Here is a 57,671-nt window from a genome sequence, read left to right as displayed (position 1 = left end):
ATTTTCACCAGAAACAATTGGTGATCCTAATATGGGAGTGGCAGCTGAATATGTTGCAGAGCGTTATAATATAACGCGAGAAATGCAAGACGAATATGCTTGTCTTAGTTATAAACGGACATTGCAAGCATTAGAAAATGGATATTTACAAGATGAAATACTTTCTTTTAATGGATCTTTTGACGAAGCTATAAAACGAGAAATGAAGTATAAAAGACTGATTAAAAGAACAAAGCCTGCATTTTTACAAAATGGTACAGTAACGGCAGGTAATTCGTGCGGTGTAAATGATGGGGCATGTGCCGTTCTTGTAATGGAAGAGGGACAAGCCCGAAAATTAGGATATAAGCCTGTACTTCGTTTCGTTCGTAGTGCTGTAGTTGGAGTGGATCCAAACCTTCCGGGGACTGGTCCGATATTTGCGGTGAACAAATTATTAAACGAAATGAATATGGAAGTAGAGGACCTCGATTATTTTGAAATAAATGAAGCATTTGCTTCAAAAGTTGTTGCTTGTGCAAAAGAGTTACAAATTCCTTTCGAAAAATTAAATGTAAATGGTGGGGCAATTGCGCTCGGTCACCCGTACGGTGCATCTGGTGCTATGCTTGTAACACGTTTGTTTTATCAGGCGAAACGAGAGCGTATGAAATATGGGATTGCGACGTTAGGAATTGGTGGTGGAATAGGGTTAGCGCTATTATTTGAAAAAGTAGAAGACTAGAAAAGAACTAGTTTTCTACTTTTTGAGGAACATAGGCGTTGCTACCAGGTTTTGCTTTTATTTCATTCCAAGCAGCGATAGCATCAGCTTTTGATTTTCCTTTATTATTTGGATCTTCGAAAAAGTCGCGAGTAAAGCGATTGTATTCAAACTGCGCGCTAATAGTTGTTTTATAAGTAGGATCTTTTTTTCGTTCGTTCTCTTCATACCAAAACGTTATCGCGTCTTCATATGTTTTTCCAACATTCTCTTTAAAAAAAATTTGAAGAGCTACTGTAAAGCGGAAGTTTACTCCGATTTTTTCTTTGAAAAAAGCACGAACATCTTCGCTACAGCGGTGATTGTTAGTAATAACAGTTTGAAGTGAAAGATCTTTATAGGATAGGGAGGCTTTATTCACTTTTTGCTCAGAAATGTTTTTTAATATTTTACCAGTAGTTAAATAATGTGTGATACGCTCGGCTATTTCAATCTTAGAGCCACTGGCTGGTAACCCATGCTCACGACAAAATGTTTGCAGTTCTGCTTTTAACCAATAATAGTTTTGGAAATCTTCAAGTGATATAGACTTTGTTAAAGGTGGACGCATAAATGTAACAACTTCTTTCTTCCATAATTTTCTTTAATTATAAAACGTATGTTCTTTTTGTGGAAGGATTAATTTGTAAATATAGTTGAAGGATAGCTATTAGCTATCCTTCGCAAAAATCTTTTACACCGCTGACTGTAAAGAAGAAACAAGTTGATTTAAAAACTCTTCTCCGGTCATAACCGCTTTCCCACCGCCGCGCGCACTTTTTTTATTTCCGCCACCTTTTCCATCAATTGTAGGAAGTGCCTCTTTTAAAAGAGCATTCATATCGAGAGTGACTGATTTTCCGCAAGCGAGGATGCATTGTAGTTTGTCCTCATTTTGAATAACGAAATATGTAATGGCATGCTCTTGTTGTTCTGTAATAATAGCAGAAAGTTTTGCGATTTCTTGCATAGAACGATTTGTAAATAATTGAGAAATAAGTATACCAGCATGTATTTCGGCAGGCTGTTGCAGTAGTTCGTTTGCTTCTTCATATAATAATTTTTCATTCATTGTTTGTATTGCTTTTTCGTTTTCTTTTTGAGAAGTAAGAAGTTGTGCTACTTTTGCTGGAATATCAATCTCGCTACTGTTTAATTGTTTAGAAACATCCTTTATAATTTGTTGCTGTTGCCCCATTACTTTAAGTGTGCGCCAGCCAGCGATAAATGTTAATCGTATGCCACCTTTATTACGTTCCCATCCTAATACTTGAATAGGACCTACTTCACCTGTATGTTTCGGGTGTGTTCCGCCACAGCCGTTATAATCAAAGTTTTCGATCATAACAACGCGTATATTTTCTGTCATAGTCTGTTCTTTACGAAGCGGCAATGTTTTCGCTTCTTCTAAGTTCATCCACTGGATGCGGATTGGATGGTTTTCAAAAACAATTTTGTTTGCAATTTTTACTGCTTTTTCAACTGTTTCTGCATGCAGATTTTCTGTTTCTAAATCAATTGTTACCGTCTCTTTACCAAGATGGAATCCAATCGTAGGTACGTTAAAATGATCCCAAAAAGCAGCAGATAAAATGTGTTGAGCTGCATGTTGTTGCATATGATCAAAACGGCGCTCCCAATTGATTTTACCTTCAACTTCTTCTGTATGTAATTGTTCTGTAATGAAGTGGCGGATTTCTTCATCGACTTCTTCAACATCGATTACTGCAATGCCATTTAAAGTTCCAGTATCATGGGGCTGCCCGCCACCTGTCGGATAAAATGCTGTTTCGTTTAAAACAACGTATAAGTTACCGTCTTTATCATAATCTTGCTTTATAATTTTAGTAGTAAAGTCTTGCTTATAAGCGTCAGTGTAATATAATTTTTGCTCCAATTTTCTTTCCCCTTTCGTGTTCACTAGTTTTATTGTAAAGCAATCGAAATTAGTTTCCTAATATTTCAGAAGAAAGAAGTTTTTTTTAGAATTTTCTTGCTATAATAAGAAAAAGAAAATGCGGGGGTGGAATGAATATGTTATATGAAAACGGCGTAGATAAACTGCTTAGTTTAAGTAAAAATATTTCTGAATTGTATCGAGAATTAAATGAAATGACCCGGATTTTAACGGACTGTAATCGAGAAAGTGTGAAGTTTGATCGGTTATATGTAAAAGAGGTACTGTGGAAGAAAGAAGATGTAATAGAGAAATATGACCAGTTGCTTGTACAACTTTGTATAAATGAATGCTTTGATCTAAAAAGTGTCATTACAGGGGAATATAAGTATACATATGAAGAAGTAGAAAACATTGTTTTACAATTTAATGAGAAGTATAATGTCACAATTTTAATTAAAGATGTTTGTAAAGAATTACAGTTTACATATGGCATAGATATGGATATAACGAGAACAGCGCGGGTATCAACAGCGCAAGTATAAAAAGGGAAAAGAAAGCAGATCCTTTGCTTTCTTTTTTCATGTAAGAACAGGGAGAGTAGGTTTTTTAGATGAAGGGGAAGTTACAAAATATTCATCCGTTAGGAATGACAATTATAATAGGGACTTTATTTGCGAGGTTTGCCACGTCAATGAGTATTCCTTTTTTAGCAATTTATTTAACGACTGTGAAAGGCGTATCAGCTGGAATGACGGGTGCTGTTATCGGAACGAGTGCACTTGTTGGAGTGTTTGCTAGTTTTATCGGAGGGAATTTATCGGATCGATTCGGGCGAAATATGATTATAATATGGTCCATGATCGTTTGGGTCTTTGTATTCATAGGTTTTTCACTTGCAGACCATGTTTTAAGTTTCTTTTTATTAAATGCTTTGAATGGATTATGTAGGTCTTTTTTTGAGCCGACGTCAAGAGCATTATTGTCAGATTTAACGAAACCAGAGTATCGTTTACTCGTATATAATTTGCGTTACGGTGCAATCAATGTTGGAGTGGCGATTGGTCCACTTGTCGGGTTACAGATTGGAAGCGCGAAATCTACAATTCCTTTTTTAGTAGCAGCTGGAGTATACATTCTATATACAGCTATACTAGCGTTCCAATTTAAGAAGTATCCGATTGAAAAAAAGAAAGTAACTACAGAAAAGCCTGTCACGATGTTAAATGCAATTCGCATTTTGCGAAAGGATGTCGTTTTTTTAGTTGCGTTGGTTGGTATTATTTTGAGTAATTGTGGTTTTTCTCATTTAACGACGACAGTATCTCAATATTTTGCAAATGCACATATATTTCAGGATGGAGTGAAATTATTTTCATATATGCTAGCTTTAAATGCGATTGTTGTAGTCGTAATTCAATACCCTGTTATTCAAATTTGTAAAAAGTATACACCGTTAGTATCCATAATGTTGGGAACTTTATTTGTGAGCGGAGGATTGTTTGGATTTGGAATAGTAGAATCTATGCTAGGTGCTGCTATGTGCACAATTATTTTTACAATTGGAGAAGTTCTCATGTTTTCAATGACGGACGTATTTATAGATGATATAGCTGTTTCGCATTTAAAAGGCACATATTTTGGAGCAATGGGATTTTCAGGAATTGGAGCAGTAATTGGTCCATGGTCCGGGGGAGTACTTCTCGATTACTACGGGTACCAAAATGGATTTATTGTCTTTTTAGCGCTAGCTATATTTTCAACTGTAGCATTTCCTGTACTTTTAGTTACAAAAGGTTTATTGAAAAAAAGGGATGATAGAAATTGTAATTTAGAACTACATGCGAAATAAAATAAGCCCCAGCAGACGGCTGGGGCTTATTTTTGTATTTATTTTACTTCTCAATTTGAAAAAGAACTTTTTCTTCATGTTTATTAGCAACTTCATTTTTGGAAATATGAATGGCTAAATATCCATTCTCTAAGCAGGCTAGCATCTTCTTATAAATAATAGTAGCGGGTAAAGGAATGATCCGCTGTAAAGAACTATTATTATGAAGTATGCAAATATTTAGGCCTGTCTTCATCTTTTCAATGACTACATTTTGTTCGGATACATTTGGTACATCTGTTTCCAAAATGTATTCTTGTTCAGTTTCGCAAAGGTCAATATGAATTTGATTTGGGAAACTAAAGTTACTACAAGAATCAGAACAAAATTGATCCATCCATTCTTCGAAACCATCAACATGAAAAAGACAATCCTTCTTTTTCTTGCCCATGTAAGACACCCTCCGTAAAATCTCAATTCATACTATGTTATGCATGAATGAAGTAGGGGTGAAGAATAAATGGAAAAATATAAACATTGTATGTGGTAAAGGCAGCTAGTGTGAACCTTTTGTTTTACATATCATGATGTGCATGATGTTTTTGGCGTGAATGGTTACGGTTTTTTACTTTATGAGATCCGCTTAATGGTTCAGGTTGTCCCTTTTTTTCTTTTGCTTCACGATTGTTTTTGCTCATTGTATGTGACACCTCCTCTTTCTTTTTAGAATGAGAGAAGTTTGCAAATTTATACGAGAATGTTTTTAGAAAAAAAGGTAAAGATAATTGGGACTAACTATTATGGAAAGGGGATTATATAATGCCATATCATAAAGATAAGCAGCAAGCTTTTCAAGCAGCGCAGCAAGGAGTTACACAAGCAGAACATGCATATAACAACATTGTGAAAAATGATCCAAACTACGGTCATGATTTAAAAGAGTTACGCCAAGAGGTTCAGGAGGCGTATGAACAGATTCAAAATGCGTTAGAAGTAGCTTCGGAAACACAACGCCCACAACTTGAGCAATACGAAAATAATCTCCAAAATATTATGCAACATGTAGATCAATTAGAAAAGTAAATGAGGTTGTTGTGTATTCGACAATCTCTTACTTTAATAAACATTATGCGAAAACAGAAAATTTTTCTATTCGTTTTTTCTTTATTATGCGCAGTACATATATTTCAAGTTGAAAAAGTGGAAGCGAAAATGTTGCTCAGAAAAGAGCTAGAACCAACTGGCTATGTAACGTGGGAAGTACCTAATAATGAAAAGATTATTGCCATTACATTTGATGATGGCCCAGATCCAACTTATACACCGCAAGTTTTACATTTATTACGTCAATATAAAGCAGAAGCAACATTTTTTATGATTGGATTTCGAGTACAGCGTAATCCATATTTAGTAAAACAAGTGTTAAAAGAGGGACATGAAATTGGAAATCATACGATGAATCATTTATATGCGAATAGTTCATCAGATGAAAAATTAGAAAATGATATTTTAGATGGAAAGAAATTTTTCGAAAAATGGGTGAAAGAACCTTTACTATTCCGTCCTCCTGGCGGATATATTAACGATACTGTATTTAAAACAGCGAAAGAAGCAGGTTATCAAACTGTTCTATGGTCGTGGCATCAAGACCCACGTGATTGGGCAAATCCAGGGGTAGAATCTATCGTAAATCATGTAGTGAAACATGCTAAAAGTGGCGATATCGTATTGTTACATGATGGAGGAAATGATCGTAGTCAAACAGTAGCAGCGCTAGCAAAAATTTTACCTGAATTGAAAAAGCAGGGCTATCGATTTGTAACGGTTTCGGAATTGTTACGTTATAAACATTAGAAAAAATCCCAAAAGGTGAATGTTCCTTTTGGGATTTTTCGTTACTGGTTCTTTTTGCGTTTCTTATTATTTTGTCGTTCTGCAGCAGTTAAGTTTTCATTTGCAAACTCTTCGTTATAACCAGCACCTTGTCCTTGGGCAGATGCCACATTCATTCCTGAAATAGTATGATTTGCTTTTCTTTTACCCATTTTATTTCACCTCTATAACTTTTTTTGTAAGTTGCATGATGAGCAGTTCATAGTATGTATGAACTGTAAAGAAAGCGCTAATAGAGCACTTTACTTTATGGTAATAGTATTCATAAGGAACATGAACACTATTCAAATTTAGAAACATAAAGAAAACTTATGATAATCTATAAGTTTCTTATTATTTACTTATTTAGAAAGTTGTAATAAGATATTATCGTAAGGTATTGAAAAGTTTGTCTACATTTTATATTCAGACAACTTAGTCACGTTTAACAGGGGGGAAACATAATGGTCAAACATAATCCATTTCAATCACGCGCAACTTTTGAAGTAGATGGAAAAACGTATCATTATTATGATTTGAAAGCGCTTGAAAACGCAGGGGTTGGCAACGTATCTCAATTACCATATTCCGTGAAAGTTTTACTTGAATCAGTACTTCGTCAAGTAGACGGACGTGTAATCACAGAAGAGCATGTTACAAATTTAGCGAAATGGGGAACGAAAGATGTGCAAGATATCGATGTTCCATTTAAACCATCTCGTGTAATTTTACAAGATTTCACTGGTGTTCCAGCTGTTGTTGATTTGGCTTCGCTTCGTAAAGCAATGGCAGACATGGGTGGGGATCCTGATAAAATTAATCCAGAAATTACTGTAGACCTAGTAATTGATCACTCTGTACAGGTTGATAGAGCGGGTACGGCAGACGCGCTTGCATTCAACATGGACTTAGAGTTTAAACGTAATGAAGAACGTTATAAATTTTTAAGCTGGGCACAAAAATCATTCGATAACTATCGTGCGGTTCCACCAGCTACAGGTATTGTACACCAAGTAAACCTTGAATATTTAGCACCAGTTGTTCATGCTGTGAAAAATGCTGAAGGTGACTTAGTTGCATACCCAGATTCATTAGTTGGAACAGACTCACATACAACAATGATTAATGGTATCGGTGTTCTTGGATGGGGCGTTGGCGGTATTGAAGCGGAAGCAGGAATGCTTGGACAGCCTTCATACTTCCCAGTACCTGAAGTAATCGGTGTGAAGTTAACTGGTACACTTCCAAGTGGTACTACAGCAACTGACGTTGCATTAAAAGTAACGCAAGTATTACGTCAAAAGGGTGTAGTTGGTAAATTCGTTGAGTTCTTCGGTAATGGACTAAAGAGCATGCCTTTAGCTGACCGTGCAACAATTTCAAACATGGCACCAGAATACGGCGCAACTTGTGGATTCTTCCCAATCGATGATATTTCATTAGAATACTTACGTTTAACAGGTAGAGATGAAGAGCAAATTCGCGTTGTTGAAGAATACTGCAAAGCAAACGGTCTATTCTATACAGCAGACAGCAAAGATCCAATTTACACTGATCTTGTTGAAGTTGATTTAAATACAATTGAATCTAACCTTTCTGGACCGAAACGCCCACAAGATTTAATTCCACTTTCAGATATGAAAGATGCGTTCCACAAAGCTGTTGTAGCACCAGTTGGAACACAAGGACTTGGATTTAATGAGCAAGAGTTCGATAAAGAAGTGAAGGTTACATTAGAAGATAAAGAAGTAACGATGAAAACAGGTGCAATTGCAATCGCTGCAATTACAAGCTGTACAAATACATCAAACCCATACGTATTAATTGGGGCAGGTTTAGTTGCGAAGAAAGCAATTGAAAAAGGGCTTGTAGTACCTGAATACGTAAAAACATCATTAGCACCAGGATCTAAAGTTGTTACTGAGTACTTAGATAAATCAGGTTTAACAACATATTTAGATCAATTAGGTTTCCAAACAGTTGGTTACGGCTGTACGACTTGTATCGGTAACTCTGGCCCATTAGCGCCAGAATTAGAAGAAGCAATCGCAGCAAACGACTTACTAGTAACATCTGTTTTATCTGGTAACCGTAACTTTGAAGGTCGTATTCACCCGCTTGTAAAGGCAAACTACTTAGCATCACCACCTCTTGTTGTGGCATATGCACTTGCAGGTACTGTTGACATTGACCTGAAAAATGATGAAATCGGTAAAGATGCAAATGGCAATGCTGTTTACTTCAATGATATTTGGCCATCAGCTAAAGAAATTGAAGATGTAGTTCAAAGTGTTGTTACATCTGAACTGTTCAAAAAAGAATATGCACAAGTATTTAATAGCAATGAGCGCTGGAATGAAATCCAAACTTCAAATGAAGCTTTATATACTTGGGATAATGATTCAACATACATTCAAAACCCACCATTCTTTGAAGGATTATCTAAAGAACCAGGTGAAGTTGAAACGTTATCAGGCTTACGCGTAGTTGGTAAATTTGGTGACTCTGTAACGACAGACCACATTTCACCAGCAGGTTCAATCGGTAAGCACACACCAGCTGGACGCTACTTATTAGAAAACGGCGTACAACCAGTTGACTTCAACTCTTACGGTTCTCGTCGTGGTAACCATGAAGTTATGATGCGTGGTACATTCGCGAACATCCGTATTAAAAACCAAATCGCACCAGGAACAGAAGGCGGATATACAACATATTGGCCAACTGGTGAAGTAACGTCTATCTATGATGCTGCTATGAAATATAAAGAAGATGGCACAGGCCTTCTAGTTGTTGCTGGTAAAGATTACGGTATGGGAAGTTCTCGTGACTGGGCTGCGAAAGGTACAAACTTATTAGGTATTAAAGCAGTAATCGCAGAAAGCTTCGAGCGTATTCACCGTAGTAATTTAGTGTTAATGGGTGTGTTACCACTTCAATTTAAAGATGGCGAAAGCGCTGAAACGCTAGGTCTTGTTGGTAACGAGTCATTTGAAATTCAAATTGACAAAACAGTTAGACCACGCGATCTTGTAAAAGTAGTTGCAACTGATGCAGATGGCAACGAAAAACAATTTGAAGTAGTAGCTCGTTTCGATAGTGAAGTTGAAATTGATTACTACCGTCACGGTGGTATCTTACAAATGGTTCTTCGTGAGAAAATTGAAGAATCTAAAGTGTCAAACTAAATAATTGAAATGAACGAGAAGGAAGCTAACAATTGTTAGCTTCCTTATTTTATGGAAAGGGATGAAACCAATTGGTTTCATCCCTTTCTTTTTACTATAAAAATGGAGGGAACATCATGAAAGAATATAAAAGAATATTGTTACCGCTACGACAAGAGAAAATATTGGTGATAGCAGCTGTATGCAGTGGACTCTTTGCAGCTATTATAAATTTATCCCGTCCACTATTCATGGGGCTAATTATAGATAATCTTATTCAACGGGAGTTAAAGGGAGCGTACCTTTACATTACTTTGTTTGCAGGTAGTCGCTTGTTGATGTGGATAAACAATCTTTCATTTGATTATGTAAGCTCCAAAGCAAGTGAGCGAATATTGCGAGAGAAGCGTATAGATGTATTACGCCATTTTTTCTTATTACCATTTGGAGAGAGTGAGAAGATTAAACAAGGAGAGTTAGAGACGTTAGTTATGTCGGATATTCCGAATTGGATCAGGTTATATGGTTCTATATTCATAGAATATATACACGCTATTGCGCAATTTGTAGGTGCGTTCATAGCATTATAACATATAGATATACAGTTCATATGGTGGGTAACTCCGTTTTTATTTTTAAGTGCAGTTGTTCCAATGATTATGGGAAAAAGGGTAAGAAATATTGCAAGCATTGCTCAAAAGAATCAGTCAAATGTTATAGAGATGGTGTCACAGTTTGTAAATGGAGCGCAAGATTTACGTAGTTTGCAAAAAGAAAAGTGGGCCATTCGCTTATTTAAAGGAGTAACAGCACAATCTTATAAAACAGAAGTAAAGAAGACGATGGTGCAACACTGCATTGGAGTAGTTGGAACAGTGATTGAAACAGGAGCATATATCGTTGTTCTCATTATAGGTGCGCAAAAAATAATGAAGGGGGAAATGGCAGTTGGTTCAATTGTTGCCGTGTTAGCCACAATTGAAATGCTCTTTTTTCCAGTTCGTTACGTTGGCGATTTATTAACGATGACACAAGTTGCAGTCGCTTCGGCAAATAGAGTTTTTTCTTTTTTAGATAAACGAGGGGCAGATAGTAAGGTAGAAAGAGCGATGGGGATGACGATAACAAATGTTTCATTTCAGGAAAGTGATGGAGAGAAATGCAGAATTCATAATGTTGATTTGCAAATTCACCCTGGTGAACTCGTTATGATTGTGGGGGAAAGTGGTGCAGGGAAATCAACGCTTTTAAAATTAATGACAGGTTTATATAAACCATCTAATGGTAGCATTGTTTATTATGGTAATGAGGCTCGTATGACGACAGTGTGGCAAGAACCTCGTTTCTTTCGGACGACAGTAAAAGAGAATATGTATTTCGGAGAAGTGTATGTAGAAACCCAGTTAGAAAAAAATATGGAACTTGTTAATGTGAAGCCGATTATTAGAGATTTATCAGAGGGAATTCAAACTGTACTACATAAAAGCGGTGAAGAGTTTTCGGGTGGGGAAAGAAAACGTCTTGCATTATTGCGAGCAATAGGTTCAAATCCGAATCTTATTATGTTAGATGAACCGACTGCGGGATTAGATCCGAACAATCAAGAAACTATTTGGAATATGATAGAAGGGTTAGGAAGCGAGGTCACGAGAATTGTGACAACACATGATGTCGAGAGAGCGATGATAGCGGATCGAGTTGTTGTCATGAATAATGGAATTGTTGTTGAATGTGGGGACCCTAGAGAATTATTAACATATAAGTCATTTTTCAAAAAGATGTTAATAAAAAGATAAGAGCGACATAGTGCTCTTATCTTTATTCATTTGTATTAAGTTGATGCGTATAAGACTCAGTATCGTTAGCATCAAACTCTTTCACTAGAGTAAGTTGGTTTGTATCGGGATTATATTTAAAAATTTTGACCGTATGATCGCTACTTAGAGATGGGTTATATTCTTGAATGGCGAATGTGTTTTCAGCAATCCGTGTCATATTACCAGTCGAAACATTTTCTGTAGAATCATGATTTGTAGAAATTTCAACGACTTTTTTACCATTGAAAAATAAAAGAACAATTACTAAAATAACTAAACATATCCGTATATAACGAAGTTCTTTACTTATAGGATGTTCTCCAAAAATAATCATCCTTTCTATAACTACTGTATAGTAGTGGTAGTAGTCGTAGTCGTCGTGAAGAAACTAAGAACACCAAGGCCGGCTAATAGTATAAATGAGATTAAAGCGATATAGAGGCAAATACGTCCCACTTGCCTTTTTTCAGGATCTTTACTGAAGAGCGAGATGATCCAAGTGATAATGCCGATTGGGGAAAATATAAAACTAAGAATATATAATAGTATTTTTTCAAATAAATTCATAAAAACATCCTCCTTTTTAACATTTCTATATGTGCCGTTTTCTTCTTATTAATGCTGCCATTATGTAGGAAAGTACAGAATAAACAGCACTAAAAATGATCCAAGCATCAAAGCTTTGCAAAGCTAGGTGTATGTCAAATTCAGAGACGATAATGAAAAATATAAAAGGGACAGTAAAAGAAATAATAATAGCAGCCCATTTAAATTTGTATAGCAAACTGCTCAAACAAATACATAGTAATGGTAAAGTGAAAAAAACGAAAGTGAAAGGGTGGATTAGCAATTGTAAAATATATATCACCTCGCAGGTTTCGTATATATTACTAATTATATGATGAAAAGGAAAATATTTCATATTAATTACGAATATTTCGATTATTTAGACTGTGAATATTTCCAAGCTTGTCCGTATAAGCTAAAATAAGGTATAGAGTATTTGAGTGATTAAGTTATAAGAAGATAAATACGTTAGGGTGATATAAAATGTGGCGGAAGCTTACGATTATTGTAGTGTTACTTTGTTTAGCGGGATATGCAGCTTATGAACAGTTTGGTAAAAACAATCAGGCGGTACAAGGGGAGCAAGAAAAAAGTGAAGCTGCTATGAAAGAGATGATTGCAAGTAATGGTATTGAAATAGGGAAGAGTGCGCCAGACTTTACATTAACGAAGTTAGATGGAACGAATGTAAAGTTATCAGATTTAAAAGGAAAGAAAGTGATTGTAAACTTTTGGGCAACGTGGTGTGGACCTTGTCAGCAAGAAATGCCGGATATGGAAGCTTTCTATAAAGAACATAAAGAGAACGTAGAAATTTTAGCAATAAATTATACGCCTTCAGAAAAAGGTGGGGGAGTAGAAAAGGTAAGCAATTTTGCGAAGGAGAAAGGAATTACTTTTCCTATTTTATTGGACAAGAACATTGATGTGACAACAGCGTATAAAGTCATTACGATCCCAACTTCGTATTTTATAGATACGAAAGGTGTCATTCAAGATAAGTTTATTGGACCGATGACGCAAAAAGAAATGGAGAAACGGATTGCTAAATTAAAATAACGGTAAAAAGGTAGAGGTGGAAAGTTACCATTTCTACCTTTTCTTTTTCACGTATTGATAGCAGCATGGTATGATAAAAGAAATATAAACGTTTAGAGGTAAAGGAGTGTTTGGAGTGGGGGATGTATCCTTACCGTTAGATTATGTTGTAATTGATTTTGAAACAACAGGATTTAACCCTTATAATGATAAAATTATTCAAGTCGCAGCAGTGAAATATCGTAATCATGAACTAGTAGATCAATTTGTTTCCTATGTGAATCCAGAGCGTTCAATTCCGGACCGAATAACGAGTTTAACAGGTATTACAAATTATCGTGTTTCAGATGCACCGACGATTGAAGAAGTATTACCTTTATTTTTAGCATTTTTACATACAAATGTTATTGTCGCTCATAATGCATCTTTTGATATGCGTTTTTTGAAAAGTAATGTGAATATGCTTGGTTTACCGGAACCGCAAAATAAAGTGATTGATACTGTGTTTCTAGCAAAGAAATATATGAAGCACGCGCCGAATCATAAACTTGAAACGTTAAAGCGAATGCTCGGAATTCGTTTAAGTTCTCATAATGCATTTGATGATTGTATTACTTGTGCAGCTGTTTATCAAAAATGTGCCTCTATTGAAGAAGAGGCGAAAAGAAAATCGAATAGGGAAGTACTTGATGAAACAGCAGTATATGAAGCTGTAAAAGGGATACTTGTACGAAATAAACGTGATATCGAATGGGTTCGTTGTATGAATGTAGGAAGCTATTTAGATATAAAAGCTTTTTATCCAGTTATGAGGCTAAAAGTAAAAGGGCGAAAGAAATACATATTAACAGAGATATTAGAAGATGATGTGAAAGAAATATGTACGAGTTTAAAATGTGAACCGGCGTTAAAAAGTGAAGTTGGTAATACGAGAATTATGCTTACTAGCTTAGAGGACGTCCTGAAATTAGAAAGTTATATTTTAGAACAGTATGATTTTGTACTGCAAGCGCTGCATAATTATAAACAAAGTGAAATGAATGCAGATGAAAAGTTAAAAGAGTATTTGGATATTATGGTATAAAAAACTCCGTGTACGTTTTATTGTACACGGAGTTTTTTTATGAGTACTAAAACATGAAATTTTCTTGCAAATCTGATTAAAGAGTTTTTTATTTGCTCATACTATGTATAGTAAGAATGCGAAGGAGAGAGAGGGTGAACAGCATGAGAAGAAGTCGCCGTAAATCGTTTGATGAGCTTGTGAAAGAAAATAAACAACAATTATTAAGCGATCGCGATGCAATCGATCGTATTGAAGAGCGTATTGAAAAACGTTATGAAATGAAACTTTTTAAGCAAGCTGAATAATTCTTAACACTAGTACGATACTACTGTTAAGGAGGCGATAGTAATGGGTAATCCGAAAAAGAATTCAAAAGACTTTGCACCGAATCATATTGGAACACAATCAAAAAAAGCTGGTGGCAATAAAGGAAAGCAAATGCAAGACCAAACGGGCAAACAACCGATTGTTGATAACGGTTAAAGAAAAGGAGAATATTGTATTCTCCTTTTTTATGTATAAATTTGAGGGAAGATAGGTAATTTAAGATGGTGTGTATATACAATATTAGGAGGAAAGTACATGCCAAATCCAGATAATCGAAGTGATAACGCTGAAAAGTTACAAGAAATGGTGCAAAATACAATTGATAACTTTAATGAAGCAAAAGAAACAGCGGAGCTTTCTAATGAAAAAGACCGTTCTGCTATTGAAGCAAAAAATCAAAGACGTTTAGAAAGTATTGACTCATTAAAAAGTGAAATCAAAGATGAATCTTAACAGAATGTACAAAAAGGGCTGACTTTTGTCAGCCTTTTTTCGTAATTGTAAAGTTTTCAACGAGTAAACGCCAATTTTGTGGAAATGGCAAGCCAATCTTCCAATAACTAATACCGCCAATGCCTTGTTCTTTCATTAAATTGAATTTACTTTGAATAGATCTCGCATCTTCAAACCAAACTTCGTGTTGTACATCGTTTTCGTCAAAGTAATTGAAATGTGGAGCTTGAGCTGTGAAATCATAGCGAATAGGAACATTGTATTTACGAGCAAGTGCAACAGCTGCAACAGAGCTAACTGCTTTTGCTGGTGGGTTTCCTTGTTTGAACGGAAGTTTCCAATCAAATCCGTATAAATTTTGCCCCATCATAATTTTTTGTGGAGGCATTTGAGATTTTGCGTATTGAAGTACTTCTTTTACAGGACCGATAGGAGAGATTGCCATCGGTGGTCCGCCCTGCCATCCCCAGTCATATGTCATAATGACGACGAAATCAACAATTTGTCCTTGTGCTTTATAATCGTGAGCTTCGAAAAATTTTCCTTTTTGATTGGAACTTGTTTTCGGTACAAGCGTTGTACTTAATGTGTATCCATTAGGTAAGCGTGTTTTCACATTTCGTAAAAAACGATTATACGCTTCGCGATCTTCGGGTGCAACACTCTCGAAATCAAAATGAATATCTCGCATACCGTACTTCTCAGCAGTTTGCAAAATGTTTGTAATAAATTTGTTTTGAATTGTTGCGTCCCGCAAAATAACTGATGTCAGATCGGCACTGAAATTTCCATTTTCAATATTTGTAATAACGAGCATAGGGATGGTGTTACCTTGCGTTGCAATATTAGCGATTTTAGCTGTTTCAGTTGGTTCTTTTAATGTACCATCTCTTTTTGCCTCGAAACTGAAATAAGCTAAATATGTTAAAAATGGATTAATGGCACGTGTAGCATTAACTAAACTTTCTTTAATGGGTATAGTGGAAGGTTGTAAATAAGCGATGGATTCTACTGCTCGTTTCGTCCCTTTCGGTATATATAATTGCTGTCCAACGTGGAGAATGGATTTTAAAGATAAGTTATTCACTTTAGCTAAGCTAGCAAGAGGAACGTTATATGTTTGAGAGATTCGATATAAGCTATCGCCAGGCTGAACATAATAATTATTCCCTTTCGTATTCACAATCAGTGCCTGACCAACGACGAGTGTTTCAGCTGGATTTAGTCCATTGTCCTTTACTATTTCGTCAGGTGTTGATCCGTATTTTGATGCCAAGCTATATACGCTATCACCGCTACGAACCGTTACAATTTGAATCATATGCTTGCTCCTTTCGGTAAAAGATTCACTGTTTTTATTTTATTTTTGATTCTGCTGTATTATGATTAAATGTATGCAAGGCAGCAGAAGTGAAAGAAGGCGAATACATATGTTTGTAGCAGAACATGAAGTTGAAATCCGTTATGCGGAAACAGATCAAATGGGTGTTGTTTACCATTCAAACTATTTAGTGTGGCTTGAATTAGGCCGTACAAAACTTATACAAGATTTAGGGTTTTCCTATGTTGAAATGGAGAAAGAGGGGATTATTTCTCCTGTATTAGACTTGCAAATTTCATACCGTAAAGCGATGCGTTACGGTGAAAAAGCAATTGTGAAAACGTGGGTGGACACTGTGAGCCCGCTTCGCGTTGTATATGGATATGAAATTTATAATGGTGAAGGTGATCTTTGTATTACTGCAAGTACGACAAATATTTGCGCGAAAAAAGAAGGATTCAGACCCGTATCGTTTAAAAAGTTCTATCCTGAGTGGTATGCGAAATATGAGGAAATTAAGAAAAAATAAAAAAGCGTGGCAGATGCCACGCTTTTTTATTTTTCATAATTGAATTGCGGGAAATCATCACCGTCGTTAAATGTAACAGATAAATTATGTCCATCGAAGAACCACTCATCATCGCCTTCAATAAAGAAGTTAATACCTTCTTCTTGAGTTTGAACAGCAGGATGTGCAGGGTCATCTTTACGAATACCTAAAGAAAGTCCTTTTTGTACAGTACTGCAACCGCCGTATTGTACGAAAAGGCGCAGTGTTTCACCTGATTGTAAGTTTAATTCGTTTTTATACCATTGTGCTGCTTCTTTTGTTACGGAAAGATTCATATATAGTTCCTCCAAATTATGTTGCTTTTTCTTTAGTATAAAAAATAACGCAAAAAGACGCTATTAATATGCTTCACGTTTTCTTTTTGCGTTATGTGGGTTACGATCTTATTTTTGCTTTTTTGAAAAGTTTGCTTTCGGCTCAGTTTTATTTATAATTCGTCCAATATTTGCACGGTGTTTATAAATAACCATACCTGCTAATAAACACATCGCAATAATGAAGATTTTATCCCCGGTAACAATTGATGCGATAACGGCAACGACAGCTGTTACCATAGAAGAAAGTGATACGTATCTTGTTGTAAATAAAAGGCTGAAAAAGACAACAGCTAAAATTGCAAAAACAACTGGTGAGTAGCATAATAGCACGCCAGCAGAAGTTGCAACTGCTTTACCACCACGGAATTTCGCGAAAATCGGATATACATGTCCAAGAACAGCTGCTAATCCGAACCATAGTGGATGAACATCTAACCCGAAAATAATCGGTAGACTCGTTGCTAATGTACCTTTTAAAATGTCAGCAATTGTAACGATAAAACCTGCTTTTTTCCCTAGTGTGCGGAATGTATTTGTTCCACCTAGATTACCGCTTCCGTGCTCACGAATGTCAATTCCATAACCAATCTTTCCAACGACTAGTGCAAATGGAATCGAGCCAAGTAAGTAGGCAACGATAAATAAAAGATATGTAGTAACCATAAGTTCAGTCTCCTTTATTCAAATGTGTTGATAAAGGGTAAAAAGAGTTTTTCCCGTATATTGTACCATACATTTGTAAAGAGCACATTTCTTTTTTGTAAATGAAAAATTCATTATTTCGTGCAAAAAATTTCACAGGAATGTTACATTTCTCACAGAAACCCTTTGACTATATGTAGTAACATTTTAATCAAAAGACAACAACATATTGGTGGAGGGTTATAAATGTTACAAAAAAATACACGTGGAGAAGAATTAATGAGAGTATTTGAGACAATAGTCCACGGCAATGAACAAGATTTAATGCAAGAAAATGCAAATGTAGACGGCCGCTCTCCGATGGGAGTAATGGGAACGTTCGCATCTGAGAGTGCAAAATATTATGCTGTTGAAAATTTATTGTCAGATCAAGTGAAAAAAGCGATAAATGAAAATATATTATATCCACATGACTTAGACTTTTATGCGACGGGAACGACAACTTGTTCGCAAATTCCGTTAGCGCAAATGCTTGCTAACGGTTTTCATACCGGACATGGACATATGAGACAACCGCAAGACATTAAAAGTGCACTAGCTCTTTCATCTATTATTTTTCAAGCGAATCAAAATATGCAGCACGGTGGTCAATCGTTTGCACTCTTTGATGTTGATTTAGCTCCGTACGTGAGAAAAACAGTAGAGAGACATAAGAAACGATTGCAGTCATATCCGCTTACGAAAGAACAAATAGAAGAATTTGCATGGAAAGAAACAGAAAATGATACGTACCAGGCGTGTGAAGCTTTCATTCATAATTCAAATAGCATGCACAGTAGGGGCGGGGGACAAGTCCCGTTTATTTCTATTAATTATGGAACAGACATATCAAAAGAGGGACGGTTATTAGTTAGACAGCTTTTAAAAGCAACACAAGCTGGTCTTGGTAAAGGGGAAACACCAATTTTTCCTATTCAAATTTTTAAAATGAAAAAAGGTGTGAACTTCGAAGAATGCGATCCGAACTATGATTTATTTGAATTAGCGCTAGAGACAACGGCTGAACGATTATTCCCTAACTTTTCATTTTTAGATGCGCCATTTAATGCAGTACATTATGATGGACGACCGGAAAGTGAAGTATGTTACATGGGATGTCGTACCCGTGTGATGTCTAACATACATGGAGAAGAAACAGCGATTGGAAGAGGGAATTTATCATTTACGTCTATTAACTTAGTGAAATTAGCTTTAATTAGCGGTTCAAAAGAAGCGTTTTTTGAAGCGTTAAATTATTACTTAGATGTAGGAATCCAGCAATTATTAGAGAGATTTGAGTATCAATGTACGAAGCGAGCAAGAGATTTTCGATTTTTATATTCACAAGGTGTGTGGCGTGGTGGAGAAAAGTTACAGCCAGAAGATTCTGTAGCATCTATTTTAAAGCAAGGGACATTAAGTCTTGGTTTTATCGGTCTTGCGGAGTGCTTAGTAGCTTTAACAGGAAAGCATCACGGAGAAGATGAAGAATCATGGGAACTCGGGTATGAAATCATTTCCTTTATGAGAGATAGAATGGATAAAGCGACAGAAGAACATGAACTGAATTTCTCAGTCATTGCAACTCCTGCAGAAGGATTATCAGGAAAGTTTGTGAAAAAAGATAGGGAAGAATTTGGCGTGATTATCGGTATAACGAACCATAATTATTATACGAATTCATTCCATATCCCAGTTTACTATAACATGCAAGCGATAAATAAAATTCGTTTAGAAGGACCTTTCCATGCCTTATGTAACGGGGGACATATTACGTATATTGAACTAGACGGAGCAGCTATGCATAACAAACTGGCGTTAAAACAAATTGTACAAGCGATGGCAGATCATGGCGTTGGGTACGGTTCAATTAATCATCCTGTTGACCGTTGTAAGTGTTGCAGTTATCACGGAGTCATTGAAAATGAATGTCCAAGTTGCGGAAATGGAGACGAGGCTAATATAGAAAGAATTCGCCGTATAACAGGATATCTTGTAGGAGATATGTCAAAGTGGAATAGTGCAAAACGTAGTGAAGAGATGGATCGGGTGAAGCATAAATGAAAGTGATGAACATCATTCATGATAGTGTAGTAGATGGAGAAGGGTTGCGGACAGTCGTGTTTTTTGCGGGCTGTCCGCATCGTTGTTTCGGTTGCCATAATCCGAAATCGTGGAATATTTGTAATGGAACTGAAATGGCAGTAGAAGAAATTGTGAAAGAGATTGCAAGTAATCCATTAACTGATGTAACATTTTCAGGTGGAGATCCATTTTTCCAAGCTGCTGAAGTGAAAAAAGTAGCAAAAGCAGTGAAAGATTTGAAAAAAAATCTATGGATGTATACAGGTTATACGTTAGAAGAGATACAGAGTTCTCAAAATAATGATATGATAGAGTTGTTACATTACGGGGATGTTTTAGTCGATGGAAGATTTGAAATCGAGAAAAAAGATTTAACACTTCCATTTCGCGGAAGCTCCAATCAACGTATTATTCGATTGAAAGAGTAAAAAGGCGGGATAGATGATATGAATAAAACAGTATTACTTGTTGAAGATGAAAGAAGATTACGTGAAATCGTTAGTGATTATTTTCGTAATGAAGGCTTTGAAGTAATCGAAGCAGAAGACGGAAAAAAAGCGTTAGAATTATTTGCAGAGCATGAAATTGATTTAATTATGTTAGATATTATGTTACCAGAAATAGATGGCTGGTCTGTTTGTAGACGAATTAGAAAAGAATCAGCGGTACCTATCATTATGTTAACAGCGCGTTCAGATGAGGATGATACATTACTAGGGTTTGAGTTAGGTGCAGATGAGTACGTAACGAAACCTTTCAGCCCGAAAGTGTTAGTAGCTCGCGCGAAGACGTTATTAAAACGTGCGGATGGCGTCGTAGGAGTAGCAGAAGAAAATGCTATGTCTCTAGCTGGAATAGAAGTGAATCGTCTATCTAGAACTGTTTTAGTAGATGGAGAAGAGATTATATTGACACATAAAGAATTTGAACTTCTTGTTTATTTAATGGAGAACAAAGGAATTGTGTTGTCACGTCAGCATTTATTAGATCAGTTATGGGGATATGATTATTACGGTGATGACCGAACGGTTGATACTCATATTAAAAAACTACGAAATAAGCTAGGGGATAAAGCGAAGCATATCGGTACTGTTATTCGAGTTGGTTATAAGTTTGAAGAATAATTGTAACGGATTGTGTATTTTAGCATAGGGAAATGTCGGCTTTATATCCTCTTTGGCAGGTAGAATGTACAAAAAATACATTTTTTGTCTACAATGTTAGATAAGAGTATTTTTTTAATTGGATTTCACGATGAGTTCACAAGAAGGACACAAAACGTGACTATACTGAAAATACGAATTCACCAGAGAGGGGAAGTAAACATGGGATATTACGACGGACCAAATTTAAATGAAGAGCATAGTGAAACGAGAGAAGTGAGAAAATCAGGTAGTAAAAAAGGTTATTTTTTCACAGGTTTAGTCGGAGCTGTAGTTGGGGCTGTCACAATTAGTTTTGCAGCACCATATATGCCATGGGCTCAAAATAATGGAGCGGCTGTATCATCATTCAGTTCGGATTCAAAAGTTGAAGGTACTGTAGTTCCTGTAGTCAATAAAGCAAAAAATGAAACTGATTTACCTGGTATGATTGAAGGCGCGAAAGATGTTGTTGTAGGTGTTATTAATATGCAACAAAGTATTGATCCATTTGCAATGCAACCGACAGGCCAAGAACAGCAAGCTGGTTCAGGATCAGGTGTTATTTATAAAAAAGCAGGAAATAAAGCGTATATTGTAACAAACAACCATGTAGTAGATGGGGCGAATAAACTTGCTGTAAAATTAAGTGATGGCAAAAAAGTAGATGCAAAACTTGTAGGAAAAGATCCTTGGTTAGATTTAGCTGTTGTAGAAATTGATGGATCTAACGTAAATAAAGTTGCCACTTTAGGTGATTCAAGTAAAATCCGTGCGGGTGAAAAAGCAATTGCAATCGGTAACCCACTAGGGTTTGATGGAAGTGTAACAGAAGGTATTATTAGTAGTAAAGAACGTGAAATTCCAGTAGATATTGATGGCGATAAACGCGCGGATTGGAATGCTCAAGTTATTCAAACCGATGCAGCAATTAACCCAGGTAATAGTGGTGGTGCATTATTTAATCAAAACGGTGAAATAATTGGAATTAATTCAAGTAAAATTGCACAACAAGAAGTTGAAGGGATTGGCTTTGCTATTCCAATTAATATCGCAAAGCCAGTTATTGAATCACTTGAAAAAGACGGAGTGGTGAAACGTCCAGCTCTTGGAGTAGGTGTTGTTTCATTAGAAGATGTGCAAGCTTATGCAGTAAATCAATTAAAAGTGCCAAAAGAAGTAACAAATGGCGTTGTATTAGGTAAAATTTACCCAATATCACCTGCAGAAAAAGCTGGTTTAGAGCAATATGATATTGTAGTAGCATTAGATAATCAAAAAGTAGAAAACTCACTTCAATTCCGTAAATATTTATATGAAAAGAAAAAAGTAGGCGAGAAAGTAGAAGTTACATTCTATCGTAACGGTCAAAAAATGACGAAAACAGCTACTTTAGCAGATAACTCAGCTACAAAGAATCAATAATCGGAATAAAAGAAAGTCTCTTTCATGTTGAAAGAGACTTTCTTTATCGGCTATACTAAAGGAATAGGAGGGATTAATTATGATGATTGAAAACCCAACTCGTACGGAAATTGGTGAAGTATTAAAGAAAAGCAAAACGATTGCAGTTGTTGGATTATCGGATAAGCCAGAACGTACATCGTATATGGTGTCAAAAGCAATGCAAGATGCTGGGTATCGTATTATTCCAGTAAACCCAACAGTAGATGAAGTGCTTGGAGAAAAAGCAGTTGCTTCACTAAAGGATATTAAAGAACATGTTGACATTGTAAATGTATTTCGCCGCTCAGAGTTTTTAATGGATGTTGCAAAAGAGTTTGTTGAGATTGATGCGGATGTTTTTTGGGCACAATTAGGAGTACAAGATGAAGATACATATAAACTTTTAAAAGAAAAAGACTATACTGTTATTATGGATCGTTGTATAAAAGTAGAACATGCGATGACAAAATAGTATGGATTGTAAAGGTAGAAAGATTGCTTCAGCCCTCGTTATAGATAAGTAGGGCCGATGAACGAGGTGTTCATCATGAGATTTTTTAAAGGCTGTTTTTGGGGATTGTTACTTGTAATCCCGTTTTGGATCTTGATCATTTGGATCATAATAAAGGTTTGGAATGTGTAATCTTGGAATACATATCCATTTCTCGTTGACAAACGATTATTTTTCTGAAATAGTAGCCTAGAGGAATCCTTGTGAAAAAACAAGGATTTTTCTATTGAAAATGGTATATAAAAGAGATAAGATAACTTGCCAAAACTATAGTCGAGGCGTTATTCTATAATAGAAACATATGTTCTGATTTTGGATTAGGAAAGGGGCAAGGAGTTTGGCAAAGCATCAGTTCCAATATAATGAAGATGCGATTCAAGTGTTAGAAGGACTTGAAGCCGTTCGAAAACGCCCGGGTATGTATATCGGGAGCACGGACAGCCGTGGATTGCATCATTTAGTATACGAAATAGTAGATAACTCCGTTGACGAAGCGTTAGCGGGATTTGGCGACGAAATTGCTGTCGTAATACATAAAGATAATAGTATTAGCGTTATAGATAAAGGGCGAGGAATGCCTACGGGAATGCATAAACTTGGAAAACCTACACCTGAAGTTATTTTAACTGTACTTCATGCTGGTGGTAAGTTTGGACAAGGTGGTTACAAAACGAGTGGTGGTTTACACGGTGTTGGGGCATCGGTTGTAAACGCCTTATCAGAATGGTTAGTCGTAACGATTAAGCGTGACGGAAATATTTATGAACAACGCTTTGAAAATGGCGGTGTTCCTGTAACGACGCTTGAGAAAATCGGAAAGACGAAAGAATCTGGTACGACAATGCATTTCAAACCAGATACAACGATTTTCAGCACAACAAATTATAACTATGAAACATTATGTGAAAGATTACGTGAATCTGCATTTTTATTAAAAGGGATGAAAATCTCAATAAAAGATGAGCGAAATGATTTAGAAGATGTCTTTCATTATGAAACAGGAATTGAGGCTTTCGTTTCATACTTAAACGAAGAAAAAGATTCAATCCATCCGGTTGTATATTTCAGTGGTGAACAAAATGGAATTGAGGCAGAGCTAGCATTTCAATTTAACGATGGCTACTCAGAAAATATTTTGTCGTTCGTAAATAATGTACGTACAAAAGATGGTGGAACACATGAAGCTGGATTTAAAACAGCAATGACTCGTGTGTTTAATGAGTATGCTCGTAAAGTTTCACTATTAAAAGAAAAAGATAAAAACTTAGAAGGTACAGATATTCGTGAAGGTGTAGCAGCTATCGTTTCTGTACGTGTACCAGAAGAAGTACTTCAGTTTGAAGGACAAACGAAGGGGAAATTAGGTACAAGTGAAGCGCGCTCTTCAATTGATGCCATTGTATCAGAGCACTTAGCTTACTTTTTAGAAGAAAATCCGGACGTAGCTACACTTCTTGTGAAAAAAGCAATTAAAGCAGCGCAAGCGCGTGAAGCTGCTCGTAAAGCGAGAGAGGAAGCACGTACTGGTAAAAAGAAAAAGAAATCAGAAGGGACATTAAGTGGTAAGTTAACACCTGCACAATCACGTAACCCACAAAAAAATGAACTATACCTAGTAGAGGGTGACTCTGCCGGTGGTTCTGCGAAACAAGGTCGAGACCGACGTTTCCAAGCGGTATTACCGTTACGTGGTAAAGTAATTAATACAGAAAAAGCAAAGCTTGCTGATATATTTAAAAATGAAGAGATTAATACAATCATTTATGCTATCGGTGGTGGCGTAGGAAATGAATTTGATGTGGAAGATATTAATTACGATAAAATTGTAATTATGACCGATGCCGATACAGATGGAGCGCATATTCAAGTGTTGTTATTAACGTTCTTCTATAGATATATGAAACCACTTATTGAAGCTGGTAAAGTGTTTATCGCACTTCCTCCTTTATACAAAGTAAGTAAAGGAAAAGGTAAGAGCGAAGTAATTGAATACGCTTGGTCTGATGAAGAATTAGACGATGTAACGAAAAAAGTCGGAAAAGGCTATATGTTACAGCGTTATAAAGGACTTGGCGAAATGAATGCAGATCAATTATGGGAAACAACGATGAATCCTGAAACGCGTACATTAATTCGCGTGAAAATTGATGATGCAGCAAGAGCAGAGCGCCGCGTAACAACGTTAATGGGTGATAAAGTAGAACCGCGCCGTAAATGGATTGAGCGTAATGTGCAGTTCGGTATGCAAGAAGAAGGAAATATTTTAGAAAATGAAATGATTATGGAGACGGAGGTGGAATAACATGCAAGCAGAGAAGTTTCATGACCTCCCGCTTGAAGACGTGTTAGGTGACCGCTTTGCACGTTATAGTAAATATATTATTCAAGATCGCGCGCTTCCAGATGCGCGTGACGGCTTAAAACCAGTACAAAGACGTATTTTATATTCTATGTATGTAGAAGGAAACGTACATGATAAAGCGTTCCGTAAGTCAGCTAAAACAGTCGGTAACGTTATTGGTAACTATCATCCGCACGGTGATTCCTCTGTATATGAAGCAATGGTACGTTTAAGTCAAACTTGGAAAGTGCGTAATGTTTTAGTTGAGATGCATGGTAATAACGGTAGCGTTGATGGTGATCCAGCTGCGGCAATGCGTTACACAGAAGCCCGTTTATCACCAATTGCATCTGAGTTATTACGTGATCTTGATAAAGAAACAGTGGAATTTGTATCAAATTTCGATGATACGAGTGAAGAGCCTGTTGTATTACCCGCAATGTTCCCGAACTTATTAGTGAACGGATCTACAGGGATTTCAGCTGGTTATGCGACGGAAATTCCGCCTCATCATTTAGGTGAAGTAATCGATGCAACGATGATGCGTATTGATAAACCAAATAGTACGGTAGATGATTTATTAACAGTTATTAAAGGACCTGATTTCCCAACTGGTGGTATTATTCAAGGGATTGATGGTATTAGAAAGGCATATGAAACAGGTAAAGGTAAAATTATTATTCGCGGAAAAGCAGAAGTTGAAACGATTCGTGGTGGAAAACAACAAATCGTAATTACTGAAATTCCTTACGAAGTGAATAAAGCGAACCTTGTTAAGAAAATGGATGAACTACGTCTAGATAAAAAATTAGACGGTATTGCTGAAGTACGTGATGAGACTGACCGTACAGGCCTTCGCATCGTCGTAGAATTAAAAAAAGAAGCAAATTCTGAAGGTATTTTAAATTATTTATATAAAAATACAGATTTGCAAATTCCATATAACTTCAATATGGTTGCGATAAATAATCGTCGTCCTACACTTATGACATTACCGAAAATTTTGGATGCATATATTGGGCACCAAAAAGAAGTTGTAACAAAGCGTTCTCAGTATGAGTTGAGAAAAGCAGAAAATCGTCAACATATCGTTGAGGGTTTAATGAAAGCATTATCAATTTTAGATCAAGTAATCGAAACAATTAGAGCTTCTAAAGATAAGCGTAATGCGAAAGATAATTTGAGTGCAAAATTTGGCTTTACAGAAGCACAATCAGAAGCGATCGTTTCGTTGCAATTATATCGTTTAACAAATACCGATATTACGGCATTAGAAAAAGAAGCAGATGAATTGAATAAAAAAATTGCGGAGTTACAGGCAATTTTACAGAGTGAAAAAAGATTACTTCAAGTAATTAAAACGGATTTAAAGAGAGTTAAGAAAACATATAGTGATGATCGACGTGCGATTATTGAAGACCAAATCGAAGAAATTAAAATAGATGTGGAAGTAATGATCCCGCAAGAAGATGTCATCGTTACTGTAACGAAAGAAGGATATGTGAAACGTACTGGATGGCGCTCGCATAATGCCTCAAATGGCAAAGACTTCGGTATGAAAGAGGGTGACATCTTACTTGAACGATTTGATACGAATACAACAGAGACAGTCCTCTTATTTACGAATAAAGGAAACTATATATATCTGCCAGTATACGAAATGCCAGATATTCGTTGGAAAGATTTAGGTCAGCACGTTGCTAATATCGTTTCACTCGACCGGGATGAAACAATTATTTGGGCAACTGTCGTACCGAATTTTGAGGAAGAAAAGCGATTTATCGTATTTGTAACAAAGAATGGTATGATTAAGAAGACGGAATTAAATCTATATAAAGTACAGCGCTATTCGAGGGCGTTTGTTGCTGTAAACTTGAAAAAAGATGATGAAGTAGTAGATATATTTGCGACAGATGGAACGAGTGATATCGTTCTTGCAACGCATGGTGCATATGCACTTATTTTCCATGAAGATGAAGTAAGTCCAGTTGGCGTAAGAGCTGCTGGTGTAAAAGCAATTAATTTAAAAGAAGATGACTATGTCGCCTCTGGTAAACCGTTAAATGGTGAAAAAGATCAACTTATTCTCGTAACGCAGCGCGGTGCTGTGAAACGTCTAAAAGCATCAGAAATTGAGAAATCAACGAGGGCGAAGCGAGGACTTGTTATTTTCAAAGAGTTAAAACGTAATCCATACCGTATTGTCGGTATTGAAATCGTTCGAGATGATGAACTAGTTTACATGAAGACAGAGAAACACATTGTAGAAGAAATTGATCCGAAAGCGTATCGAAATAAAGACCGGTATAGTAATGGTAGTTTAGTACTAGATGTTAATGATACAGGTGAAGTTATTGAAACGTGGACGAAAAAACGACCGGAGTAAAGTGAAACTATAATCAGTGAGGATTTTGTTCATCCCCACTAATTATTAGCCCACACCAATCGGGCTTTTACGGGTAGTTGGTCTCCCGTCTGACTCCCTTGCATTCACTGAATTTTAAGGAGGAAGTCTTACTGCCCGTTAAAGCGGGGTAAAGAAAAGCATCTTGCTATGAATAATGGCAAGATGCTTTTTTCTAGGCAAATTATTATGTAAATAAAAATAATCTTGTTATAATAACTGAATGAAATCGTTCTCATGAAGTGAAACTTTAATCAGTGGGGATTTTCTTTATTCCCGCTAATTATTAGTTGAACCAATCGGACTTTAACGAGTAGTTGATTCCTTACTTAATTTCTTTGCTTACGCTGCATTTTGAGGTAGGAATCTTACTGCCTGTTAAAGTGGGACAGATGGAGGGGCAACATGAAAAAAATAGGTGTAGGCATTGTAGGATTTGGATTTTCCAGTACAACATTTCATATCCCATTATTACAAACGATAGAGGAATACGATATTCGTGCCGTATTATCTTCAAAAGAAGAGGTAGTAAAAGAAGCATTACCAAATGCTAACGTCGTTAGTACAATTGATGAATTGGTGAAGCGAGCTGATATTGACTTAGTGGTCATTACTTCACCGAATACAACTCATTTTCCATATGTAAAAGAAGCGATATTAAACGGTAAGCATGTTGTTGTGGAAAAACCATTTGTTGTTTCAATTGAAGAAGGAAAAGAGCTTATTTCATTAGCAGAGCAATATAATGTAGTATTAAGTGTATATCATAATCGTCGTTTTGATAATGATTTTTTAACGATAAAGAAATTGTTAGAAGACAATAGAATTGGGAATGTATATGCATATGAAGCGCATTTTGATCGTTTCCGTCCACATGTACGCGACCGCTGGAGAGAAAAGAACTTACCAGGATCAGGAATATTATATGATTTAGGCTCGCATTTAATTGATCAAGCATTATCATTATTTGGGAAACCAGAAGCGATAAGTGCAGATGTAATCAAACAACGACCAGGTGCAGAAATTGATGATTACTTCCATGTTATATTTCACTACGGTGTGAAACGTGTCACTTTACATAGTAGCAGTTACGTAAAGCAAGCAGGTCCACACTTTACACTGCATGGAGATAAAGGTTCTATCGTGAAATACGGTATGGATTCACAGGAAGAACAATTAAAAAATGGAATGAAGCCAGGCGATAACGGTTATGGAGTAGACGTTGAAGAGAATTTTGCTACTCTAGAAACAGAAGAAGAGTTAGTACGTATTCCGACAGAAGTTGGCTGTTATGATATGTATTATAAAGGTGTAAGAGATAGTATTATAAATGGTGAGAAACCACCTGTGACAGCAGAAGAAGGATTAGAAGTTATTAGGCTTATTCAATTAGCAATTGAAAGTAGTGAGACGGGTAGAGTTATCACTGTAAAGTAAAAAAGACACGAATTTCGTGTCTTTTTTACTAGGGATATGTGACTATGGCTAATTATTTAGCTTAATCGTTTGTCATACATTAACTGGATTTGTATGCCGTAAGGGTCTTCAATAATACCATATGCTTCACTAAATATATTTTTTTCTAGCGGAGAGATTATTTTCACATGCTTATCGGAAATTAAATTATTATAAAACCTTTGTATCTCTTCTAAATTAGCGCTTTGAATGCAAAGTGACATGTTATTTCCAACGTTATAACGTTCATTAGGATTCATTGTATCTTCTGCTATCATTAGCTTTGTATTCCCAATTTGTAAAACAGAGTGAGCGATATGTTCTTTATTTTCACTTGTAATTTTAAAAGAACGATCTCTTTTCGCCAGTTCTTCATACGTAACAACCATTAATTTTTTGGCTTCTAAATTACGTGTATAAAAGTTAATTGCCTCCGTTGCTTGCCCATTCATTGAGAGAAAAATAGCTATTTCTAATGTCATAAATTCACAACTCCTTTATTCGTTAATAATTATAATATAGACTAAAAAGGTTTCAATACATGACACCTTTCGGGAGGGAAATATGAAAAAAACGGAACGAATAAATGATATGCTTATTTTCTTAAATAATAAAAGATATTTTAATTTAAAAGATTTAATGGTTAGATATGATATTTCTAAAAGTACAGCTTTACGAGATATTCAATCATTGGAAGAAATAGGTGTACCAATATATTCTGAACTAGGTAGAAATGGAAGTTATAAAATTATAGAAAATAGTGTGTTATCTCCAATTTATTTTAGTGTGGATGAAATGTATGCGTTATACTTTTCAATTCTTACACTAAATGGATACAAGACAAAACCATTTAATATAGAAAGTATTGCGCTTGAAAATAAATTTAAACATGTACTACCTGATAATGTGAGTAAAAATATTTCGATTATGGAACGAACGCTTTCCTTTGAAGTAACAAATCATAGTAATTTTAGTCCATTCTTAAAAGAAACTTTACAGGGGATTTTTGCTGAGCGAGTTTATCATTTAACATATTTAAAAAAAGATGAGGAGAAAGTATTGGTCGCCCAATTTATTCGAATCGAATCTAAATTTGGCCAGTGGTATGCTAAAATCTTTAATTTTGAGACAAATGATGTTCAAATAATTAGATGTGATAAAATTCTTTCTATTGAGGAAACAAGCAATACGAATTCAAAAAATCTTGAAGAACTATTAAGTTATCTTACAAACTTTCACAGAAAACCTGATGCAATTGATTTTAGTGTCATTGTTAATCAAAAAGGAAAAGATATTTTTGACAAAGAGAATTATCCTTCCATGAGGATACAAAAAGAAAATGAAAATTATAGTATAACAGGCTATTTTAACAAGCAAGAAGTTGAGTTTATTTCAAGTTATTTTCTAAATTTCGGTGAAACGATTATTTCAATTCAGCCTGTGATGCTAAAAGAGTTAATCTATAATAAGGTATTATCTTTAAAGCAGCATTTAACTTCTTTAAGATAAAGTTAGTTTTAGTTATTTTTGACATGAAAAAGCCCTTGAGATTTAAAATATCCAAAGGGCTTTTTTGTAATGTTATTTTTTCTATAGAAACATTATTTTTCTGGAACAGATAGTCCATAAAAGAACATCGTAACGATATCTTGTATATGTTTTTCGCGATCTCCTTCAAGAAGTTTGGCTCCGAAATCATCGCCTAATTTAGTAAACATTTGAATGTATAGCAACATCATTTCTTTAGTAAGATGAGGGTTAATTTCATTTTTTTGCTGTGCTTGTTCTAATATTTCTAAATACCAAGGCAGGATTTTTTCGTTTTGATAACTATAAATAAACTCTCGGAGCTCTTCATCTCTTTGCATCATTTGCAGTAACATATCGGGCTGAAATAACCCACCAGTATTCATTTTTCTTACAATCATTTTTTGCATCATATCATGAAAAGGTAATTTTTCCTCTGCAAGATCTTTATAATATTGAAATTCAGATATGATAAATTCTTGTATAAGCTCTCTAAATAACGCATCTTTACTTCCAAAATGATTATAAATTGTAACTTGAGAAACATTTGCTTTTTTTGCAATATGTTCTATTTTTACTTCATTAAATCCACGTTCTGAAAATAATAAGAAGGCTGCCTCTTTTATGGCACGTTTTTTCTTTTCTTTCACTTTTTCAAAGCCGTTCAATGCAATCACCTCAATTAAAATATACAAGAAAAAATAATGGAAAACAATATTTTTGAAATATGGACATATAAATATTTCAAAAAGTTGTTGCGAATATGAAAGATGAGGAGTACAATAATTTTGAAATATCATACATTAAATATTTCAAAAAACGAGGTGGAATTATGATTTCAGTTCAAGATGTTACAAAACAGTTTTCAAATGGAAAAGGCTTGTTTCATATTACATTTGATGTAAAAGAAGGAGAAGTATTCGGTTACTTAGGACCGAATGGTGCTGGTAAATCCACAACGATCCGTAATTTAATGGGATTTATAAAACCGACAGCTGGTAAAGCGACAATTTTTGGATTAGATTGCTGGGATGAAGCAGCGAAAATTCAAAGGGAAGTCGGTTATTTACCAGGCGAAATTTCTTTTATTGAGGGAATGAATGGATTAGAATTTTTAAAGTTAATGCAAGGAATGCGTGGTTTAAAGGATACGAAAAAACGAGATGAGCTAATAGAACGTCTGCAATTTGATGTGAAAACACCGATTCGCAAAATGTCTAAAGGAATGAAGCAAAAAGTAGGGATTGTCGCTGCATTTATGCACGATCCAGAAGTGCTAATCTTAGATGAGCCAACATCTGGACTCGATCCACTTATGCAGCAAGTATTTATAGATTTAATATTGGAGGAAAAGCAAAGAGGGAAAACAATCCTTATGTCATCGCACATTTTTACTGAGATTGAGAGAACTTGTGACAGAGTGGCTATAATTAAAGATGGACGTCTTGTAACTGTTGAAAATATTCATGATTTACAAAGCATGAGACGACAGGTAATAGATGTAATCGTATCGTCGCAAGAAGAGATTGAATCTCTTACACAATGTAATTTACAATTTGAAGTGGTGAAAGGTAGAGAAGCATCGATTATCGTACAAGGAAACTATCAAACTGTTTTACAAATACTTTCAAACTATAATGTAACAGCACTTCAAACGAGAGCGATGGATTTAGAACATTTATTTATGCATTATTACGATAAGAAAGAAGGGGTAAAGCATGAATAAGCAATTGTTTTTAGCTAGTTTGAAAGAAACACAAAAAAGTATTTGGAGTTATGCTACGGGTGCAGCTCTTTATTTATGGTTGTTAATTTGGATATTCCCTTCCATGGTATCAGCGGAAGGGTTAAATGAATTAATAAGTGCTATGCCTGATAGCGTGAAAAAAATTGTTGGTATGGAAAGTCCGATTCAAAACGTAATGGATTTTTTAGCTGGCGAATATTATAGTCTATTGTTTATTATCATATTAACAATTTTTTGTGTAACAGTTGCAACGCATTTAATTGCTCGTCATGTAGATAAGGGAGCGATGGCATACTTGCTGGCAACGCCTGTATCTAGAGTACGAATTGCAATTACGCAAGCGGCTATTCTTATATTAGGACTACTAATTATTGTAGCGGTTACGTATGTAGCAGGTATAGTAGGTGCAGAATGGTTTTTAGAAGATAATAACTTAAATAAAGAATTATTTTTGAAAATAAACGTAGTCGGAGGGCTCATATTTTTAGTCGTTAGTGCTTATTCATTTTTCTTTTCTTGTATATGTAACGATGAAAGAAAGGCACTTAGTTATTCAGCAAGTTTAACAATTTTATTTTTCGTAGCGGATATGGTAGGTAAATTAAGTGATAAGTTAGAGTGGATGAAAAATATATCATTATTTACGCTATTTCGTCCGAAAGAAATTGCTGAAGGAACATATAATATATGGCCAGTAAGTATTGGTTTAACTGCGGGAGCGCTTTGTATTTTTATAGCAGCAATTGTTGTGTTTAGGAAGAGGGATTTACCGTTGTAAAGTAGAAAGTCCACTGATAGAGTGGGCTTTTTTGATGAGAAAATAATTGTTTTAAAGTTGTCGATCCAAATGGATATGTCCTCAGAGTTACGTATAAAAAAGGTGAACATGAAGAATGTTTACCTTTTTTTATGAAAATATTCAAAAAAATGAACCTTTTTCTAGGCTCATCCGTCTAATACATGTAAAGTTAAATTTGAAGTGAGGATGAAACAGGAGGAGCAATTGTGAAAGTAATCCCTTTATATAAAATGATTGTAAAAGAAGAAACGGATGTTTCTTTAGCGAAACAAGGTGATCATGAAGCATTTATGGCGCTTATACATACAGAAAAAGTGAAGATGTATCGCATTGCAAAGGCTATGTTACGCGATGAGACAAATATAGAGGATGCGATACAGGCAACAATTTTAAAAGCCTATGAAAATATAAAAAAATTAAAGAAAGAAGAGTTTTTCCAAACTTGGTTAATTCGTATTTTGATAAATGAGTGTAACAACATTATTAGATCATACAAAAAGGTAATGGTAATAGAAGAAAATGATTATAATATGAGTGCTTATGATCAGTATGAAGATATAGATTTGTGTAATGCGATTCAATCATTACATGAAGAGTTAAGAGCTGTTACAGTGCTTTATTATTATGAAGATATGAATCAAGAGAGTATAGCGAAGCTTTTAGAAGTGCCAAAAGGAACAGTAAAGTCGAGATTGTCACGTGCGAGGGAACAACTGCAAAAACGATTACAGATGGAATAGGGGGTGTATAGGATGGATAACGAAAAATTATTTGATGAACAATTAAAAAAGAGAATAAACGAAGAGAATGTTATAGTACCACCAGAGTTAAATGAAAAAATTAATCGTACACTACATAATCTCCCGGTAAAAAAGAAAGGTTACAGAGTTTATATGATGGCTATAAGTGCTGCGGTTCTAACACTTTCCATTGTGTCTATGTCGGAGTTTTCTGATCAAATTTTTGCTCAAAATGGTGGGGTATTTGAATATATAAAGAAGAAGGATTTTTCTGATTATGAAAATGAAGAAGAAATAAAATCGAATGTAAATTATCCAGATAAAGAAAAGATTCATGAAAAGATGCTGGATTCTATTGATCATTTTAAAAATATTTCAGGGCAATTTGAGGAATATTCTAGCTCGTCAAGAATTGCTACAACATATAAATATGCGATTGATACGGAGCAACAAAGAGGAATTTCTTCAAAAGAAGACAAGCTAACGAAAAAACGAACCATTATATATAACGAGGGTAAGAAAAAAGAATTTGATGATGAGAAGTATACATACAAAGAGAAAAAATGGAGCCCGAAAGAAAGGAACTATGAACTATTAAAATTAAATCCTACGGAAAGGTTATTGAGAAAATCGGGCGAGAAAAAAAGGTATGATGATGAATATATAGGATTCGCGAAGTATAGTATTCAATCAGAATTTGCTGATTTATTAATCCGATATAAAGATTGGAATTATAAAGAAACGAAGTACCTTGGACTTGATTGTTACAAAATAGAAGGGACAATAAACATAGAAATGCCTGTAAGTACATCTGAAGATTTAAGAGGGAAATTTGAAATGGTTGTAGAGAAAAATACAGGGATTATGCTAAAGTTCCTTAGTTTCCACGAAGGTATGATTCAATATTCGATTACGACTGAATGGATACAAATAAACAAGGGGTTAAAAGAGAATGTATTTCAAAAGGATAGCGCTAAGTATGAAAAATTGAAAAATATATTAGATGAATAGAAAACGGAGGGAACGATATGGAGAATACCTCTTCTTCAAGAGAAAAGAAAAATAAAAGAAAATATAAGAAGACAATGATAATAAGTGTACTGTTAGTAGTATTACTATTTGGCGGAGTTGGATATGGTACTTATATATATATGAAAACCTCTAATCTCGTACAAAAATCTAGTTTGAATTTAGCGCGTGGTGAAAAATCAAATTTACGTGAGAAAGCTGTAAAGCCGATTACAAATAATGTTTCACTTTTAATTATGGGCATTGATGAAAATCAAGAACGACAAAAGGAGTATAATGGTGCATTTCATACAGATGCGCTACTTTTAGCTACTTTTAATAAAGATGATAAGACCGTGAAATTAACGAGTATACCACGTGATACATACACATATGTTCCAGTTGAAAAGAAAAAAGATAAAATAACGCATGCATATGGAAGTGGTTTCGTTAAAAATGGTAAAGATGGAGGGCCACAAGCTTCAGTGGAAGCGGTAGAAAAATTGTTACAAGTGCCTGTTGATTATTTTGTGAAGTTTAATTTTAATGCATTTACTAAAATTGTCGATGGATTAGATGGGATTGAAGTAGATGTCCCAGTTGAATTTACGGAGCAAAATAGTAAAGATGAACCTGACGCGATTCATTTGAAAAAAGGACTACAAAAATTAACAGGGGAAGAAGCGCTTGCGCTGGCAAGAACGCGTCATATTGATAGTGATGCAATGAGAGGTCAGCGCCAACAACTTGTTATTGAAGCGATGTTAAGCAAATTAAAAAGTGTAGGCTCGATTACGAAGCTAGAAAAAATAGTTGAGGCGGTTGACGGTGATTTTAAAACAAACTTAGTAATGGATGATATTTTATCATTTTATAAGTACGGTTTAAATGGTTCAGTTGAAAAAATTCAACTAGCTGGTGATGATTTGTATTTACCTAACGGTCCAAATGGACAACGTGTATATTATTATAATCCTAATAAAAAAGATCTACAGAGTTTGAGTAATACGCTTAGAACGCATCTAGGATTAAGTGAAAAGCAGATTGAGGAGAATTGAAGCAGGCATAATGTCTGCTTTTTATTATGTTTAATAGTATGTCATTTAATTTTAAATGTTATATACTATTTTCGAATCATGGATAATAGTGTAACATAATAATGTGGTTTAAGTTACATAGCAGGGGGGCTATTACATAGAATGCATCATTAGCAATTATTGAAATTGTATGAAAGAAATGAAAGAAACAGGGGAGTATTAAAAATGAGAATTGTAAAAAATTTAACATTCCAAGTTATTGTGGCAATTATTTGTGGTATTGCAGTAGGGGCAATTTGGCCTAGTGTTGGACAGCAGATGAAGCCAATTGGTGAAACGTTTATCAATATGATTAAAATGGTCATTGCACCGATAATCTTTTTAACGATTGTGCTTGGTATTGCAAGTATGGGAAGTATGAAAAAGGTAGGTCGTGTTGGTGGTAAGGCACTATTATATTTTGAAATTGTTACAACTGCGGCTTTAATTATTGGTATCATCATAGCGAATGTTGTACGTCCCGGAGATGGATTAGATCCCTCAAAGCTAAAGGGCGGAGATGTTTCGCAATATGTACAAAGCGGGCAAGAAATGCAGTGGGTGGATTTCTTTTTACATATTGTACCGTCTAACATGTTTGAAGCATTTGCAAAAGGTGATATTTTACAAGTGCTGTTTTTCTCCATTTTATTCGGTGCAGGGTTAACGATGCTCGGAAAAAATGGACAACCAGTTATCGATTTTTTTGAAAGACTATCAAAAGTATTTTTTAATATTTTATCTATTGTTATGAAGTTAGCACCGGTTGGAGCGTTCGGTGGGATGGCATTTACAATTGGAAAGTATGGTTTAAGCACGCTCATACCACTTGGTAAATTAATGATTTGTGTATATGCGACAATGGCATTATTTGTTTTTATTGTTTTAAATTTTATTTGTAAACTGTACAAATTTAGTTTGTGGAAATATTTAGCTCACATTAAAGAAGAATTACTCATTGTTCTCGGGACATCATCATCAGAATCAGTATTGCCGCGAATGATGACAAAGATGGAAGACTTCGGATGTTCGAAGCCAGTAGTAGGTTTAGTCATTCCAACAGGATACTCTTTTAATTTAGATGGAACGACGATTTATTTATCGATGGCTACTATATTTTTAGCTCAAGTCTTTCACGTCGATCTTTCACTAGGTCAACAATTAACGATAATAGCTATTTTATTAGTTACATCTAAAGGTGCAGCCGCAGTAACAGGTGGAGGGTTTATTGTATTAGCATCTACGTTATCTGCGATGAATGTTATTCCATTAGAAGGGTTAGCACTATTACTTGGTGTAGATCGTTTCATGTCAGAGGCACGTGCTATCGTCAATTTAATTGGTAACGGTATTGCGACTGTAGTTGTTGCAAAAAGTGAAAATGAATTTGATGAAGAGAAGTATACGAGAGTAATAGAGGAAATGAAAAAAGAGAACATGGTCGGATAAAAAAGTCAGCAATGCTGACTTTTTTATTTTTGTAGAAAAGAGGTTTGTTACGATATACATTATTTATTAACAATAATTTACAGGAGGTTTATAGCGGTGGGGATATAAAGACTATTAAATCAATACCTAAGATTCAATGAGGTATAGTATTTCGAAAGATTATAGGATTTTTATGAATATTACTGTAAAAAAATAATTTTTTAAAAATTTTCAATAATAACACTTTACAAAACCGAAAAAATTAGTAGAATAATAGTTAATAAGAATCTTCTGATAAATATATAAAGAAAAACAGAATTATCAGAAAATTCTTAAATGAGAGCGTTTAGAATTAGGGAGGGTACAGAAAGTGAAAAAGAAAAAAATGAAAAAACTAACAGCAGTTGTAGCACCAGTTTTAGCAATGAGTATGGCATTGACAGCATGTTCTACATCAGGCGGAGATAAGAAGACAAGCACAAATTCTAGCTCTGGCGGAGATAGCAAATCAGAAGAAAAATTAGCAGCGAAACAAGTGTTCAATAAAACAGAAAATCAGGAAATTCCAACAATGGATACGTCGAAGAGTACAGATACTTTGGGCTCTCAAATTTTAGGGAACACAATGGAAGGCTTATACCGTTTAGATAAAGAGAATAAACCAATCCCAGCTGCGGCAGAATCAAGCACGAAGAGTGAGGATGGTAAAAAATATACATTTAAATTACGTAAAGATGCAAAATGGTCAAATGGTGATCCTGTAACAGCGAAAGATTTCGTATTTGCATGGCAACGTTTATTAGATCCAAAAACAGCTGCTGAGTATGCATTCATTGCATTCCCAATTAAAAATGCAGAAGCGGTTAATAAAGGTGAAAAACCTGTAACAGAACTTGGAGTTAAAGCAGTAGATGACCTTACTTTAGAAGTTGAATTAGAACAAGCAGTACCATACTTCTTAAACTTAGTAGCATTCCCATCGTACTATCCATTAAATGAGAAATTCGTAAAAGAAAAAGGGGATAAATACGGTTTAGAATCTGATACAACTGTATATAACGGACCGTTCGTTCTTACTGATTGGAAGCATGAGCAAGGTTGGAAACTGAAGAAGAATGATCAATATTGGGATAAAAAGACTGTAAAATTAGATGAAATTAACTATAGTGTTGTAAAAGAGCCAGCAACTAATGTGAATTTATATGATAGTGGTCAAATTGATTTCTCCTTATTAACAGGTGAATTTGTTGACAAATATAGAAATAATAAAGAGGAATATGGGGTGTATAACGAACCAAGTACGTTCTTTATACGTTTAAACCAGAAACGTGGTGGACAAGATACACCATTAAAGAGCAAGAAATTACGTGAAGCAATTGCGCTATCAATTGATAAAAAGAATTTAACAAATGTTATTTTAAATGATGGGTCAAAACCTGCAGATTATTTAGTGCCGAAAGGCTTAGCAGCTGGACCTGATGGGAAAGACTTCCAAGAAACGTTTAAAAACGGTGTTAAACCAGATGCGAAAAAAGCAGCTGCTGCATGGGAAGAAGCGAAAAAAGAACTTGGAAAAGATCAAGTTACAATTGAGTTTTTAAACTATGATACTGGTAATGCGAAAAAAGTTGGGGAATATGTAAAAGATCAAATTGAGAAAAACTTAAAAGGTGTAACAGTAAATATTAAACTGCAGCCGTTTAAACAAAAACTTAAATTAGAATCAGATCAAGATTATGATATTTCATATGGTGGATGGAGCCCAGATTATGCGGATCCAATGACATATTTAGATATGTTTGAAAGTAAGCACTCTCATAACCAAATGAGTTTCTCTGATCAGAAATATGATGAAATAATTAAAAAAGCTGGTGGGGAATTAATGAGTGATGCGAAGAAACGCTGGGAGGAACTAGGAAAAGCAGAGAAATTACTTCTTGAAGAAGATGTAGCTCTTGTACCTTTATATCAAAGTGCTAGATCTTATGTTATGAAACCGCATGTAAAAGGTGTTGTTAAGCATAATATTAGCCCAGAATACAGCTATAAGTGGGCATATGTTACTGAAAAATAATAGAGTTGAAAAAGTACTTCAAAGCAGACTACATGCCTTGAAGTACTTTTTTTATTGTGCAATTGAAAGTGAAAATGAAAGAGTAGAGAAGAAATGAAATGTAGTAGATGGAGGATACGTGTAGGATGGTCATAGAAAATAGAATGTTACTATCGTTAAGTAAAATAAATTTTCTAAATATTTTAAAAAATAACTTTACAAAAATAGAAAAGTTAGTAGAATATTAATTAATAAGAATTTTCTGATAAATATTTATTAGAAAATCTCTCAAAATTAGTTTCGTACATATAATTGGGGAGGGTACAAAAATGAAGAAAAAGATGAAAAAGTTCACGGCGGTTGTAGCGCCAGTTTTAGCGATGAGTATGGCGTTGACAGCGTGTTCTGGATCAGGTGGGGAGAAGAAAACAACTACGACGTCTAATGGTGGTGGGGAAGAGAACAAATCCGAAATTAAATACGCAGCAAAACAAGTATTAAATCGTACAGAGAATCAAGAAATTCCGACGATGGATACTTCTAAATCTACTGATACGTTAGGGTCACAAATTTTAGGGAACACGATGGAAGGATTATATCGTCTTGATAAAGATAATAAGCCAATCCCAGCTGCTGCAGAATCTAGTACGAAAAGCGAGGATGGCAAAAAATATACATTTAAATTACGTAAAGATGCAAAATGGTCGAATGGTGATCCTGTAACAGCGAAAGATTTCGTATTTGCATGGCAGCGCTTACTTGATAAAAACACAGCGTCAGAATACGCATTTATTGCTTACTATATTAAAAACGCAGAAGCAATTAATAAGGGTGAAAAACCTCTAACAGATTTGGGGGCAAAAGCAGTAGATGATTATACACTAGAAGTCGAATTAGAAAAACCAGTACCATATTTCTTGAATTTACTAGCATTCCCGTCATACTATCCGTTAAATGAAAAATTCGTAAAAGAAAAAGGCGATAAGTATGGTTTAGAAGCAGATACAACGGTGTATAATGGACCGTTCGTGATGTCTTCATGGAAACATGAACAAGGATGGCAGCTAAAGAAAAATGATAAGTATTGGGATAAGAAGACTGTGAAATTGGAAGAAATCAACTATAGTGTAGTAAAAGAAGTTGCGACGAAAGTAAACTTATATGATACAGGATCAATTGATTTCACACTGCTATCAGGAGAATTTGTAGATAAATATAAATCGAACAAAGATGAGTACGGTGAGTATTCAGAAGCAAGTACATTCTTCTTACGTTTAAATCAAAAGCGTAACGGACAAGATACACCGTTAAAGAGCAAAAAACTACGTGAAGCAATCGCATTATCAGTTGATAAAAAAGGTTTAGCAAATGTTATTTTAAATAACGGTTCAAAAGCAACAGATCAATTAGTACCAAAAGGACTTGCGACAGGACCAGACGGTAAAGATTACCAAGATACATTTAAAAATGGCCTGAAATATGATCCGAAAAAAGGTGCAGCAGCTTGGGAAGCAGCGAAAAAAGAACTTGGAAAAGATCAAGTTACAATTGAATTACTAAGCTATGATGATGGAACTGCGAAAAAGATTGCTGATTATGTTAAAGATCAAATTGAGAAAAATTTAAAAGGTGTAACAATTAATACAAAAATTCAGCCGTTCAAACAAAAATTAAAATTAGAGACTGCACAAGATTATGAAATTTCTTATGCAGGTTGGAGTCCAGACTATGCGGATCCAATGACATTTATTGATATGTTTGAATCGAAGAGTCCATATAACCAAATGAGTTATTCAAATGCAAAATACGACGAAATGGTACAAAAAGCAGGTAATGAATTAATGGGTGATGCGAAGAAACGTTGGGAAACGTTAGGAAAAGCTGAAAAACTATTCCTTGAAGAAGATGCTGGGCTAGTTCCTTTATATCAAACAGGAAGAGCGTATGTAATGAAACCGACTGTTAAAGGAATTGTGAAACACAATATTAGTCCAGAATATAGCTTTAAGTGGGCGTATGTAACGGAAGGGAAATAAGAAAAAAGAGCGTTTGAAAAATATATTATTTATTTTTTAAAACGCTCTTTTGCTATCCAATTAAATTTAAATAGATAGAGAAGAATAAGAAAAGTGGTACTTACATATAGTAGATGGGGGAGAATTCGTATAGTAGTAATAGATTGTTATTGAAGTAAATAAATTAATTATTATGAATATTTTTAAAAATACTTTACATTCCAAGAAAAATTAGTAGAATAATAATTAGTAATAATTTTCTGATAATTTAAATTGGAAATCTCTCAAAGTTAGTTTCGTACATATAAATTGGGGAGGGTACAAGAATGAAGAAAAAGATGAAAAAGTTTACGGCGGTTGTAGCACCAGTTTTAGCGATGAGTATGGCGTTAACAGCGTGTTCTGGATCTTCAGGTGGGGAGAAGAAAACGACAACGACATCTAATAATGGTGGAGAAGAGAAGAAATCTGATATTAAATATGCGGCAAAGCAAGTGCTAAATCGTACAGAAACGAATGAAATTCCGACGATGGATACTTCAAAAAATACAGATACACTTGGCTCACAAATTTTAGGGAATACAATGGAAGGTTTATATCGATTAGATAAAGATAATAAGCCAATCCCAGCTGTAGCGGAATCTAGCACAAAAAGCGAGGATGGCAAAAAATATACATTTAAATTACGGAAAGATGCAAAATGGTCAAATGGTGATCCTGTAACAGCGAAAGATTTCGTATTTGCATGGCAACGTCTAGTAGATCCAAAAACAGCTGCTGAGTATGCATTTATTGCTTACTATCTTAAAAATGCAGAAGCGATTAATCAAGGAAAAGGAGAAGTTTCGACATTAGGTGTAAAAGCGGTAGATGATTATACGCTTGAAGTAGAACTAGAAAGACCTGTACCATATTTCTTGAACTTAATGGCATTTGCGTCATACTATCCATTAAATGAAAAGTTCGTAAAAGAAAAAGGAAATAAATTCGGTTTAGAGTCTGATACAACACTGTATAATGGTCCATTTGTGCTTACAGACTGGAAACATGAGCAAGGCTGGAAATTAAAGAAAAATGATCAATACTGGGATAAAAAGACTGTAAAACTAGATGAAATCAACTATAGTGTAGTAAAAGAAGTAGCTACAAGAGTAAACTTATTTGATACAGGTGCAATTGATTTCGCACTATTATCAGGTGAATTCGTGGATAAGTATAGAAACAATAAAGAAGAGTTTGGGGCCTATTCGGAAACAAGTACGTTTTACTTACGTCTAAATCAAAAACGTGGTGGGCAAGATACACCTCTAAAGAGTAAAAAATTACGTGAAGCAATCGCATTATCAATTGATAAGAAAGCTTTAACGAATGTCATTTTAAATGATGGTTCAAAACCAGTCGATTACTTAGTACCAAAAGGTTTAGCAAGTGGACCAGACGGTAAAGATTTCGCAGAAACGTTCAAGAATGGTTTAAAACAAGATTCTAAAAAGGCAGCAGCAGCATGGGAAGAAGCGAAAAAAGAACTTGGAAAAGATCAAGTAACAATTGAACTGTTAAATTATGATACTGGTAATGCGAAAAAAGTTGGGGAGTATGTAAAAGATCAAGTTGAAAAGAATTTGAAAGGCGTGACAGTAAATATTAAGTTGCAACCATTTAAACAAAAACTAAAATTAGAATCAGACCAAGATTATGATTTTTCATATGGTGGCTGGAATCCAGATTATGCAGATCCAATGACATATCTTGATATGTTTGAAACAAAAAATTCGCAAAACCAGATGAGCTACTCAAATTCAAAATATGATGACATTATTACTAAAAGTAAGACAGAATGGATGGCTGATGCAAAAAAACGTTGGACAGAGTTAGGTAAGGCAGAGAAATTATTACTTGAGGAAGATGTAGCGCTCGTACCTTTATATCAAAGTGCTAAATCATATGTTATGAAACCGAATGTAAAGGGAATTGTGAAACATAATATTAGTCCGGAATATAGCTTTAAATGGGCGTATATTGAAGAGAAATAAAAAAGAGAAGGGCATTTTCAAGTTGCGGTATCGCACTTGGGAATGCTTTTTTATGTGCACTAATTATGGATGGGTGAATATATGTATTATAGAAAATTTAAAGGAGAATTTTATGAAACGAAACACATACATCGATTTCCTAGCTTATTATGGAATAGGGAGTGCTCATCCTGGTGGTTTTACGTTAACAAAACAACTGTTAGCACAATTGCCTTTTAGATATGGAGCAAATGTCCTTGAAATCGGCTGCGGTACGGGGAAAACAGCGGCGTATATGACAAAAGAATGTGGTTATAAAGTAACGGCGGTTGAAAAGAATGAGATTATGATTCAAAAGGCGAAAGATAGATGGTCGTTTGAAGGAATAGATATTCAATTAATTGAAGGAAGTGTAGAGCAATTACCATGTTTGCATGACTCATTTGAGTTCGTACTCGGAGAATCGATACTCGCTTTTACAGAGAAAGAAAAGGTTATTTCGGAGTGCTATCGTGTACTACAGAAAGACGGTAAGCTTGTTGTCATTGAAATGATTGTTGATAGGCACATTGATAAGGGAGAGGAAGAAAAAATCGCTCAATTATACGGGATGAAAGAACTATTAACTGAGAGCGAGTGGGTACAATTATTTCAGAAAGCAAACTTTAAAAGAATTACAATTGCTGGCGGTGGTACAATTGCAGAAACGATTTCGGGCTATATAGAAGAGCCAGAATGGAATGTATCCTCGCATATTCCAAATGAATTGTATGAGGCATGGGTACAGCATGAAAATGTACGACTTATGTACCAACATATTTTAGGACATCGTATTTTTATATGTGAAAAATAAAGGTAAAGAGTTGGCTAAAGGTAGTCAACTCTTTACTATGTTAAATGAAAAATAATGCAGCTAATGTAATTCCGAAGATGAAACCAAATCCGAGTTCAACACCCCATCCACAACCGCCGCCACCCCAGCCGCTGCCACCACAACTACTGCAACCACGACCGCCACATCCACAGCCGCTGAATCCACCACAACCAAATCCGCAACTATCACATCTGCTAAGGCCACCACAAAGGTCACAACCACCGTTTGCATATGCGTCATAGTATCCAAAACCTGTATCAAAAGATGAGCGCTGTTGCACTGGTTCAATCCATACAGAGCTTTTTGTCACATCAATTATTTTTCCTAAATGAATGCGACCATCACGATCTTCAATGCGAACGACTTTGCCGAAATAACGTCGGCACGTATCGTAACATTTTTGTCTATGCATATTCATTCCTCCTTCCCCATTACAGTAATACGATATGTAAAGGGGACAAGTGCGGCTTGTACGAATGTCCTATGTATCATAATTGTTATAGGAAAGGGGAAATATAGTAAGAGGATATATAAGGAGGAAAAGTCATGAAATCTACAGATCAGTTTCAGACATACGAAGTACCGTGGGAAGAATTTATTGAAGCGTTGCGAGAGGAAATGAAGAAGCAAGTAGGAGCGGATATTATTGATACAGTAGTTTGCAATTTAGAAGACGGTTTTGAATTGTATACATATGTGCAGGGGGATTTGGATTTTGAATATAAGGAAGCGCTGGAAAGGAAATACGGGAGCGATGCAAAAACTCCTAACGTGTTAACGATTATGTTATTAGCTAGCATTTATAGTACAAGTGAAGAGAATATCCGCTTACATGCGGATCATAAAGATAATCCAATTGTTGAAGTGTATGTGAAGCAATAAAACACGCTGTGAAGGCGTGTTTTTTATTTATATGATAAAATGTTAGAAAATTAAGAAAGATGGTGATGGTTTGAAAATTAAACATCTTAATTTAACAGTTTCAGATGTAGCAGCTACTAGAGAGTTTTTAGAAAAATATTTTGGTTTAACTTGTAGCGGGGCAAGGGGAAATGGCTTTGCGGTTATGCGTGATAACGATGGGTTTATATTAACGTTAATGAAAGGAAAAGACGTACATTATCCGAAAACATTTCATGTAGGGTTTCCTCAAGAAAGTGAAGAACAAGTAAATAAGATGAATCAAAGGTTGAAGGAGGATGGATTTTTGGTCGAACCTCCTAAGCATGCACATGCGTATACGTTTTATGTGGAAGCACCTGGTGGATTTACAATTGAAGTGATGTGTTAGTTCAAAATCAAACTTTTTGTTATTTGTTTTCAATATAAAAAGTAGGAAAAGTCTGTTTTAAGTGTAGAGCTTAAACAGACTTTTTTACTTATAGTATCGGATAGAAAACGCTAGAAGGAATCATATTCAGTGTGTATAACTGTTTACATAATAAAGTTATGCTGTGTTCGTTGTCCTAAAATACAAGTCATATATCTTGTATCCTTTCATAAATTTAAACATAGGAATTTGTCTACAAAGGTGGCGAAGCCTCATCATGAAAATTCGAATTTGTGCCACATTCATGTTGTTTCTATTTATATGGTTACATCCTTTTTGGACTTTTGCAAAAGGAGAGGAGGCAAAAGAAAGGGTCGTTTCACTTGTATATGATGATTCAGGCAGCATGAGAAATAACGATCGCTGGAAATATGCCAATTACGCTTTGCAAAGTTTAGTTGCGCTATTAGATGAAAAAGATAAATTTTCTTATGTTCCAATGAGCAAGCCGAATGATCCTTTAAACATTTCGTTAACAAAGGATAAGAGACAAACAGAAATTGAGGGAATTGGAGCATGGAAAACGTATTTAAATACTCCGTTTAGCGCAGTAGAAACGGCGATGCAATCTATAAAAAAGGAAGCAGATATAGATGGAAAACGTGAATTTTGGCTTATTGTCTTAACTGACGGGGCATTTAATGATTTAGAGAAAGATAAGGTTGGCGGAAAAGAACAAATTTTGCAGAAGCTAGCGCAGTTTAAGAAGGATATGGATGCAAAAAAGATATCGTTACATCCAATTTTAATTACGATGGAAGAGGATTTAGGACCGCAAGAAAAGGCACAACTAAATACGTTTAAAGAAATATGGAAGAAAGAGATAAATGGAGTTACGATGCCATCTAGTGGAGAGGATGGTATTGTAAAAAGCGTCAATCAAGTGGCAGCATTAGTTGCAAATCGTGATCCGTTCTCTTCCGTTGAATCGATTGTAAAAACGAAAGTAGTAGGAAAAAAAGTAGAGATTACAACACCATTTCCGTTAAAACGTATGACGCTTGTACGACAATGGCCTTCTTTGTCTAATTATCAGGTCACACAAATTTCTAAACCGTTACAATTACAATCTTCTTATTCCATACATGCACCAGGAGAAGCGAAATTATTCGGAAATATAGTTCATATCAGTACGGAAAATGAGGAAGTTATTAAACCAGGAACATATACGATAGAAGTGGATCGCGATATTGAGAAAGAAGGATTACAAGTGCTAGTTGAACCGGCGCTTAACTATACCGTTTCTACTTATGACAAAGAGGATAGTAGTCAAAAAAATGTGGAAGAAATGTACGAAGGTGTTACTGCTGTTATTGAAGCGCAGCCTACGGAATTACCAATTCAATCTTCCTATTTTCAGGCAGAAGTAGAAATAGACGGAAAACAGTACCCGATGAAATGGGACGATAAAAAACATGTATTTTACTACGAAATGAAGGTTGATAAAGGTTTAGTACGTGGGAAAGTTCATATGAACATAAAGGGATTTTACAGACAGACGAAAGAATTTAAAATCGAAGTAGCGGAAAGACCAAAATTATCACTACAAACGATTACGAAAGATTATGAAGAAAAAGTAACAAATTTAGAGAATAGTAAACCGTTTATTATACAACCACAGTTAGATGGTAAGCCGATGACAGAAGAGGCTGTAAAGAAACTATTAAAATCTACTGGTGTCACATCTAAACAATCAATCAACTATGAAATAAAACAACATGGTAATCAAATTTATATTTATCCTCGCCCTCATTACTCCGACACATTCAATTTCACAGATACTGGCACCGTAGAAGCTACCATCGTAGTGCAAGATTCAAAATTACAAGAAGTAAAGAAAAAAATATCACTTCATATTCAAAATGCACCGTTTTATGAAAAATATGCGCTTATTTTTAAGTTTGTTATTCCTATCACTTTATTACTGTTAATAGTAGGGATAATCGTTTTAGGATGGATTGTCCGTCCAAGATTTCACCGGAAGGCACTATTGTATTACGAATGGGATCAAGAAGTAGCGAAAGATTGGCTATATCAATCTGAGCCAGAATTACTTAAAAATAAATGGTGGAAACATTATTTTGGCATTCCGTTTAGAGCGGAAAGGAAGACAGTACAATCCGTTACGTTTATAGCAAAGAAAGGGTCGAAATCGATATTTGTAGCGAAAGAGTCACAAGTAGTAGGAATGATTATTGATGGGATGTTTATAACAGAGGATGAGGTTGGAATGGAACATAAGACGCTATATCCAAATGAACTTTTAGTAATTGATAGAGGATACGGTAAAGAAATTTACAGGTACGAGTGTGAATAGTAGATACGATGAAGAGGGAGGGTTTTAGCTTTCTCTCTCCTTTTCTCAAACAAGCAAGAATAGGAAGGTGGTTCACATGACGTTACAAGTTCCAACGATATTAATTGGTTTAGGTGGAATCGGTAGTACTGTAACACATCAAATATATGAAAGACTACCTGAGGAGCGCCGGAAAAAGGTAGCAATGCACGTATTTGATACAGATGTGAATACATTGAGTAAATTTGACCATATTCGAAAGTTTAAAACACAAACGAGTTCGAGTAAAACGCCAAGAGAGTATATTGCGGGAGATCCAACGATTCCAGAGTGGTTTCCGATGGACCCGACAATACTTGATAAACCACTGACAGAAGGGGCAGGACAGTTACGTGTTATTTCCCGTTTAGCGTTACGTGCTGCGATGAAAGAAGATAAATTGACGTCCTTTTGGCAAGAAATTGAAAAGATTTTTCCCGTTACAAGCGATCAAACGGAATATGGAGTGCGTGTCATTATCGTAACATCACTAGCGGGCGGAACAGGTTCAGGGATGTTTCTGCAAATTGCATTATATTTACGTGAAATGCTTCGGAAAAAACTGCAACATCACAACATTTTAATACGCGGGGCGTTTCTAATGCCGGACGTGTTAGTGAAGACGAGAACGGTTAGTGCGAAGGAGTTTGAAACGGTGCAAGCAAACGGCTATGCATCGTTAAAAGAATTACATGCTATTACACTCGGCTCTACTGGAGAATTATCAAAGCGCGGTGGCGTGACGATTGAATTAGAGTATCGACCTGATCAAGTAGATGAAGACGGAAGAACGAATCATACGATTAAACAACATCATTTACCGTACAATTATTGTTTCTTATACGATTACGAAAATTTACATGGACACCATCTGTATAATTTATCAGATTATATGGAGCAAATGGCCAATACGATTTATTTACAGTTATTTAGTCCGATGTCTGCAAACCATTTTGCACAGGAAGATAATCAAATTCAACAATTAGCAGAATCGAGCGGGAAAGGGCGATATTGTGGGGCAGGAACGGCAAAGATTATTTATCCGTATGAGCACGTGTTAAAATATTGTGCTTTAAAATGGGCTGTGCAAGGTTTAGATGAATCGTGGCTTCACTTAGATCAACTGTTTCAAGAGAAGAAACAAAGATACGATCAAGATGTAAAACGTGGTATGCAACGTGAAAAGCCAGAGCGTGGCAAAAGTTATTTAGAAGACTTAGAACATCTTGCTACTCGTCCAGAACAGGCTCATATTTTCTATAGACAAATGTATAATGAAACGCGTGAAGGAGCAGAAGGTGGTAAGGTCGGTGTTGCGAAATCTAAACTATTTTTAGAAGCTGTAGAAAGTTATGTACAGCGTACGGTGCAAAAAGATGAGGAATTAAATCGTCTACAGCATGAGTGTAAAATTTCAGCTGCGAAACTGAAAATGATGGAACAAATGAAAGGTGAAGTAGCAAGGGTGGATCATGCGGTTCGTTTATATGCGTATGCGATTCCGAGCCGTGTACATGAACATGTAACGACACTTTTATATGACATGATTGAATCAGACCGTTTTTCACCAAGTGGTTCTGAGGGACAGTCATATCAATTAAATACATGGTTTTTAAAGAAAACAGATCCTGTTCATCCAGTATCAGCTCGTTTTATGTTGTATGAAATTCGAAAGCAGTTAGTCGAGAAAATGAATCGCCTACATGAAAATAATGAACAAAAGCGCAATTTAATTCAAAACTACGATAAGAAATTTAATGTGAGTAATATTGATGGAACGGTAACAGCTGTGCGCCGAGTAGAAATCGCGCAGCAACAAGGCTGGTTTGGAAAAATGATTAATAATCAGCAGCGTTTGTTTAAAAAAGAATTTGAAGATATTGTAACGCAGTACGTACACAAATTAAACGAGTATCGTAAAGAAATGCTATTAGAACTCGTGTATCAATCGCTATATCAAGCGGTTAATAAAATGATTCAATATTGGGAAAGATTTTTTGACAACTTACACGAAACACGTGAAAATTTATTGTTCGAAATTCAAAAACGAAGCAAGGAATTTGAAGGGAAAACAAACCCAACGAATGTATACGTATTAGCGGAAGAGAAGTTGCAAGAAAAGATATGGCAAGATATGCAACAACATTTAAATTTAGGAGTATTACCGAAAGATATATCAGCAGAAATTTATATGAGTTTATACGGGGAATATTGCCGGGATGCGAAAACGGAAGAGATTCAATCGAAAAAGGTAGAAGACTTTTATCGTGAGCACATACTAAGTTACTGCTACGATGAATTACAAATACGCTATCGCGATAAATTAGAGCTGAACATCGTTGAAGCACTAAGAAAAGAAGCGGATTATAAGAAGCGTGATCGTGATGAATATGTACGTGAAAAAATTGAAGACTTGTTCCATTTAGCAAGTCCATTCGTGCCGAAAGTTTCACATCATAGGGAATTACAATATTGGGGTATACATCCATCATTAAAGAAAGAACTGCAAGAGGAATTAGTGCAAGAAATGTTTAAAGAAAAGGATACAGTACATGAAGCTTTCTCGCCATTTGAAGTCATTTGCTATCGTGCACATTACGGTTTATCGTTGCAAGACTTTCCAAAGCTTTCGTCTGGACATATTGCAAATGGATTTATGAATGATAAAGGTGATTATTTTCAGTCGTACTATCGCCGTGTAAACAAGTTGAATAGTAAAAAATCTAGTTTAACGCCGCATTTAGATAAGTATTGGCACTTACCAGCATTTATGCCAGACTTAAATGCAACACAAACGAAGTTAGATTACGATAAATGTAATCGCGCTCTTCTATACGCGTATATGTATCGCTGGATTAGTTTAGTTGCTGTTGATGGCCAGTTTGTATATCAATATAACGGCGTTGGACGTAGCTTCTTAATTCAATCGATGGGGAAAAATATTTCAAGCGAAAGTTATAAATTACACAGAGCATTGCTTCATAACCCATTTATTTATGAAAACATCTTGTCCAGATTTGAAGAAGAACAAGAAAAGGCAATGATACAAGGTGGACATTTATATACACATCCGTTTGTATTAGGCGCTCAAGATATTAGATGGCTTCGTAAAGAGCATGTCCATAATATATTAGATATGATTTTAATGTATGACCGTGAAGCGAAATATGACCCAACGTTAGAAGAAACTTCTGATGAATTACTAAGGCTATTCCTTGATGAAATTGAGTTATATTTCCAAAACTATTACGGTACAGGCGCCGATATGGTTGCAAAGAAAGAGAAAGAGATGTTTATTAAACAATTGTGGGATCGTTCGTACGCGAAAGGATATGTAGATCCAAATAGTGCTCCTTATAAAAAGTGGCAAAATTTATTAAGCGTTCATGATGAAGAGGAAACGTCAAAAACGAATGTATAATGAATGAATAGGGAATCCTTAAAAGTGGCAATACAACTTTAGAAAAGAGGGATTCCGATGCCGTTTTTAGGAAGTGTATATCAAATATTTGGATTGTATCCAGAAATTTATTATGGAATGATTTCAGCTGAACTACAAGAAGAGGTTCAGAAGGAATATCTTGAAAATAATAGTGCAGAAGCTGAAGTGGAAGAATAAAAAAAGTGCAGATGAAAATCTGCACTTTTTATTTGCTTTAAAATGGTTTCGAACCTTCAATTGAATTGTTATTTTAAAATAATAATTCAATTGAAGGTTCGATGATGTTTCTAGAATTTCATATAATGAAAAATGTATAAAAATCAATATAAAAAAATGAATATAAATATAAAGATGAGAAAGAACAATGTTTTCAAGAAAATAATTATGTTTAAAAATAACATTTGATACATAATTAACCGTAAGTGTTTAATTAATTATATTGTTGACAATATAATTAATTGTATGATAAATTCAATCAGCATTCTTAGTAGTGTGTTGCTGAATTAATTGCTTTAAAATTTACTACAGTTTAAAAAGATTGATTTTTCAGTCTTTCGTTGAATTATTAAGTTGATGGGGAGTGAATCATGTATATTTTTATTTTCTAAACAGAACAGTAATAAAGATTGTAATAAGTAAGAGATAAACTTGAAAAAGAGGTTTCAATGAATGAGTCTTTTAATAAAGAAAACAATGGATGAAGAAAAGAAAAAAGTATTGAATCAAACTTTAGGTGCAATTGACTTAACTCTTTTAGGGATTGGAGCAATTATTGGTACAGGGATCTTCGTATTAACAGGTATTGTAGCAGCGAAACATGCTGGACCAGCCATTGTATTATCGTTTATATTAGCGGCAATTGTATGTGCGTGTGTAGCTTTCTGTTATGCTGAATTTGCTTCTACAGTTCCAGTTTCGGGAAGTGTATATTCATATACATATATGACACTAGGTGAGATTTTTGCATTTATAGTCGGTTGGTGCGTTATGTTGGAGTACTTATTAGCGACTTCTGCAGTAGCTGCAGGATGGTCAGCGTATTTTCAGTCATTGTTACTAGGGTTTAATATTCACATCCCTACAATCTTTGCTTCGGCACCTGGTATGGGAAAGGGTGGAATTATTGATTTACCAGCAGTCCTTATTATTTTAGTTGTTACATTGTTATTAAGTCGTGGTGCAAAAGAAAGTGCACGAATAAATAATATAATGGTTATTATTAAACTGGCTGTTATTGTAGGGTTTATTGTTGTAGGGACACAATATGTAAAACCAGAGAATTGGCAACCATTTCTACCTTTTGGTTTTCATGGTGTAGTAGGAGGCGCTGCTACTGTATTTTTTGCTTTTTTAGGATTTGATGCAGTTGCAACAGCTGCAGAGGAAGTGAAGCGTCCACAACGTAATGTGCCAATTGGGCTACTTGTTTCATTATTCATTTGTACCATTCTATACGTAGGTGTTTCATTCGTATTAACTGGAATGGTTCCGTTTACGGAGTTGAATGTCGCTGATCCAGTTGCATATGCATTGCGTATTGTGGGAGAAGATAGAATTGCTGGATTGTTATCGGTGGGAGCGATAGCGGGGTTAACAACAGTTCTGTTAGTAGCTATGTTTGCATTTGTTCGTGTATCTTACTCGATGAGTCGAGATGGGTTGTTACCAAAAAGACTTTCAAGTGTACATAAACGTTTACAAACTCCATTTTTTAATACATGGGTTACAGGTATTATTACAGCTTTATTAGCAGGATTAGTGGATTTGAATTTATTAGCTAATTTAGTGAATATGGGAACGATAACAGCATTTGTTTTTGTATCTATAGCTGTTATTGTATTAAGAAAGACACATCCTAATATGAAAAGGCCATTCCGTGCGCCGCTAGTACCTTTTTTACCGATCGTTTCAATAGTGAGTTGTATATATTTAGCTTTGAACCTCTCTCAGGTTACTATAATTAGTTTTGTAGTATGGGTAATAATAGGTGTAGTTATATATTTTGGATATGCTAAAAAACACAGTAATATTAGAAATGGAAATAGAGTATAGTCCATTGAAATAATAATTGTAATGTAAATAAAAACACGCTACTTATAAGAACAAGTAGCGTGTTTTTGCTATTTAATAATCCCATTTTCTAAAATTTTAATAGTAGGAGTTACTTTCACATTAGCTTTTGAAAAGGCACTTGGCCAATCATCTTCAACTGTTTTCCACCTCTTATATTGAAACGCTCTTGCATAATCACCAAATCCGAATGGATCGAGTTGTTGTTTTTGAATTTTATGGATTAAATCGTTCAAGTCTTTGTTTAGTTGTTTTGTAATAAGTGAAGTTAATTTCTTTCTATCTTTGTCTATATCCATGTTGAATGTAAGTTCAGATACGGAAACTTTAAAATCCATTGCAATATTAAATTTGAAGTGGTTATCTTTATAATCTGTATGGATATCACGATTGATGCTAAGAACATTTATTGTTACGAAATCGTCGCCGTCGGTATCTTTTAGATGACTATTACTTTCAACTGAGTGAGAAGGGATTTTCAGTGTAAGTGAAACGGGTATATTCGCTTTCTTTTGCAACATAAGAAGAAGGGCGCTTTCATATCGATTTAAAGACATCTTGTAGATTCCGCGAGAAGTTAATAGTGCAGAGCCAGTAACGATCACATCTTTTTTGCCTTTTTTTATTTCTGAGATAGCAGGTGTTATACCTTTATTAAACGTTTGCCTATGAAATTCATGGAATGTCGTAAACGCGGTTCGATTGTATAGTTTGTTCGTATTAATTAAATCCGTTAAATATTCAGGAAGTGCAGGCTTATCTTTAAAGTTATTATATATAACGGAAGAAATTGGACCATCAACTGCAACCATACGCATATTTCCTGTGTTTTTAGGGTCGCGATACCAAACATCAAGGTAAGGCATAGCTCCTTCTTGTTTTAAAAACTTCGTGCTAAATAAAATGAGTTGTAACTTTTCTGTAGATACTAAACCGCTACTTGAGCTATTAAACGTTGCTTTTGCTTCTCGAGGTGTATGTACTATTGCTTCATGAGTTTCGAACTTTTTTTCTACATCTTCATTAAAAATAGGGTTTACGTGGTACACCATTAATTTTCCTTTTGCTTTTGCATCAAAACCATAAATTAATGAAATCGATTGTTTTTCTAAGTCGAGTCGATCTCCACAGCCTGTTAAAAATGTTATGAGAAAGCAAAATATAATGAAAGGAATAAAGCGTCTCATTTAAATTTTTCTCCTTTTCCAATGCTGATAAAGTGTCATGTATAACAGAAATACGACCGGGAATAGAAAAACGATAAAATAACTTGCAGTTCCCCAAAATTCTCGCAACGCACTTATTTGATAAGAGGAAGGGATATAAAAGAACAGAATGAAAGTACAACCGAATAATAAAAACCAAATAGGTAATGAACTCCCTTTTTTGTTAAGTAATTGATTGATTCCATCTGAAGCAGTAAAAATATAAGGAATACAAGAATCAAAAATGATAAAGAGATAAAATGACAAAAAGATAATTTCAAATCGTTCCAGAAAAGAAAAGTGAAACGGTGTAACGAGAGAAAGGGTAGGCCATAAAAACTTAGTTATACCATCTGGGCTAAAATAAAGGAAAGAAACGAACGTAACTTGCAGGTAAACGAATAAAGTGATCATATTTGCAATAACGATCCCTTTTTTTGCAGATGATTTATTACTGAGATAAGGATAAAGGACGAATGCAAACTCAAATCCGAGAAAGGCAATAATAGTTGTTTTTACTGTGTTGAAAACTGGTATCCATCCCTCTTTAAGGAGAGGAAGAAGATAGACCCAATGCCCATCTTTAAGTGGGATAAATAATAGTAATGGCATCCAGAGTGTAAATAAGACAGTAAAAACAGCATAGCGACTAATAATAAGAACACCTTTACATGCGAGCATAACCATTGGAATAGATAGTAACATCATAATTAAAAACATCGGGGATCTAGGCAAAATCCAAATGTGAATAACGTATAAGAGGGAAAAAATTAAGGAAACAGCTGCAAGAACAGCATATAAAATCCAAAAAATCATTCCTACTCTTCCTAACCATTTCCCAAGATAACGAGTTAGCAGATCAAGTAAATGATAACCGGGATGTTTTTCCATGATTTTTACAATACATAGACTGACTAAAGTAGTGATAGCGCATCCTATAATAATAGACATCCAGCCATCTGTATTCGCCCCTTGTGCTACTTCACGTGGCAGTGTAAGTACACCGAATCCTACTTGAACACCACTAATCGTTAAAATGTATTGAAATAAACTAATCTCCCTCTTTGCACGCTTTGTCACTCATCTTCCTCCTTTTCTTCTATATCCGGTTGTCGATTTTCTTGTTTTAAGTTAAGGGATAGTGGTCGTTTCTTCATCAGTTTCCATGGTAAACGTACAAGAATATCTTTTAAATCCGACGCAAATGACGGAGAAAAAGGACTACCGTAAGGAACACCAAGTGATTCCATAGAAAGAATATGGATGATGATGACTGCCATCCCAACCATAATTCCAATGACTCCAAATAAAGAAGCGATTATCATCATTGGAAAGCGAAGAATTCGAACTCCTGCTGACATTTCTAGGTTGGGGATAATAAAAGAAGCGACTGCGGTAATAGATACGACAATAACCATAACATTACTTACGATTCCTGCTTGAACTGCAGCTTGTCCAATGACAATCCCTCCTACGACGCCAATTGTTTGTCCGACGGGACCTGGAAGTCGAACTGCAGCTTCTCGTAGCATTTCAAGTACTAATTCCATCAAAAGTGCTTCTAATATAGGCGGGAAAGGAATTTTTGCTCGAGATTCTCCAATTGTTAACAATAATTTAAGTGGAATCACTTCATAATGGAAGGAAATCATAGCAATATAAAGAGCTGGAGCAAATATTGCAATAAATAATCCGGTGAAACGAAGTAATCGTATGAAAGATGGAATGATTGGTCTAAAGCTGTAATCATCTATTGTTTGAAAAAAAGATGAAAAGGTCATAGGTCCAATTAATACGCCTGGTGAGCGATCCACAACAATAGCGATTCGCCCGTTCAAAATGTGATGGGCCGTTGTGTCAGGGCGTTCGGTGATAGATAATTGCGGAAAGAGAGTATAGGAATTATCTTCAACAAACCCTTCTAATTCTCCAGTAGTAAGAATGGCATCTACTTTGATTGATTTGATGCGGCATGCCATTTCTTGTACGACATCTTCGTTTGCAATGTCTGCTAAATAAAGCAAAAAAACTTTTGAAGTAGCTCGTTCACCAACAGTGAATTCCTTCACCTTCAATTCGCGATTTGGGATATATCTACGAATAAGTGCAAGACTGTCACTCGCGACCTCATTAAATCCTTCGTGAGAGCTTTTTATGGAAGTTTCTGTTGTAGGCTCTTCAATACTTCTTTTTGGCGCCGCTTGTGTATCAAGTTCTAACGCTGTAAGCTGTCCGTTTATAAATAAAATGCTTTTACCATGTAAAAGGGACTGTTCAATGTCTGACCATTGCTGAACTTTTTTTACATTTCCAATTGTAACGGAAGATTCCCAAAAATTATCTTCATTCCACTCTTTAAATAGGAGTGGGCGAAGAATATCAATGTTAATAACAGTTTTGTCTACAAGTCCTTCCATATATATAAGGGCAGCTTCTTTTCCGTTTTTTAACGGAAAGGTTCGTGTAATTAATTCTGGAATACCACTAAACAGCTTGGACAAGTGCTTTAGATTAAGGGAAAGAGAAGAAGAGATAGATTTATTTAATAGGTGAGCAGCTTGCTTTTGTGCAGAAAAAGATTTTTCACCACGTATCCATTTATTAAAAGACCCCATTTGTTTGCTTACTCCTTGTTATGTATTATATGGGTTATTATGGATAGTTCCATGCGGACATATGCGTAGTTTAAATTTTATATTGTATATTTTTAACTTTAACGCTATAATTATAGTGTTAAAGATGGAATCGTGATATGACCTGTTATGAATCTATCGTTTTATTTATGAATAAATGGATTGGTATTTTAGCAAGATGTGCTAATAAACTACTCCACCATGATAATAACGTGCCGAAATGTGGTGCGTATATTTTCGTGGTGGAGTTTTTTTATTCTCAAAAAGGGGGAAAGACCATGAATAACAACATGGTTCATATTACAATTGACGGAAAAAAGTATACA

Annotated in this window: 54 protein-coding genes and 1 pseudogene (2 of these 55 cut by a window edge); 39 read left to right on the top strand and 16 right to left on the bottom strand. The window is 35.1% G+C overall.

What is annotated here, in order from left to right:
* On the top strand, positions 1 to 724 hold the 3' portion of the coding sequence (locus ACZ76X_RS05385) for an acetyl-CoA C-acyltransferase (RefSeq protein WP_479849806.1). The gene continues 368 nt to the left of window position 1, outside the view; only the last 724 of its 1,092 coding nucleotides appear in the window; its start codon lies off the left edge, out of view; its stop codon occupies positions 722 to 724.
* A gap of 7 nt (positions 725 to 731) precedes the next feature.
* Here the strand turns inward: ACZ76X_RS05385 and ACZ76X_RS05380 are convergent, their stop codons facing one another.
* Both ACZ76X_RS05380 and ACZ76X_RS05375 read right to left on the bottom strand, forming a co-directional pair.
* Positions 732 to 1,313: a DUF6434 domain-containing protein gene (locus tag ACZ76X_RS05380; protein ID WP_479849805.1), complete on the bottom strand. Its 582-nt coding sequence runs from the start codon at positions 1,311 to 1,313 to the stop codon at positions 732 to 734.
* 123 nt (positions 1,314 to 1,436) lie between these two features.
* A complete protein-coding gene (locus tag ACZ76X_RS05375) occupies positions 1,437 to 2,639 on the bottom strand; it encodes an alanyl-tRNA editing protein (RefSeq protein ID WP_479849804.1) in 1,203 nt (400 codons plus the stop codon).
* Between the two features lie 137 nt (positions 2,640 to 2,776).
* On the opposite strand from ACZ76X_RS05375, the gene ACZ76X_RS05370 reads away from it, so the two are divergent.
* Both ACZ76X_RS05370 and ACZ76X_RS05365 read left to right on the top strand, forming a co-directional pair.
* Positions 2,777 to 3,184: a hypothetical protein gene (locus ACZ76X_RS05370; protein WP_166704008.1), complete on the top strand. Its 408-nt coding sequence runs from the start codon at positions 2,777 to 2,779 to the stop codon at positions 3,182 to 3,184.
* Positions 3,185 to 3,252: 68 nt separating this feature from the next.
* Positions 3,253 to 4,491: an MDR family MFS transporter gene (locus ACZ76X_RS05365; RefSeq protein ID WP_479849803.1), complete on the top strand. Its 1,239-nt coding sequence runs from the start codon at positions 3,253 to 3,255 to the stop codon at positions 4,489 to 4,491.
* Positions 4,492 to 4,534: 43 nt separating this feature from the next.
* On the opposite strand, the gene ACZ76X_RS05360 is transcribed toward ACZ76X_RS05365, so the two are convergent.
* Both ACZ76X_RS05360 and ACZ76X_RS05355 read right to left on the bottom strand, forming a co-directional pair.
* A complete protein-coding gene (locus tag ACZ76X_RS05360; RefSeq protein ID WP_142337733.1) occupies positions 4,535 to 4,921 on the bottom strand; it encodes an Hsp20/alpha crystallin family protein in 387 nt (128 codons plus the stop codon).
* 124 nt (positions 4,922 to 5,045) lie between these two features.
* Positions 5,046 to 5,168, bottom strand: coding sequence for a small acid-soluble spore protein P (locus ACZ76X_RS05355; protein ID WP_000042141.1), 123 nt, complete (start codon positions 5,166 to 5,168; stop codon positions 5,046 to 5,048).
* A gap of 121 nt (positions 5,169 to 5,289) precedes the next feature.
* Here ACZ76X_RS05355 and ACZ76X_RS05350 point away from each other — a divergent pair, with 121 nt between their 5' ends.
* Positions 5,290 to 5,553: a hypothetical protein gene (locus ACZ76X_RS05350; protein ID WP_001146293.1), complete on the top strand. Its 264-nt coding sequence runs from the start codon at positions 5,290 to 5,292 to the stop codon at positions 5,551 to 5,553.
* 45 nt (positions 5,554 to 5,598) lie between these two features.
* On the top strand, positions 5,599 to 6,324 hold the full coding sequence (gene pdaB / locus ACZ76X_RS05345) for a polysaccharide deacetylase family sporulation protein PdaB (protein WP_479849876.1): 726 nt from the start codon (positions 5,599 to 5,601) through the stop codon (positions 6,322 to 6,324).
* Between the two features lie 41 nt (positions 6,325 to 6,365).
* Here the strand turns inward: pdaB and sspO are convergent, their stop codons facing one another.
* A complete protein-coding gene (gene sspO / locus ACZ76X_RS05340; RefSeq protein WP_479849802.1) occupies positions 6,366 to 6,515 on the bottom strand; it encodes an acid-soluble spore protein SspO in 150 nt (49 codons plus the stop codon).
* 291 nt (positions 6,516 to 6,806) lie between these two features.
* Between sspO and acnA the strand changes: the two genes are divergently transcribed.
* On the top strand, positions 6,807 to 9,530 hold the full coding sequence (acnA, locus tag ACZ76X_RS05335; protein WP_099686710.1) for an aconitate hydratase AcnA: 2,724 nt from the start codon (positions 6,807 to 6,809) through the stop codon (positions 9,528 to 9,530).
* Positions 9,531 to 9,646: 116 nt separating this feature from the next.
* A pseudogene (locus ACZ76X_RS05330) lies at positions 9,647 to 11,305 on the top strand (ABC transporter ATP-binding protein).
* A 22-nt stretch (positions 11,306 to 11,327) separates the two neighbouring features.
* Here ACZ76X_RS05330 and ACZ76X_RS05325 read toward each other — a convergent pair.
* Positions 11,328 to 11,660: a YmzC family protein gene (locus ACZ76X_RS05325; RefSeq protein WP_479849801.1), complete on the bottom strand. Its 333-nt coding sequence runs from the start codon at positions 11,658 to 11,660 to the stop codon at positions 11,328 to 11,330.
* 11 nt (positions 11,661 to 11,671) lie between these two features.
* Positions 11,672 to 11,893 (bottom strand): hypothetical protein, encoded by a 222-nt coding sequence (locus tag ACZ76X_RS05320; RefSeq protein ID WP_479849800.1) that lies wholly within the window; start codon positions 11,891 to 11,893, stop codon positions 11,672 to 11,674.
* Between the two features lie 483 nt (positions 11,894 to 12,376).
* On the opposite strand from ACZ76X_RS05320, the gene ACZ76X_RS05315 reads away from it, so the two are divergent.
* From ACZ76X_RS05315 to tlp, 5 genes are all read left to right on the top strand, one after another.
* Complete coding sequence (locus ACZ76X_RS05315) at positions 12,377 to 12,952, top strand: TlpA family protein disulfide reductase (protein WP_098671295.1); 576 nt, start codon at positions 12,377 to 12,379, stop codon at positions 12,950 to 12,952.
* A 115-nt stretch (positions 12,953 to 13,067) separates the two neighbouring features.
* Positions 13,068 to 14,015, top strand: a complete 948-nt coding sequence (locus tag ACZ76X_RS05310; protein ID WP_479849799.1) for a 3'-5' exonuclease — start codon at positions 13,068 to 13,070, stop codon at positions 14,013 to 14,015.
* A 143-nt stretch (positions 14,016 to 14,158) separates the two neighbouring features.
* Entirely contained in the window at positions 14,159 to 14,302 is a 144-nt protein-coding gene (locus tag ACZ76X_RS05305; RefSeq protein ID WP_001254697.1) for an FbpB family small basic protein, read from the top strand.
* Between the two features lie 43 nt (positions 14,303 to 14,345).
* Complete coding sequence (sspN, locus tag ACZ76X_RS05300) at positions 14,346 to 14,480, top strand: acid-soluble spore protein SspN (RefSeq protein WP_000527987.1); 135 nt, start codon at positions 14,346 to 14,348, stop codon at positions 14,478 to 14,480.
* A 99-nt stretch (positions 14,481 to 14,579) separates the two neighbouring features.
* The gene (tlp, locus tag ACZ76X_RS05295; RefSeq protein WP_001133509.1) at positions 14,580 to 14,777 is read left to right on the top strand and encodes a small acid-soluble spore protein Tlp; all 198 of its coding nucleotides are present in this window, start codon (positions 14,580 to 14,582) and stop codon (positions 14,775 to 14,777) included.
* A gap of 28 nt (positions 14,778 to 14,805) precedes the next feature.
* Here tlp and ACZ76X_RS05290 read toward each other — a convergent pair whose 3' ends face one another.
* Positions 14,806 to 16,098, bottom strand: coding sequence for a glycoside hydrolase family 18 protein (locus ACZ76X_RS05290; RefSeq protein ID WP_479849798.1), 1,293 nt, complete (start codon positions 16,096 to 16,098; stop codon positions 14,806 to 14,808).
* 109 nt (positions 16,099 to 16,207) lie between these two features.
* On the opposite strand from ACZ76X_RS05290, the gene ACZ76X_RS05285 reads away from it, so the two are divergent.
* Positions 16,208 to 16,627: an acyl-CoA thioesterase gene (locus ACZ76X_RS05285; protein WP_087954624.1), complete on the top strand. Its 420-nt coding sequence runs from the start codon at positions 16,208 to 16,210 to the stop codon at positions 16,625 to 16,627.
* Between the two features lie 26 nt (positions 16,628 to 16,653).
* On the opposite strand, the gene ACZ76X_RS05280 is transcribed toward ACZ76X_RS05285, so the two are convergent.
* On the bottom strand, positions 16,654 to 16,944 hold the full coding sequence (locus ACZ76X_RS05280) for a HesB/YadR/YfhF family protein (protein WP_001054449.1): 291 nt from the start codon (positions 16,942 to 16,944) through the stop codon (positions 16,654 to 16,656).
* A gap of 108 nt (positions 16,945 to 17,052) precedes the next feature.
* Positions 17,053 to 17,649, bottom strand: coding sequence for a glycerol-3-phosphate 1-O-acyltransferase PlsY (gene plsY / locus ACZ76X_RS05275; protein WP_001994700.1), 597 nt, complete (start codon positions 17,647 to 17,649; stop codon positions 17,053 to 17,055).
* A gap of 225 nt (positions 17,650 to 17,874) precedes the next feature.
* On the opposite strand from plsY, the gene ACZ76X_RS05270 reads away from it, so the two are divergent.
* From ACZ76X_RS05270 to ACZ76X_RS05235, 8 genes are all read left to right on the top strand, one after another.
* A complete protein-coding gene (locus tag ACZ76X_RS05270) occupies positions 17,875 to 19,731 on the top strand; it encodes an anaerobic ribonucleoside triphosphate reductase (protein WP_479849797.1) in 1,857 nt (618 codons plus the stop codon).
* Positions 19,728 to 20,180, top strand: a complete 453-nt coding sequence (gene nrdG, locus ACZ76X_RS05265) for an anaerobic ribonucleoside-triphosphate reductase activating protein (RefSeq protein WP_098228687.1) — start codon at positions 19,728 to 19,730, stop codon at positions 20,178 to 20,180. Before ACZ76X_RS05270 ends, nrdG begins: the two co-directional genes overlap by 4 nt.
* 18 nt (positions 20,181 to 20,198) lie before the next feature.
* On the top strand, positions 20,199 to 20,876 hold the full coding sequence (locus tag ACZ76X_RS05260; RefSeq protein ID WP_001044683.1) for a response regulator transcription factor: 678 nt from the start codon (positions 20,199 to 20,201) through the stop codon (positions 20,874 to 20,876).
* 201 nt (positions 20,877 to 21,077) lie between these two features.
* Positions 21,078 to 22,319, top strand: coding sequence for a S1C family serine protease (locus ACZ76X_RS05255; RefSeq protein ID WP_098671291.1), 1,242 nt, complete (start codon positions 21,078 to 21,080; stop codon positions 22,317 to 22,319).
* A gap of 79 nt (positions 22,320 to 22,398) precedes the next feature.
* The gene (locus ACZ76X_RS05250) at positions 22,399 to 22,812 is read left to right on the top strand and encodes a CoA-binding protein (protein WP_098671290.1); all 414 of its coding nucleotides are present in this window, start codon (positions 22,399 to 22,401) and stop codon (positions 22,810 to 22,812) included.
* A 376-nt stretch (positions 22,813 to 23,188) separates the two neighbouring features.
* Complete coding sequence (gene parE, locus ACZ76X_RS05245; RefSeq protein WP_479849796.1) at positions 23,189 to 25,153, top strand: DNA topoisomerase IV subunit B; 1,965 nt, start codon at positions 23,189 to 23,191, stop codon at positions 25,151 to 25,153.
* Position 25,154: 1 nt separating this feature from the next.
* Positions 25,155 to 27,578, top strand: a complete 2,424-nt coding sequence (gene parC, locus ACZ76X_RS05240; RefSeq protein WP_479849795.1) for a DNA topoisomerase IV subunit A — start codon at positions 25,155 to 25,157, stop codon at positions 27,576 to 27,578.
* A gap of 423 nt (positions 27,579 to 28,001) precedes the next feature.
* On the top strand, positions 28,002 to 29,033 hold the full coding sequence (locus ACZ76X_RS05235) for an oxidoreductase (RefSeq protein ID WP_479849794.1): 1,032 nt from the start codon (positions 28,002 to 28,004) through the stop codon (positions 29,031 to 29,033).
* A 56-nt stretch (positions 29,034 to 29,089) separates the two neighbouring features.
* On the opposite strand, the gene ACZ76X_RS05230 is transcribed toward ACZ76X_RS05235, so the two are convergent.
* Positions 29,090 to 29,533, bottom strand: coding sequence for a VOC family protein (locus ACZ76X_RS05230; protein ID WP_479849793.1), 444 nt, complete (start codon positions 29,531 to 29,533; stop codon positions 29,090 to 29,092).
* An 82-nt stretch (positions 29,534 to 29,615) separates the two neighbouring features.
* Between ACZ76X_RS05230 and ACZ76X_RS05225 the strand changes: the two genes are divergently transcribed.
* Positions 29,616 to 30,560: a helix-turn-helix transcriptional regulator gene (locus ACZ76X_RS05225; RefSeq protein ID WP_479849792.1), complete on the top strand. Its 945-nt coding sequence runs from the start codon at positions 29,616 to 29,618 to the stop codon at positions 30,558 to 30,560.
* Positions 30,561 to 30,652: 92 nt separating this feature from the next.
* On the opposite strand, the gene ACZ76X_RS05220 is transcribed toward ACZ76X_RS05225, so the two are convergent.
* Positions 30,653 to 31,273, bottom strand: coding sequence for a TetR/AcrR family transcriptional regulator (locus ACZ76X_RS05220; RefSeq protein WP_154214287.1), 621 nt, complete (start codon positions 31,271 to 31,273; stop codon positions 30,653 to 30,655).
* A gap of 137 nt (positions 31,274 to 31,410) precedes the next feature.
* On the opposite strand from ACZ76X_RS05220, the gene ACZ76X_RS05215 reads away from it, so the two are divergent.
* From ACZ76X_RS05215 to ACZ76X_RS05170, 10 genes are all read left to right on the top strand, one after another.
* Complete coding sequence (locus tag ACZ76X_RS05215; RefSeq protein ID WP_479849791.1) at positions 31,411 to 32,304, top strand: ABC transporter ATP-binding protein; 894 nt, start codon at positions 31,411 to 31,413, stop codon at positions 32,302 to 32,304.
* Positions 32,297 to 33,103, top strand: coding sequence for an ABC transporter permease subunit (locus ACZ76X_RS05210; protein ID WP_479849790.1), 807 nt, complete (start codon positions 32,297 to 32,299; stop codon positions 33,101 to 33,103). The genes ACZ76X_RS05215 and ACZ76X_RS05210 overlap by 8 nt, the downstream gene beginning before the upstream one ends.
* A 227-nt stretch (positions 33,104 to 33,330) precedes the next feature.
* Positions 33,331 to 33,864, top strand: a complete 534-nt coding sequence (locus ACZ76X_RS05205; protein WP_098668728.1) for an RNA polymerase sigma factor — start codon at positions 33,331 to 33,333, stop codon at positions 33,862 to 33,864.
* A 12-nt stretch (positions 33,865 to 33,876) separates the two neighbouring features.
* Positions 33,877 to 34,875: an anti-sigma factor gene (locus ACZ76X_RS05200; protein WP_098668727.1), complete on the top strand. Its 999-nt coding sequence runs from the start codon at positions 33,877 to 33,879 to the stop codon at positions 34,873 to 34,875.
* Between the two features lie 17 nt (positions 34,876 to 34,892).
* Entirely contained in the window at positions 34,893 to 35,930 is a 1,038-nt protein-coding gene (locus ACZ76X_RS05195) for an LCP family protein (protein WP_479849789.1), read from the top strand.
* 204 nt (positions 35,931 to 36,134) lie between these two features.
* Complete coding sequence (locus ACZ76X_RS05190; RefSeq protein ID WP_479849788.1) at positions 36,135 to 37,397, top strand: dicarboxylate/amino acid:cation symporter; 1,263 nt, start codon at positions 36,135 to 36,137, stop codon at positions 37,395 to 37,397.
* A gap of 349 nt (positions 37,398 to 37,746) precedes the next feature.
* Positions 37,747 to 39,450, top strand: coding sequence for a peptide ABC transporter substrate-binding protein (locus tag ACZ76X_RS05185; protein ID WP_000727510.1), 1,704 nt, complete (start codon positions 37,747 to 37,749; stop codon positions 39,448 to 39,450).
* A 308-nt stretch (positions 39,451 to 39,758) separates the two neighbouring features.
* On the top strand, positions 39,759 to 41,465 hold the full coding sequence (locus ACZ76X_RS05180) for a peptide ABC transporter substrate-binding protein (RefSeq protein ID WP_098604007.1): 1,707 nt from the start codon (positions 39,759 to 39,761) through the stop codon (positions 41,463 to 41,465).
* 305 nt (positions 41,466 to 41,770) lie between these two features.
* Positions 41,771 to 43,477: a peptide ABC transporter substrate-binding protein gene (locus tag ACZ76X_RS05175; RefSeq protein WP_061657327.1), complete on the top strand. Its 1,707-nt coding sequence runs from the start codon at positions 41,771 to 41,773 to the stop codon at positions 43,475 to 43,477.
* 112 nt (positions 43,478 to 43,589) lie between these two features.
* A complete protein-coding gene (locus ACZ76X_RS05170; RefSeq protein WP_479849787.1) occupies positions 43,590 to 44,309 on the top strand; it encodes a class I SAM-dependent methyltransferase in 720 nt (239 codons plus the stop codon).
* A 40-nt stretch (positions 44,310 to 44,349) separates the two neighbouring features.
* On the opposite strand, the gene ACZ76X_RS05165 is transcribed toward ACZ76X_RS05170, so the two are convergent.
* Positions 44,350 to 44,742 (bottom strand): hypothetical protein, encoded by a 393-nt coding sequence (locus ACZ76X_RS05165; protein ID WP_479849786.1) that lies wholly within the window; start codon positions 44,740 to 44,742, stop codon positions 44,350 to 44,352.
* A gap of 134 nt (positions 44,743 to 44,876) precedes the next feature.
* Between ACZ76X_RS05165 and ACZ76X_RS05160 the strand changes: the two genes are divergently transcribed.
* The 6 genes from ACZ76X_RS05160 (at position 44,877) to bcaP (ending at position 53,489) form a co-directional block, all read left to right on the top strand.
* The gene (locus ACZ76X_RS05160) at positions 44,877 to 45,212 is read left to right on the top strand and encodes a hypothetical protein (protein WP_479849785.1); all 336 of its coding nucleotides are present in this window, start codon (positions 44,877 to 44,879) and stop codon (positions 45,210 to 45,212) included.
* Positions 45,213 to 45,282: 70 nt separating this feature from the next.
* Complete coding sequence (locus ACZ76X_RS05155; RefSeq protein WP_098346135.1) at positions 45,283 to 45,621, top strand: VOC family protein; 339 nt, start codon at positions 45,283 to 45,285, stop codon at positions 45,619 to 45,621.
* 256 nt (positions 45,622 to 45,877) lie between these two features.
* Positions 45,878 to 47,977 carry a vWA domain-containing protein gene (locus tag ACZ76X_RS05150; RefSeq protein ID WP_479849784.1) on the top strand — a complete coding sequence of 700 codons (2,100 nt, stop codon included), beginning with the start codon at positions 45,878 to 45,880 and terminating at the stop codon, positions 47,975 to 47,977.
* A gap of 76 nt (positions 47,978 to 48,053) precedes the next feature.
* Positions 48,054 to 51,416, top strand: a complete 3,363-nt coding sequence (locus ACZ76X_RS05145) for a tubulin-like doman-containing protein (RefSeq protein ID WP_479849783.1) — start codon at positions 48,054 to 48,056, stop codon at positions 51,414 to 51,416.
* Between the two features lie 57 nt (positions 51,417 to 51,473).
* A complete protein-coding gene (locus tag ACZ76X_RS05140) occupies positions 51,474 to 51,614 on the top strand; it encodes a phosphonate ABC transporter permease (RefSeq protein ID WP_479849782.1) in 141 nt (46 codons plus the stop codon).
* Positions 51,615 to 52,106: 492 nt separating this feature from the next.
* Positions 52,107 to 53,489, top strand: a complete 1,383-nt coding sequence (gene bcaP / locus ACZ76X_RS05135) for a branched-chain amino acid transporter BcaP (RefSeq protein ID WP_479849781.1) — start codon at positions 52,107 to 52,109, stop codon at positions 53,487 to 53,489.
* 68 nt (positions 53,490 to 53,557) lie between these two features.
* On the opposite strand, the gene ACZ76X_RS05130 is transcribed toward bcaP, so the two are convergent.
* The 3 genes from ACZ76X_RS05130 to ACZ76X_RS05120 are packed head-to-tail and all read right to left on the bottom strand — an operon-like array spanning position 53,558 to position 57,327.
* Complete coding sequence (locus tag ACZ76X_RS05130) at positions 53,558 to 54,694, bottom strand: Ger(x)C family spore germination protein (protein WP_479849780.1); 1,137 nt, start codon at positions 54,692 to 54,694, stop codon at positions 53,558 to 53,560.
* Complete coding sequence (locus ACZ76X_RS05125; RefSeq protein ID WP_479849779.1) at positions 54,695 to 55,792, bottom strand: endospore germination permease; 1,098 nt, start codon at positions 55,790 to 55,792, stop codon at positions 54,695 to 54,697.
* Positions 55,789 to 57,327 (bottom strand): spore germination protein, encoded by a 1,539-nt coding sequence (locus tag ACZ76X_RS05120; RefSeq protein ID WP_479849778.1) that lies wholly within the window; start codon positions 57,325 to 57,327, stop codon positions 55,789 to 55,791. Before ACZ76X_RS05120 ends, ACZ76X_RS05125 begins: the two co-directional genes overlap by 4 nt.
* Positions 57,328 to 57,623: 296 nt before the next feature.
* Here ACZ76X_RS05120 and fdhF point away from each other — a divergent pair, with 296 nt between their 5' ends.
* A protein-coding gene (gene fdhF, locus ACZ76X_RS05115) for a formate dehydrogenase subunit alpha (protein ID WP_479849777.1) crosses the window boundary here: on the top strand, positions 57,624 to 57,671 show its 5' portion. It continues 2,892 nt past the right edge of the window; 48 of the gene's 2,940 nt are visible here — the first part of the coding sequence; it begins with the start codon at positions 57,624 to 57,626; its stop codon lies beyond the right edge, outside the window.

The sequence above is a fragment of the Bacillus sp. BC05(2025) genome, from assembly GCF_056725905.1.
Note: the sequence above shows the minus strand (reverse complement) of the source record. Positions and strands in the feature narration are given on the sequence as shown.

Excerpts from the sequence above, each read along its gene's own strand:
- ACZ76X_RS05380 (WP_479849805.1), bottom strand. The coding sequence starts at position 1,313 with ATGCGTCCACCTTTAACAAAGTCTATATCACTTGAAGATTTCCAAAAC.
- ACZ76X_RS05370 (WP_166704008.1), top strand. The coding sequence starts at position 2,777 with ATGTTATATGAAAACGGCGTAGATAAACTGCTTAGTTTAAGTAAAAAT.
- ACZ76X_RS05365 (WP_479849803.1), top strand. The coding sequence starts at position 3,253 with ATGAAGGGGAAGTTACAAAATATTCATCCGTTAGGAATGACAATTATA.
- ACZ76X_RS05360 (WP_142337733.1), bottom strand. The coding sequence starts at position 4,921 with ATGGGCAAGAAAAAGAAGGATTGTCTTTTTCATGTTGATGGTTTCGAA.
- ACZ76X_RS05355 (WP_000042141.1), bottom strand. The coding sequence starts at position 5,168 with ATGAGCAAAAACAATCGTGAAGCAAAAGAAAAAAAGGGACAACCTGAA.
- ACZ76X_RS05350 (WP_001146293.1), top strand. The coding sequence starts at position 5,290 with ATGCCATATCATAAAGATAAGCAGCAAGCTTTTCAAGCAGCGCAGCAA.
- pdaB (WP_479849876.1), top strand. The coding sequence starts at position 5,599 with ATGCGAAAACAGAAAATTTTTCTATTCGTTTTTTCTTTATTATGCGCA.
- sspO (WP_479849802.1), bottom strand. The coding sequence starts at position 6,515 with ATGGGTAAAAGAAAAGCAAATCATACTATTTCAGGAATGAATGTGGCA.
- acnA (WP_099686710.1), top strand. The coding sequence starts at position 6,807 with ATGGTCAAACATAATCCATTTCAATCACGCGCAACTTTTGAAGTAGAT.
- ACZ76X_RS05325 (WP_479849801.1), bottom strand. The coding sequence starts at position 11,660 with ATGATTATTTTTGGAGAACATCCTATAAGTAAAGAACTTCGTTATATA.
- ACZ76X_RS05320 (WP_479849800.1), bottom strand. The coding sequence starts at position 11,893 with ATGAATTTATTTGAAAAAATACTATTATATATTCTTAGTTTTATATTT.
- ACZ76X_RS05315 (WP_098671295.1), top strand. The coding sequence starts at position 12,377 with ATGTGGCGGAAGCTTACGATTATTGTAGTGTTACTTTGTTTAGCGGGA.
- ACZ76X_RS05305 (WP_001254697.1), top strand. The coding sequence starts at position 14,159 with ATGAGAAGAAGTCGCCGTAAATCGTTTGATGAGCTTGTGAAAGAAAAT.
- sspN (WP_000527987.1), top strand. The coding sequence starts at position 14,346 with ATGGGTAATCCGAAAAAGAATTCAAAAGACTTTGCACCGAATCATATT.
- tlp (WP_001133509.1), top strand. The coding sequence starts at position 14,580 with ATGCCAAATCCAGATAATCGAAGTGATAACGCTGAAAAGTTACAAGAA.
- ACZ76X_RS05290 (WP_479849798.1), bottom strand. The coding sequence starts at position 16,098 with ATGATTCAAATTGTAACGGTTCGTAGCGGTGATAGCGTATATAGCTTG.
- ACZ76X_RS05285 (WP_087954624.1), top strand. The coding sequence starts at position 16,208 with ATGTTTGTAGCAGAACATGAAGTTGAAATCCGTTATGCGGAAACAGAT.
- ACZ76X_RS05280 (WP_001054449.1), bottom strand. The coding sequence starts at position 16,944 with ATGAATCTTTCCGTAACAAAAGAAGCAGCACAATGGTATAAAAACGAA.
- plsY (WP_001994700.1), bottom strand. The coding sequence starts at position 17,649 with ATGGTTACTACATATCTTTTATTTATCGTTGCCTACTTACTTGGCTCG.
- ACZ76X_RS05270 (WP_479849797.1), top strand. The coding sequence starts at position 17,875 with ATGTTACAAAAAAATACACGTGGAGAAGAATTAATGAGAGTATTTGAG.
- nrdG (WP_098228687.1), top strand. The coding sequence starts at position 19,728 with ATGAAAGTGATGAACATCATTCATGATAGTGTAGTAGATGGAGAAGGG.
- ACZ76X_RS05260 (WP_001044683.1), top strand. The coding sequence starts at position 20,199 with ATGAATAAAACAGTATTACTTGTTGAAGATGAAAGAAGATTACGTGAA.
- ACZ76X_RS05255 (WP_098671291.1), top strand. The coding sequence starts at position 21,078 with ATGGGATATTACGACGGACCAAATTTAAATGAAGAGCATAGTGAAACG.
- ACZ76X_RS05250 (WP_098671290.1), top strand. The coding sequence starts at position 22,399 with ATGATGATTGAAAACCCAACTCGTACGGAAATTGGTGAAGTATTAAAG.
- parC (WP_479849795.1), top strand. The coding sequence starts at position 25,155 with ATGCAAGCAGAGAAGTTTCATGACCTCCCGCTTGAAGACGTGTTAGGT.
- ACZ76X_RS05235 (WP_479849794.1), top strand. The coding sequence starts at position 28,002 with ATGAAAAAAATAGGTGTAGGCATTGTAGGATTTGGATTTTCCAGTACA.
- ACZ76X_RS05230 (WP_479849793.1), bottom strand. The coding sequence starts at position 29,533 with ATGACATTAGAAATAGCTATTTTTCTCTCAATGAATGGGCAAGCAACG.
- ACZ76X_RS05225 (WP_479849792.1), top strand. The coding sequence starts at position 29,616 with ATGAAAAAAACGGAACGAATAAATGATATGCTTATTTTCTTAAATAAT.
- ACZ76X_RS05215 (WP_479849791.1), top strand. The coding sequence starts at position 31,411 with ATGATTTCAGTTCAAGATGTTACAAAACAGTTTTCAAATGGAAAAGGC.
- ACZ76X_RS05210 (WP_479849790.1), top strand. The coding sequence starts at position 32,297 with ATGAATAAGCAATTGTTTTTAGCTAGTTTGAAAGAAACACAAAAAAGT.
- ACZ76X_RS05200 (WP_098668727.1), top strand. The coding sequence starts at position 33,877 with ATGGATAACGAAAAATTATTTGATGAACAATTAAAAAAGAGAATAAAC.
- ACZ76X_RS05195 (WP_479849789.1), top strand. The coding sequence starts at position 34,893 with ATGGAGAATACCTCTTCTTCAAGAGAAAAGAAAAATAAAAGAAAATAT.
- ACZ76X_RS05190 (WP_479849788.1), top strand. The coding sequence starts at position 36,135 with ATGAGAATTGTAAAAAATTTAACATTCCAAGTTATTGTGGCAATTATT.
- ACZ76X_RS05180 (WP_098604007.1), top strand. The coding sequence starts at position 39,759 with ATGAAGAAAAAGATGAAAAAGTTCACGGCGGTTGTAGCGCCAGTTTTA.
- ACZ76X_RS05175 (WP_061657327.1), top strand. The coding sequence starts at position 41,771 with ATGAAGAAAAAGATGAAAAAGTTTACGGCGGTTGTAGCACCAGTTTTA.
- ACZ76X_RS05170 (WP_479849787.1), top strand. The coding sequence starts at position 43,590 with ATGAAACGAAACACATACATCGATTTCCTAGCTTATTATGGAATAGGG.
- ACZ76X_RS05165 (WP_479849786.1), bottom strand. The coding sequence starts at position 44,742 with ATGCATAGACAAAAATGTTACGATACGTGCCGACGTTATTTCGGCAAA.
- ACZ76X_RS05160 (WP_479849785.1), top strand. The coding sequence starts at position 44,877 with ATGAAATCTACAGATCAGTTTCAGACATACGAAGTACCGTGGGAAGAA.
- ACZ76X_RS05150 (WP_479849784.1), top strand. The coding sequence starts at position 45,878 with ATGAAAATTCGAATTTGTGCCACATTCATGTTGTTTCTATTTATATGG.
- ACZ76X_RS05145 (WP_479849783.1), top strand. The coding sequence starts at position 48,054 with ATGACGTTACAAGTTCCAACGATATTAATTGGTTTAGGTGGAATCGGT.
- ACZ76X_RS05140 (WP_479849782.1), top strand. The coding sequence starts at position 51,474 with ATGCCGTTTTTAGGAAGTGTATATCAAATATTTGGATTGTATCCAGAA.
- bcaP (WP_479849781.1), top strand. The coding sequence starts at position 52,107 with ATGAGTCTTTTAATAAAGAAAACAATGGATGAAGAAAAGAAAAAAGTA.
- ACZ76X_RS05130 (WP_479849780.1), bottom strand. The coding sequence starts at position 54,694 with ATGAGACGCTTTATTCCTTTCATTATATTTTGCTTTCTCATAACATTT.
- ACZ76X_RS05120 (WP_479849778.1), bottom strand. The coding sequence starts at position 57,327 with ATGGGGTCTTTTAATAAATGGATACGTGGTGAAAAATCTTTTTCTGCA.